Here is a 57,671-nt window from a genome sequence, read left to right as displayed (position 1 = left end):
GGCAGACGGCCGCATCGCGGTGCCCGAGATCCTGCAGCCTTATATGGGCGGCCTGCAGTACATCGGTTGAGCCTGATGACTTGAGTCAAGCAAGCCGGGGCCATGCTCCGGCTTTTTTACGGGATTTTCAGACAGAATTTAGTTTTATCTTGAATGAAATTTATCCGCTTTTTCTTCGCCTTTTGCCACCCTCCTTTGGTAGAATGCGCGGCATTCAAGAGGTTCCCGGCAATACATGATGGTTTGGATAGACTACGTAATTCTCGGCATTATCGGCCTTTCTGCACTCATCAGCCTGGTCAGGGGATTTGTGAAAGAGGCGATGTCACTCGCTACCTGGTTGGCTGCTTTCTTCGTTGCCAGTCGCTTCTACGCCGATCTGGCCGTTCATCTCGATATCTCCGATCCCTTATTCCGCAACGGCGCAGCCATTGCCATCCTGTTTGTATTAACCCTGATCCTGGGCGCACTGATTAATTACGTTATCGGTGAGCTGGTGACCAAAACCGGGCTTTCTGGTACCGATCGGGTACTGGGCGTCTGTTTCGGGGCAGTGCGGGGCGTGCTTGTCGTAGCGGCCCTGCTGTTATTTATCGATACCATGACCGCCTTTTCACAGAGTCTGTGGTGGCGTGAATCCCGGTTGATTCCGGAGTTCGGTATCGTGATCCAGTGGTTTTTCAGCCTGGTGCAAAATTCATCCAGCTTTTTACCCCCCAAGCCATAGTGAATTGAGGAAATTAGGACATGTGTGGGATTGTCGGTATTCAAGGCACGACCCCGGTAAATCAGGCGCTGTATGACGGCCTGACGGTACTTCAGCACAGAGGTCAGGATGCGGCCGGCATCGTTACCATCTCGGGAAATACCTTCCGCCAGCGCAAGGCCAATGGTCTGGTGCGGGATGTATTCGAAGAGCGTCATATGGAGCGATTGATCGGCAACGTAGGCATTGGTCATGTGCGTTATCCTACCGCCGGCAGCAGCAGCGTTGCCCAGGCGCAACCCTTCTATGTGAACTCTCCCTTCGGCATTGCCCTGGCGCATAATGGCAATCTGACCAATGCCCGCGAGCTGAAAGAAGAGCAGTTCCGGGTGGCACGCCGTCATATCAACACCACTTCCGACTCCGAAGTGCTGCTGAACGTACTGGCGCATGAGCTGGACCAACAAACACAAACCCTGCACCTCGAGCCGGGCCATGTGTTTGCCGCCGTGAGCAAGGTGCATGAAAAAATTCGCGGTGCCTACGCCACAGTGGCGGTGATTATCGGCCATGGCATGCTGGCATTTCGCGATCCCAACGGCATTCGTCCGCTGGTACTGGGCAAGCGTGACGCCGAAGACGGCAGCACCGAATACATGGTGGCGTCCGAAAGCGTGGCACTGGATGCGGTCGGTTTCAGCCTGATCCGTGATGTCGCGCCGGGCGAGGCCGTGTATATCACCAAACAGGGCGAGCTGTTCAGCCAGCAATGTGCCGCCGAGCCGCAGCACCACTCCTGTATTTTTGAATATGTGTATTTTGCGCGCCCCGATTCCTTTATCGACAAGGTATCGGTTTATGGTGCCCGGGTACGCATGGGTCAGAAGCTGGGTGCCAAAATCGCCCGGGAGTGGGAAGATCTCGACATCGACGTGGTGATCCCGATTCCCGAAACCTCCTGCGACATCGCGCTGGAAATTGCCCACAACCTGCAATTGCCTTATCGCCAGGGGTTCGTGAAGAACCGCTATATCGGCCGTACCTTCATCATGCCCGGCCAGCAGCAGCGTCGGCAATCGGTACGTCGCAAGCTCAATGCCATTCCGTCGGAATTTGCCGGCAAGAATGTACTGCTGGTAGATGACTCTATCGTTCGTGGTACTACCTCCGAGCAGATTATTCAGATGGCACGGGATGCGGGTGCCAAGAAGGTGTATTTTGCTTCTGCCGCCCCCGAAATTCGCTTCCCCAACGTGTATGGCATCGACATGCCTTCCGTGAACGAGCTGATAGCCTACGGCCGTGAAGTGGAAGAAATCTGTCAGCTGATTGGTGCCGACGGCCTGATTTATCAGGAGCTGGAAGATCTGGAAGATGCGGTGCGCCATTTCAATCCGGAGCTGCGTCGCTTCGAGACCTCGGTCTTTACCGGTGAGTACGTGACTCAGGATGTGAACCAGGAATATCTGGATGAGCTGAATGCGTTACGTAACGACAACAGCAAGCAGAATGACAGTATCGACAACAGTCATCTGGAAATCTATAACGAAGGTCAGTCGTAATAACGACCGGCAATAAAGCAAAAAAAAGGGGTCCTCGGACCCCTTTTTCAATGCAGTGGCAACATGACTCAGTGGGTGTAAATCGGGCCAAAGCCCCAGCTCCAGACGATAACGGAGCCAACCATGATGCACACCAGCAGCACCAGGCCACAGGTCACCACCGAGCTGGCGTAGATAAAACCGCGCTCTTCGGGAATATGCATGATGATGGGGACGCCGGAATACAGCAAATAGACCGAATAGCTCAGCCCCGCCAGCCCGACCATCATCAGAAAGATGGGTTCGGGATAAAACAGGCCCAGCCCGGTCATGAACAGGGGCGTGGCGGTATAGGCGGCGAGTTCCATGCTCTGGGTAAAACTCGGGTTGGCGCCAAAGGTTTTTGCCATCCAGAACGTCAGATAGGCGAGGGCAAAGACACCGCCGATCAGGGTGAAGTACATACCGACAGACATCACCAGCGCGCTTTCTGTGGTGAGCATGATGGTACTATTGACGCTGGATCCGAAATTCCAGCCAATCATGCTGGCAGAGATATAGGCACATGCCGAGGGTATCAGGGCGATAAACATCAGGTGTACCAGGCTGTAGCTCAGGCTCTCGTGGTGGTGGTCTATGGTATGCCATTCTTCTTTGGGGTGCGCATAAAGACCCCAGATATGGTTTAAAATCATAGCGTTATCCCCTCAAACGTCTTCATTGCCAGACGGCTCCTGCCAGGTGGCTGACCCAAGAATAAAACGGATTACGTCCGTTCTTTCCTCTAACTAGTTATTGGCCAGAGTCCCATGAACGTCAAGTTTGTCTACGTATTAACCACAGGTTTGCTGCCTGGTTCAATCTTTGGCGAGGGCATTCGGATGTCATCCCGTCAGGCTGCTATGGAAAAAGCTCCGCTGCTCCTGCACGCGGGAAGCGCCGGTATTCTGAGATAGCCGGCCCGGCCCCTTGAGTTAGGACCGCATCAAAAGGGACTAATACCAATTTGAATAAACATCTGATCATTTTAACCCCAGGATCAGAGGCAACACAGCCACCTCCCACGACACGCCACTGGTAAATGACACTCACCATTACAGCCTACTGCGAACATTCACTGGATGTTCGGTCAGGCTGCAACCGTTCGTCACGGCGGGACAAGCTCGCCCCCCGAGGGCTCGGGAAATGCAGTCTGACCGCCATGGAGGGCGGGAATGCTGGAATGGCAGGAGCATTTTCCAGCCATGGCATTTCACGGTCGTGGGAGGCGATCTCTGCTGCCTCTTCTCTAGCATCAAGCTGTCTGTAGGCGGCGCTAACAGGCAACGCCGGTGCATCAAGGAGGACAAAGGGATCTGCTCAGCCGACCATCCGCGCCACGGATGGCGCGGCTGAGCCTCCAGGGAGGGATTCACGGCGAGTCGGGGGAGCGGGCCCTTTGTTCGACTTTTATACAAAAATGAAATAGATCATTTGTTTAGTGGGATTGGTATAAGCGCTCCGATATGACAATAAACTTGTTTATCGGCTGCAGTCTGAGTAATAAGGATGACACCTTGGTACCGGGACAGACTGATGCATTTTGCGAATCAACGGGTGTATCGGTTATTTTTTTGCTTTTATTTGCCATAACGCCATGAGCTTTATATGGGTATTAGGCAGGGCTTCTGTTAAACTTTTATGACTACAACTTAGCAATAGATTAATAATATGACCGAACCTGTTATTTCCCGGTCTCTACCACCGCTTCCCCAGTCATTTTTCTCCTTATGCTGATCTCCGTTATTGAGCAGGCCATTCTCATTCTTGCCTCGGGCTGGCTGCTGACCATGAACATTCGTCGGGGGCAGCAATATCCCCGGCTGATGGTGCTGACTACCGCTTTCTGGTTTGCCGCTATCGCCATAGCCTGCATGTCGTTACCCTTTATGCTTGGCCCCGGCGTGCTGCTGGATGTTCGCGATGCGGTGTTTTTTGTCGCCGGTTTATTTGGTGGCCCTCTGGCGGGAGGGTTGGCGTTGCTGATGGCCGGCGGGTTCCGGTTTTGGCTGGACGGTGCGGGTGTGTTCCCCGGTATTGCGGGCATGGTTATTGCACTGACTGCAGGCCTGGGTATGCGCTATGCACTTCAGCAGCGCTGGTTACGACTGAATGTGTGGTCATTGTTGCCGGTAACGCTGCTGTTGAATGTAATAAAGATGGGGCTGCTTTATCTGATGGTGGAGCCGCAACAGCAGCCACATATTTTATCCCTGACCCTGCCGTTCCTCATTATCGTGGTTCCACTGACTCTGATTCTGGTCTTTATTCTCAAGGATGCAGAACAACGGGGACGTGAGCAGCAGGCCTTGCGTGACAGTGAGGCCAGGCTGACGGCCATTACCAGTGCGCTGCCCGATACCATGTGCGTTATCGATGAAGACGGATGCTACCTGGATGTGATGGCAGAAAATACCAATGAGCTTTATGCGACCACCGGCAGCATGGTCGGTAAAACGGTATGGGATATATTCCCTGACGAGCAAGCGGAAACCTTTCTGACCTTTATTCGCCGGACCCTGAAGCTGAACACGGTCAATACCCTGATTTATGACGTTGAGACGAGTGGCGGGCCGCGCACCTTTGAATGTGTGGCACAAATACTGAAAAGCCAGCCCGGCGACAAGGCGGCGGTGGTGACATTGAATCGGGATATCAGCGCCCGGGTAAAAAATGAAACGGAGCTACGTATCGCGGCGGTGGCTTTTGAAAGTTTTCAGGGCATGCTGGTCACCGATAAAAATAACCGTATCTTGCGAATAAATCGGGCCTTTAGCGAGATCACCGGATACACCCAGGAAGAGCTGATAGGAAAAACGCCGGCGATATTCAGCTCCGGCAAGCATGACGGCGAGTTTTACCGTCAGATGTGGCACAGCATCAATACCCGGGGTCACTGGCAGGGTGAAATTTGTGACAAACGCAAGTCCGGCAAACTGTACCCTCAGTTGTTGTCGATCAGTGAGGTCAAGGATGCTCAGGGACAACGTAGTCATTATGTGGCCCAGATTAACGATATTACCGATCGGAAAAACGATGCCGAAAAAATCAATCACCTGGCATTTTATGACGTATTGACTGGCCTGCCGAATCGCCGCCTGTTGCTCGAGCGTATCACTCAGACGCGGTTAAAAAGTGTTGAATACGGCAAGCTTGGCGCCATGATTTTGATCGATCTTGATAACTTCAAAAATATTAATGATCTCTGGGGACACTCCGTTGGCGACAAGCTTTTGCTGCAGGTCGCAGGTCGGTTGCGAGAAGTGGCAGGACAACAGGATACACTCGCCCGGTTAGGAAGTGATCAGTTTGCGCTCTTGCTCGATGCCCAATTCGAAAATCAGGCGCAGCTGATGGACAGGCTCGAGCATATCAGTCATGCCTTGCTGGACAGTCTCGATCAGCCTTATGCTCATGAAGAGTTGAAGCTGCGCAGCAGTGGCTGTCTGGGGGTGGTGATGCTGGATGCCGACAGCCTCTTGGCAGAAGAGCTGTTACGCCAGGCCGAACTGGCGATGTATGAGGCCAAAGCGGCCGGCAAGGGGGAAATTCGTTTCTTCGATCCGGAAATGCAGGAAGTGATTTCCCAGCGGTTGTTACTGGAAGAAGACATCGTTCGTGGTCTGCATGCGGGTGAGTTCAATGTCTATTTTCAGCCCCAGTTCAACGATGATGGCGGCATGACCGGCACCGAAGCCCTGGTGCGTTGGCATCATCCCGAGCGGGGTATTCTGGCTCCCGGTGCCTTTATCGAGGTAGCAGAAGCCGCCGGCTTGATGAACCAGATAGACCATGTTGTGCTGCAGCGTTCTTGCGAGCAAATGGCTTCCTGGGCCCGGTTAGAGGCCTTCAGCAACGTCACCGTATCGGTGAATATCAGCTCCATTCAGTTGTATCAGCCCGGTTTTGTACAAGAGGTGCTCAACATTCTGCAACAGACCGGCGCCAACCCAGCACTGCTCAAGCTGGAACTGACCGAATCGATGCTGCTTACCGACATGCCGCAGGCCATCTCACGTATGAGGTTGCTCAAGCAGTCCGGTATTCGTTTTGCCATTGATGATTTCGGCACCGGCTATTCGTCGCTGCATTATCTACAACAGTTGCCACTGGATCAGCTGAAGATAGATCAGTCTTTTGTGCGAGGTCTGCCTTATGACAGCAACAGCCTGGCTATTATCCGGGCGATTATCGCCATGGCCAAGAGCCTGGAGCTGGAAGTGATTGCCGAAGGGGTAGAAACCGAAGCACAACGAGCCATACTGTTGAATAATGGTTGCCGCCTGTATCAAGGATACTTGTTTGCCCGCCCCGGACAGGCATCGGACGTAGAAGCTCTGGTGTTTGAGGCCGCTGAACATGGCTATCATTATGAAGCGTAAGCCACAGCTATGTTTGACCGGGCAGTGAATCAAACAGCCAGACCAAGATAAGATGGTCTGGCTGTTTTTATGGAGTGATGTTTAGACCGATTCTGTTATCAACGAACGGTTGCGACCTTGTTGCTTGGCCAGGTAGAGCGCCTTGTCGGCCTGCTTCAGTGCCTCGTTGATTGTAAGCGCTGGGCCGGGCCAGTGGGCGATGCCCAGCGAGATGGTAATAAAGCCAGCCGTTGGCATTTCAAAACCGGCGACCTGCAATCGCAGGCGCTCGGCGATATCGAGCGCCAAGGTCAAATCGAGGCCGGGCAGAAAAATCATGAACTCTTCCCCTCCGCTACGACACAGGGCATCCCCTTTTCTGGCATGATCTCTCATCAGTCTGGCCAAGGCCTGTATCACCTTGTCACCGATGTCGTGACCATGGGTATCGTTTACCCGTTTGAAATGGTCGATATCCAGGGTGATGATGGCAAATGGTTGCCGTTCTTCCCGATACTCGTCGAGTACCTGTTGCATGCCCCGACGGTTGAGCAAACCGGTCATGGCATCGGTATGACTGTCGTTATGCAACTGACTGATTTTATCATTGAGCAGGCCCATTCCCTTGAGAATGGCCCGCTTGAGTTGAGCGGCTTCGAAGTACCAGGAAGGGATACCGGAAATACTCTGCTGTATCTCTTTCTTGTCCATCAGCCTGGCGCCTTTGGCCAATTGCCACAGCGGTAGGGAAATAAAGGTAGCAGACAACCAGATACCGGCCAGGGTAAACAGTACCAGCGGCATGCTCTTGATAAACACATTGATGATATGACCGTCGAGTCCGGCCAGCGTCGCTTGTTGTGGCCTTTGCGCCACCACGCCCCAACCGGATCTGGTTACCGGTGCAAAGCCGGCCAGCATCTCTATGCCCCGAGAGTTGATCGCGGTATGCGAATGCTCTGTGCCGGCGGTGACTTCGTCGATGGCCAGATTATTGGCTACCCGCTGGCCGATACGGTGTGCGTCGGGATGGTAAATCAGGGTTTTATGGCGATCGACCACATAAAGGTAGGATCCATCCTGGTAATAATGCTTGCCGAGGATAGAGCCCAGTATATTGTCCTGCTGCAGATAGATGGTGCCGGCGATGTAGCCGAGATAGTGACCGTTATCGTTAAAAATAGGGTGCGACAGGCTGATAATGTAGTTGCCGGCAGGCGAGATAAAAGGATCGGTGATCAGCGGTTTTTTGGCATCAATGGATTGTTGTGCTCCGGGTGAAGAAAGCGTGAAGCCTTTAACCTGAAGTGTTTCTGGCGAGGTAGCGACAATCACCGCGTTTGCATCGACGATCACCACCGAATTGAAGCTATCGGACTGTTGGTTCAGACGACGAACTTCATCCATCAGGGCGGACTTATTGTGCATCTGCGAGCCAAGCAGACTCGCGCTGTATGCCAGTTGATCCTGTGCCGACTTGAGAAAAGCATCCGTCATTTCGGCCAGCTTGGCCGCATAGACCCGGTTGGCTTCCAGGGTATTGTTGATCAGCAGGGCATGCTGAACCTTGTAGGTAGCATAAAAACTGTTGCCGAGGGTGATCAGCACGCTGAACACCGCCAGAGCCAGAATCAGACTACGGAGATTGAGCTTCGGAAGGGAAGTAAGGGACATTAGAATGAAAAGCCTGTAAATAAGCAGCCGGACGCGATGATGTTAGTATTTTAAGGGATTCTAATGAAACACATCGTGTAATGCCACCTTGAGCAGCACCGTATTCAGCGATATATGAGAAACGGTGGGCTAAGGCATGGTAACTATTTGATACCCAATAAAAAGGCCCCTTGCGGGGCCTTTCCAATCGATTGGTGGAGCTGGCGGGATTTGAAAAGGCGCCCTCAAAACCTCCGCTAGGCCTCTATATTGGTGATTCTATAGCGTTTATCCTGAAAAAACTACCTGAAGCTGTGACTTATCTGTCTTTTCAGATGTTCAAGTTATTGCCAAGGTAAGTCATGACTAATAAATGTGGTGTGGCATCCTGCTACAAAACCAAAGCCGGTGTTTTTTATCTTCGTTACTACTATCCCGTTCATCTGAGAGCCAAACTTCCGGAACTGCCGCAGGATTTTCGGATGTCACTGAAGACTAAGACTCTTCGTGAGGCTAGGCGGCGCAGCATGGCTCTGGAGTATCACCTGGACAGGGTGATACAGGCGTGGAGTCATCTTGGTAGTAGGGAGCTTGCCGAAAAATTTGCTCAGGAACGGATAAGAATCAAGCAGCATCCGGTGCTCAGTATCGGTTACCACGAGGCTATCAAGGGCAACCATATCCGCAATATGCTGATGACGGTTGGTGTGGAGCCTTTTGGTTTACCCGCCATACACAGCGGAAGTGCGTTCTCGGAACAGCCTGTAGCGTTAAAGGTTGAGCAATCCGTTTTGTCCTCGCAGAACCGTTCAAACCAAATATCATTCCGTGAAGTAGCGGAGGCGTATCTGTTCGAGAAGGAAAGCTCCGGTGAATGGACGGACAGAACCCTTAAAAACAGGAAAGCGAAGCTCAGGAACATCGTTGAGCTGGTTGGAGCAGAGACAATTTTTGAACGTATGACGACCAAGGATGTTTTCAAGGTTCGAGATTTCATCTACCGCTTTCCCAAGAATAGAACCAAGATGCCGAACGTCCGGGACAAGACGTTGAGCCAGGTATTTCAGATGTCTCTGGATGCTTACGAAGTGCTCGATCATCAGACTGCTAACAACATGCTCGGAGTGTTTAAGGACATCTGTGCCTATGGGATTCCTCGCTTTCATACGGACGACATCATTGCCTCGTTAAAGCCCCGACAAAAGGCAAAAGCAAGGCGGGGCAGAAAGCGGAGCTTTGCCACGCTGAATAAGGAGAAGCTCCAGGCACTGCTGTCTGCGCACCATTACACGAGTGTAGATAAGCGTATCAGGGTGAACTACACGCCGGACAAGTTCTGGGTTCCGCTCATCGGCATGTTCTCCGGGGCCAGGGTGGGAGAAATCCTTCAGCTGAGAGTGTGTGATGTCGTGGAATCGGTCGCTCACGGTTGCTGGTATTTTGATCTCAACGACGAACACGAAGGAAAGCGTTTGAAGACGGACAACAGCCGGCGTTGGGTGCCGATTCACTCTTCCCTGTTGAAGCTGGGCTTTCTGGAGTTTATGACCAGCCGGGGAGAGGGGGACGACAAGTTGTTTAAGGAGGTTACATACTCCGGGCAGGACGATGACACCAACAGCTTTGGCAAATGGTTTGAGCGCACACTCAGAAAGGAGATTGGCTGGTCTGCTGCCCGTAAGGAAACCTTTCACAGCCTGCGGCATACCTTCGTTGATAACCTCAGACGCACGGCTGGGCTGCATGACTGGGAGATCGCCTCCGTGGTTGGGCACTTGCCCTCAGATGAGGGGCTGACGACTCTGGGGTATGGCAGTCACCGGATAGAGCTGAGTGATAAGAAGGCGTATATCGAGCAGCTAAACTACGGGGTCGACTTAGCCGCTCTCTCCTGGGAGCGTTATCGCCGGTGCTTTTTGGATTAACCGATATTGTCACTAACTGATAACGGTCAGCTCATAATGAACGGGTTCCCCGGCATTTGGGGAACTTGGAGCAGCCCCAGAACAGTTGTCCTGCGTTGGCCCCTTGGTGAGCTTTGCGTTTTACCATGGGGGCTGTGCATCTGGGGCATTGAGCACTGGTTGGGGGCGGTGTCGAGACTGGCTGAGAGTTATTGGTAACGGAAGCTTGCTGACGTTTGAGCCCTTCCTCGGCCAGCGTCATTTTGGCCTGCATCAGCATGTCATCCAGTGCCTTGCCATCTATCAGGCTGAGGAGCTTGCCACTGGCAAATGCTTTGGCTTCCTCCGTGAAGTCACCGGATGTGACAACAAAGCCTCCGTGCGCACCGGCACCTGCCATTACGCCATATAATTCACGGACTACTGATACACCCACACATTTGGCTTTCCAGTGTTTGCATTGCACGAAGAAGCGCTGACCGTCCTTTCGCAGCTGAACATCCACGCCGCCATCGGGGCCATTCTCACCCCCGTCAATCACACGGTATCCCTGTTGTCGGAATGCCTGACCCACCAGCAGTTCGAACTCTTTCCAGCTCATCTCGTTAGCAGGAAAAGCTGGAAGAGGGGAGGTAGAGGGCTTTGCTGAAGTAGCAACATATCGGTGGGCAAGACGCCGGCCTTTGAGTGCCTTTATGGCAGATAACCCAGCCCCTAGAGTGAACGCCACGGGAATAAAGAACTGCATGGCTATGAAGAATGGCCGCAGCATCAGTTCGGTCAGATTGGTCGGAACACCGGAGCCGGGAGTCATTTCAACCGTAAATGGTTGATCGGAAAAATGATCGAGGATCAGGTAGCTGATCAGTGCAAGTAACAAGCTCAGCCACCAGGGTAACATAGCCGCGATGTCTATCATGTCTTCAATGGGCGACTGCCGGCGTCTTCTTGCCATTTCCATATCCTTATGCAAGCGATGAAAGTGCCAATCGAAAATCACAAAAAACAGCTGCGGTGATGTCGTCTGGGGTATTAGATTATGGTTCTGTTTGAGTATACCTCAACGAATCCAGCGCCAGCACCGGGATTACTGGTTCAGTAAGTCGGTGCTGGCTATGTAAAGCAGACCTGAATTGTTAAACCACTTTTGACAGACCAACAGGTGAGAAATGACATCACGAGTGTATGGCTATCTGAGAGCATCAACCAATGAACAGGACGTCAGTCGTGCCAGAGCACCACTTCTTACCTTTGCCGCAGAGCAGGGGCTGACGGTGGATGCTTGGTTTACGGAGAACGAATCAGGAGCCACGTTACAGCGTCCGGAGTTGTTCCGGCTACTGGAGATAGCCCGCACCGATGACGTGCTTCTGGTAGAGCAGGTAGACCGTCTGAGCCGTTTGAACGGCAATGACTGGGAGCGGCTACAGGGGCTTATCAAGTCCAAGGGCGTGCGCGTGGTGGCTCTGGATTTACCTACGAGTCATCAACTGCTGCATACCGGTGATGAGTTTACCAACCGTATGCTGGGTGCCATCAATGGCATGATGCTCGACATGCTGGCCGCCATTGCCCGTAAGGACTATGAAGACAGACGCCGGAGACAGAGGCAGGGGATTACCAAGGCGAAAGCCGAGGGTCGTTACCGTGGCCGCCCTGTGGATGAACGCCTGCATGCCAGCGTGCGTGAACTGCTGATGGATGGCAAAAGCTACAGCAAGGTAATGGAAATCATGAATTGCTCAAGGGCCACTGTTGCAAAAGTAGCGAGGGAAATGAAAGAGTCACCGGTAAATAGTTAATACACGAAAGGTAACTGTGAGGTTTGCACAGTTACTTTATTCATAATGCCAGGTTTTAGTGTTTGAGCGCCAGAGTCATCAGGATTAGAATAAGTAACCAATTACATACTTTGATTATGTAGTGGCAATAAAAAACCCACCCTTACATCTGTAAGAGGTGGGTAACGTAAATACTTATTTTAAGAAATGTAAGCTATCATGAACTCTGATTATGAACAAGAAGTAACGTGCCCCGAAAAGCATTTATCGCTAATTGATAAGCTCCGGGCGCGCAGAGAGCGATATGAGTGGGAACTGAAAAACAGTTTTGAACACCATATTTTTGATATCTATAGAGATGGAAAAAGTAGGAAGAAAGTAAGTAACGATGGAGAGATGGTTTGGGATAGAAAAAACAAGAGCCTAAAAAGATTGATGAAATACGCTGGTCTCGACGATCTTGATTTAGGTCTTATTGGCTTTATTTTTGCTGATTATCTACTTAATAATCAACATCTTTTGAAAGTGGATGGTAGTGTTGGTGAAACTTACTACAGTAATACGGTGGCTAGGGACTTCTCTCTCTACTTGCGCAAAGAGTATGGTATCAAAGTTGGCACTATAGGACTTAGTTTACCTGATTTAAAGTATATGAGTAAAAAGCAAAGAGGATTGATTCATTCTGCCTATCAGGCTTTAGCTTTACTGCAGCGAGCAATCAGACAAAATGGTAGATTGGTCTCTTTTACATTGTTGTTACCTACTGAGTTAGTTCAAAAGCAGCTCGATTCTGGAGGCTTAGAAAATGCTAGAAAGAAAATCGCAAGGAAAATTACAGATTCATTAAAAGATCTGAAGGATGACATGATGGTAAATCTGGAACTGGAGTTGCCGGAAGTTGGAGAGGGGATACATAACCCACATCTTCACGGATTGGTGATCATACCTGGTCCTTGTGACAATGAATTAGAGTTTAAATACGCTAAGGATCGTATTCGAAAGATAATGATCTCTGCTGTAGGAAAAACCAACAATGCAAGGCATCAGCTTCAGTTTGATAGCTTCTACTCTCAAGGTTGGATGACATACATAAGGAAAAATATAGAGGCTGTTTCTGAGCTTATTGGTGGTTCTGCAAACATCAGCTCAAACCCGGTGCGCGCCGCAGGCACAGCTTTTTACAACATTGTTAAGGCAGAAATGGAATCGAAAGAACGTGTCCTGGAAGTCTCCACCAAGGCACTTAGCTCTAGTGAACTCTGAGCTAGAGTGGGGATAAGTCAGCTAACATTTTTCGGAAAAAGTCCGAAAAACTCTCTCTGAAATCTGCTCCTGAAATCCTCTGAAGCCCGCGCCAGCTCTGCTCTGGCGCTTTCTCTCCAGCTTCCGGTTCAACTGTTACTGTAGTTCTAATATATATATTACTTATTACAGTTACTCTCTACAGTCATCCTCCTATGGAGAAGAGCATCTACAGAAGCAACTATCATAGAGAGTAGCCTCTGCAGGAACAGCAGAAGAAAACCTCAATCAGAGATCAACCACTTCAGAAAAATCTGCGGAAAAATTTTGACGGCTGAATGAGGTCTGCTTGATGTTCTCTACTGGTAAGCAGTAAGCATTCTCCGGAGAGGTTATCTTCTGTCTTCTCCCTACTGCTGATGTAGTCTGACGGCGAGCCGGTTACGGCGAGTCGTCCTGTAAGTTTGCATAAAGTGATGTTCATAACGCATACACAAAAAATTCGTCGGCGAAAATTTCCGGTCGTCGAGCCTGCGACAGCAGCGAGCGACCGGCTGTTACTTCTTCGGTGATGTTCAGTTTCTGCTGTTATGTGAAGAGTGCAGTCTTCCGAGCAGACATGGTTACTGATGTATGAAGTGATGGTCTTTCTGGGGAGGGTAAGTATTTTGCTTTCACTGTGGTGATGCTCTTTTCTGAAGATTACAGGTTGTGAAGGTAATGCTCTTCGAGGCAGTCATCTTCCAGAGAGGGATAAGGTTACTCGAGTGCGGCTATCTACAGGGAACGGTCTTTTCTGAAGGCATGAACTCACCGTATTGCTGAGATTCTTTGGAATACTCTCTGTAATCCATTTTAAGCGTTCTGACATCTGACTCTATATATACGCAGCAGGAAATATAATAGATAGTGTTACAGGGCTTCTGAGAGCATTTAAATGCTATTCAGGAAGTTGATTGAGACTATCCGGATAGCTTTTCAGTGTTGAATGCTCTTTTCAGAGGTTACATGCTGTGAAAGTAATGTCTTTCTGACGGGATACTGATTTTGTAGAGGGAGATTACTCATGGAGCTGTTACTTTCTACAGTGAAACTGTCTTTCTGGTAGGGCATGAAATCACCGGATTTTTGGGAGCTTTAAAATAAGCTCTCTATAATCGATTTTAAGCGCTTTAGAAACTCCCCTATACATGCGTAGCAGGAAGCTCATTGAAGTTCTATAGAGAGCTTCTGAGAGCGTTTAAATGATATTCAGAAAGCTGATTGAGACTATCCGGATAGCTCTACTGTGCTGAATCCATTGTGGTTGTTCGTTTTTTGATTGATTTCGCATTTTCCCTGGGAAGACACTGTGCTGTTGTAAAAAGATCCATTTGCAATGCAGCAGGATTTTTTTGTGCTGATGAGCTGTCCGGTATGAGTTGGTAATAACTACATCTTTAGTTTATTGAGATGAACGGACAGCAAATCACCGGAAAGTGAAAGTCCTAGAAAAAACCGGGGTTTCTCTGGGTAGTCCAGGCACTATCTGCGATGATTTTGAAAACAACCTTATAGCTTTGCTGCTCAGATACAGACAAATGCCATACATCCGGGAGTAGCAGACGGTTACAACCTTATAGCTTCAGCACCCAATCAAAGGGGAGTGGTTGTATATTCGCCGTTTATCACTCTTGTAAAAAGGCTTGGCCGCTCACTGAAAGCGGGTTAGCGTCCGGAAAAGTCCTTTGGAGAGCTAATCATGTCGCTGAATGTGAAAAAAGCACGCTGGGTGCGCAAGCTGAATAACGGCGCCTACACCATGGAATCCACGAATGTGCTGACCAGCACGCAGCTGATCTGTAAGAGCTGTGGTATTTACCGTGCCTGCCCGATACATGAGAGCATGGAGCGATTTGCCGTGGTCGCCGATATCTCGGTGCGTAACTGCCGAAAGTATGTGCCGCTGCTGTTGTGTCGTCGTCCGGTGATGGAAAGCTTGGGAGACGAACTGCTGGTGCTGCGCCGTGGCACGGGCTGGCATGAGCTGCTGCATCATGGGCGGGAGCTGGTCGCACTCACGGATCGTTTCAGTGAAACGGTATTCGCCTTCTACAGCGTGACCAGGCTTACCCTTGTGAACTCGCCGGATGAGTTGCTGACGCTGCTGGAAAGGCTGGATGAGACGACCATGCTGGACGAAGAGGATTCCCCGATACTGGAACAGTCGGAAAGCACCAATTGGCCGGTGACCGTGATGCTGTTGCAGCGAATGGAAAACGAGGGGCTGTTGGGCAAAATGTGCCACAGGTAATCAGCACTATCAACCCCAGCACTGACGCGCTCTGAGCGGCATTTTCAGACGTTCTTACTGCACGGTGATACGTTGGGGTGGGGCAGCACTTAAAACGTCACAGAAAGCGGAGATCGAAGGGGATCTCCGCGACTATGTTTAGCTCATTGTCTCGCATGGTCATCAGGCATTTCAGGTTCTTCTGCCGGACACGCTTGATGCGTGCCAGCTCGGCTTTTGGAGCGGTTTCCCTGATCTGTTTACGGTAGTGAGCAAGTTTGGTGGGATTGAGTTCAGGACGCATGGATGGCTCCTTGTTCACTTTGAAGGCACTCTATCATCAAAACTGGGGTCACAGTAAAGGGAGCTTAAAGCCGTGGCTGCTATACTTGGCTTATAGCTGCATTGGCGTATAATGCGGACTCTGTGAACGGGTAAACCACATTATATGTGTTTAACCTGTTGATTTATAAGGGGTTTATTGTGATAGAGTTACTGACCGCAGCGAGTCTTTCGCTATGCCTGACCGATATCAAACAAGATGCTCACCAGCTAATGAAGGTGGGAAATCAGGTCGTTGGTGCGGCAGGCTCTTTCGTGCAGGCAACTCCATCCACTTTGTCTGTTCAGCAGACGTTGGCTGATGACGTCGTTAAAGCTGCCAGAGACCTTCAGACAAAGCTTTCTACGCTGGCTTCAAGAGTGGCCGAGATGGAAGACATAGATGAGTCTGAGCTCGATGCTGCGCTCGAACTTGTATCCAGTGCTACCTTGCAGTTTGCTGGCCAGGTCGAATACATCCAGACCGAGCTGGAGTTGAACACTGCTCCAGAAGCAACTGTTGCGGATCGGACCGTGCTGACCTCGATTGTAAGAGTGCGTAACACGTTTGAAGACCTGTTTGTGCTGCTGAAACAGTTCAAAGAAGATGAACCATTAGAATCCGGCGCTCTGTTTGCCAGCAGGGATGAGGCTCTGGCGGTGTCTGTCAAAGGGCTGATGGCTTTAGGCCTCAGTGACTATGAAGCCAGAGAGTTGGTTCACTAATCTGCATGTCTTCAAGCATTGTTTCTCCTTCCGTTGAACTGCACTTTTCCCTGATTGAGGCTCTTGGCCAGGAAAAAGCCGAGCGCTTGAAAAATCTCTTTTTTGCCTATAAAGCAGGCTGTCGACCAGAAACCTTTGGCAAGGATGTTACCTTTGATTGGCCAGCTTATGTTGCCCAATCTGAACTCCGGCATATTCACCTGCTTTCTGATGAGCAGATAAAGCGCTACAGGCGGCTGGGTGTTCGTCGACAAATAAAACAGACGAGTGATGTTTTTTTGGTCTACGTTCAGCATCTTTTCCAACGCAATCGCTATTTGTTGATAGCGATTATCCCCGAGCCTGCCCATGAGCGTTGTCGTCGTCAGCTGACCAGGCTGCCGGGCTATGCCGATATTGCCGAAGAATTTCATTCATCCTGAGTGCTTCGAGTTGACGAGGCTCTGCGCTGGAATATCCTGCTCCATAGCCTCCATAGCCTCCATAGCCTCCATAGCCTCCATAGCCTCCATAGCCTCCATAGCCTCCATAGCCTCCATAGCCTCCATAGCCTCCATAGCCTCCATAGCCAACGCAGTCTTAATGGTTAGACCAGATGCGGAAACGGTAGGAAGTGACTCTGAGGGAAACAAAAAGCCCCGCTGGGTGCGGGGCTGAATGCTGGAATAACCGTGGGTATAAGGTTAATGAGGGAGGTTGTCGGTGTGGCTATCTTATGCCAGCGCCTGATTGACGAGGGCATCGGTTAGATGAACCTGAGTCTGCCGGGACTGTTTCAGCTTGTCCTTGAGCTGGTCGCAGATCGCCATTAGTTCGTCGACCTTGGCAACTATTCGGTGTTGTTCTGTTAATGGGGGCATTATTAACCTAAAACTAGCAATTGTTTTTAAGACTAGATTTTTATTTCCTACCCCCTGTGTTCCTTCTTGTGATTGTTGATAAATAAAGGGTGACTTTATTAAGGTGGAAAGATAACTACCGCTTACCTTGTCTGCTGGAAACTTTATTAGGGCTACACTAACGAAAATACTAAATTCAATATCAGTATCAATGATAATAGGTATCCCCGTAGTGCCAACTTTAGTAAGAAGTAAGTCGCCCTTTTGGGGGTTACACCGTTTAGTAAGATCTTGATGCTGTTCTCTCGATATAAAGCGAGTGTCGCTAAAGTTTAATGCCCCGCTGCTCATGTCTTTCACAGATAGAAATGGAACACCGGAGTCAATGTATGTAGGAGTATGGTGAGCACCGTCTGTTATTTGATGCGCTATATCACCAAATCGACACCAGTCCCATCCTTTTGGCAACTCAAACGGCTTTTCATCGTCACTGATGGGCGGTAGTGGCTTTTGTTTCTTTATCTTCTTCTCTTTGACCAGTATTGCCTTCTCGGTGGCGATCTTGTCCAGCAGCACGGAGGCCGGTTCATCATCTGGATTTTGTGGCACCAGCTTACCCATGACGGCCAGTTGCAGTATGGTCTGCTTGAGTGCGTCTATGCTCTTGTCGGTAGTGAACAGGGTGTCGAAGTGCTCGGCGATCCGACCCCAGTTCTGTGCCAGCTCATCGGCATCGGCGCTGTCGGTGAGGGTAGACAGCAGGATTTCTACCAGAGTGGCATGAGCGTCGATACTGGCTTCGGTCTGCTGTTCCAGTTGATCGCACAGCGCCATTAGCTCGTCCACCTTGGCGACGATGCGTTGTTGCTCGCTTACTGGTGGTAAGGGCACTATTGCAGATACAGCTTTATCTGTCCCAAGTCTAGGTAAACTCATACCGTGTGTTGAGCTATCTGCATACTTAATGAAACTAGGGCTTTTCAAGAAACAACGTAAGTAGAAGGGCGAAAAATCTGCATAACAGGTGATTGGAATGATTTCAGTTGTGCATACACCTGCTTCATCAGAGACTAAAACCTTGTCTAAATATGGACGTAGCTTTCCATATAGGACATCTAATGGCTTAAAGACATTTTTGGTGCTTTTGAATTTACGTTCAGAAAAACGAATCTTAGTTAACAGGCGAGAGGTTTCTTTCTCTATATCTTCAAGCTCTAGCACCCATGTTTCAGGCTTGGCTGCTTTAGCTTCAACCTTATTGAGATTGCCATAGCTTGCTATCAGCCCAAGTCTTGACCATTCCCAACTTGCAGGTAGCTCAAAGTCTATTTCGCCTTCGCTAACTACCGGCAGAGCCTTGGGCTTTTTTATTTTCTTGGCTTTTATCAGCTCGGCCTTTTCGGCAGCAATGCGCTCAAGCAGCACTGAGGCCGGCTCATCAGTCGGGTCTTGCGGCACCAGCTTGCCACGCACGGCCAGCTCCAGGATCAGCTCGCGCAGTTTCTTGATGCCATAGAGCTCATACTTGTTGCTGCTGCCACGACCGGCACTGGACTTGGCCAGAATGGCGCTGGTCCAAGTGGCGATGTTGTCGGTGATCAGTTGTTGTGCCTGGCTCATGCTTAGCCCTCCTTATTGCCGGAAAGGGCGGCACCCAGCACGTCTTTAAGCTGATTACGCAAGGTGGCGATGCTCTGCTGCTGCTGGCCATAGTCTACCAGTAACTCGTCCGGATCATGGCTGATCACTTCGCCTACGTGCGGGTTCTTGATATCGAGGTTGAAGTTGCGGGCAATGATGTCCTCTATGCTGACCTTCCAGGCGTGCTCGTTCTCTACCCGAGTGGCAAAGCCGTCTGCTTCGCTGCCCCACCAGTCGATTTCGGTCCGGAATTCCTCGAACTTCATCGGTTTGGTCTTGTTGTAGTTCTTCACGCCAGCCGGATAAGGATGCTCATAGAACCAGGTGTCTTTAGTCGGCTGCCCCTTGGTGAAGAACAGCAAGTTGGTCTTGATGCCGGTATAGGGGTTAAACACGCCGTTGGGCAGTCGCACTATGGTGTGCAGATTACATTCTTCGGTGAGCAGTTTCTTGATCTTGGTCTTCACGCCTTCGCCAAACAGGGTGCCATCGGGCAGCACCACGGCGGCGCGTCCCTTGTCGGCCAGCAGTTCGATTATCAGTTGCAGGAACAGATCGGCGGTTTCACGGGTTTGCAGCTCGGAGGGGAAGTTCTTCTCGATGCCATGCTCTTCGGTGCCACCAAAGGGCGGGTTGGTGACAATGACATCGATGTCATTATCCCAGCTCGACAGCGGCTTGTTCAGCGTATTGTCATGGCGGATCTGCACCGGCACTTCGATGCCGTGCAGCATCATGTTGGTGGTGCACAACAGATGCGGCAGCTGCTTCTTCTCGACGCCCAGGATCTGCTGCTGCAACACCTGATGGTCATCGGCACTCTTTACATAATGGTTCTTCACATGGTCGAAGGAGCAGGCCAGAAAGCCGCCGGTGCCACAGGCCGGGTCCATGATGCGCTCACCCAGCTTGGGATCGATACGATTCACCATGAAGCGGGTGACGGCGCGAGGGGTATAGAATTCACCTGAGTTACCGGCACTCTGCAAATCGCGCAACAGTTGCTCGTAGATGTCGCCGAACAGATGACGCTCGCTCGATTTGGTGAAGTCGATTTCGTTGAGCTTGTTGATCACCTGACGCAGCAGGGTGCCGTTCTTCATGTAGTTGTAGGCATCGCTCAAGCCTTCGCGCACCACAAAACCGCGCGGGTTCTTGTCGATGGGGGCGGTCAGGTTCTTCAGTGCGTAGAACAGCTCGTCGTTGACGAAATCCAGCAGCTCATCACCGGTCATGCCTTCGGCATCGGCTGCCCAGTTGCGCCACAGATACTTTTCCGGAATGGGGGACTGGTAGTCGTCCAGTTCAAACTCCAGCGCCTCTTCCTGTGCGTCGAACACCTTGAGAAACAGCAGCCAGGACAATTGCCCCAGACGCTGGGCATCGCCATCGACACCGGCGTCCTGACGCATGATGTCCTGAATGGATTTGATAACGGAACTGATCGACATGCTTATTCTCTTTTCATCTTGTTATACAGGTGCAACAAGCCCCAGAGCGGGGCTTGTATAAAAAAGGGCGGTGTTAACTTACTCAAGCCTGTTTTTGTGGTGGCAGCCGGTAGATTTCGGCTTCCAGCTCGCTGATGGCCTGCTGATAGTCCTGCTTGCTGCCAAAGCCGTTCTTCACGATTTCCATAGGCGAACCAAATTGATCGAGCGGCTGCACCTTGAGCACATTGATGCTTTCTATTTCCTGGACTCCGGCATCGGCATACTTGTCCAGCAGCGTGCTCAGCACCGCCTGTGCGGTATCGGAATACTTGGTGAAGTAGTTGCGCTTTTTCACCTCGTTGGCGCGTTCACGGCGGGTCAGCGGGGGCTGATCATAAACCACATGACAGATGAGGTCGAAGGGATCGAGGTCTTTACCGACTTCCTGCTCCAGCACTTCCCAGATGATGCCTTCGTTGGCCAGCTCATCGATGATGGCCTGCTTGCGGTCGGCATCATTCCAGCGCTTGGTGAAGTCGTCCAGGCTGGCAAACTGCCTGGCGAAGGTTTTGCGGGTGTAATCCTGAAAGGACTCGGTGACCAGCTTGCCGTCGGCATCGTAATACTGCACTCGCTTGGCGATGGCCTTGACGGTCACACCGTTGACGTGGAATTTTCTGACCTTCTGTTCATCCTCGTCGCTACCCAGGGGGCCGCTGTTGCCGTCAGCTTCATCGGCGGGTGGAAAGTCATAGTCGGCATCCGGTTCGCCGACTATCGTCTGTTCATCCTCGGCAGTGGCATCCAGCTCTTCATGGGAATTGCCGTCGATGATTTCATTCAGCGTATCGTCGTCATCATTGATTTGCTCAGGTTTCACTGTCATGACTCGCTCGGGAATACCGTCGAAGCGTTCATCGGCAAACAACTCGGTGGCCTTCTTGAAATCGAGGATGGTAAACCACAGCTTGCCGTATTTGTCGTTGATACGGGTGCCACGACCGATGATCTGCTTGAACTTGGTCATCGACTGAATGTTCTGATCCAGCACCACGAACTTGCAGGTCTGGGCATCCACACCTGTGGTCATCAGCTCGGATGTGGTGGCGATCACCGGATACTTCTTCTTGGGGTTAATGAAGTTATAGAGCTGCGCCTTGCCCAGCTCATCGTCACCGGTGATTTTCATCACATATTTGTCGTTCTTGATGACCTGCTCGGGGTTACAGTTCACCAGCGCTTGACGCATTCGCTCGGCATGATCGATGTCGTTGCAGAAAACTATGGTCTTGGCCATGGGATCGGTGCGCTTGAGATAGCTGGTGATGGTTTCTGCCACCAGTTGCGTGCGCTCGTCGATGACCATGGTGCGGTCGAAGTCTTTCTGGTTATAGATGCGGTCATCAATCAGCTCACCGCCTTTATCCACCTGCCCCTTGGTAGGACGCCAGCCTTGCAGGTCGATGTCGATATCGACGCGCACCACTTTATAGGGAGCCAGAAAGCCGTCTTCGATGCCTTCCTTGAGCGAATAGGTATAAACGGGGTCGCCAAAGTAATCGGAGTTGGAGACATCATCGGTTTCCTTAGGGGTCGCCGTCAGACCAATCTGGGTGGCGCTGCTGAAGTATTCCAGAATCTCGCGCCAGGCGCTGTCTTCGGCGGCACTGCCACGGTGACACTCGTCTATCACAATCAAATCGAAGAAGTCGGGAGCCACCTGTTTGAACGCTTTCTGATGCTCTTCCGGCCCGGTCAATGCCTGATACAAGGCCAGATGAATTTCAAAGGCGGGATCGACCTTGCGTCCTCCCACCTTGGTCATGGCGGTGCCGAAGGGCTGGAAGTCATTCTGATGAGTCTGATCAACTAATGCATTACGGTCAGCCAGAAACAGGATGCGCTTTTTGCTGCGTGCCTTCCACAGTCGCCAGATGATCTGAAAGGCGGTGTAGGTCTTGCCGGTGCCGGTCGCCATCACCAGCAGAATGCGATCCTGACCGCCAGAGATAGCTTCAATGGTCTTGTTGATGGCCTGTAGCTGATAGTAGCGCGGCATCTTGCCACTACCGTCATCGTGATACGGCTGGGTAATGATGGGAAGCTGTGCCTGACTGTAACCTTTCCAAGTGCAGAATTTGTCCCACAGCTGAGCCGGAGTAGGGAAGTCATCGAGGCTGATTTCGGTTTCGAGCGCCGCCGGATTGGTTTTGTCGTGAAAGACGAAGCCGTCACCGTTGGAGGCAAACACAAACGGCACTTCCAGCAAACCGGCATAGTCCAGCGCCTGCTGCATGCCCTTGGCGATATCGTGCTTGTTGGCCTTAGCCTCAATCACCGCCAGCGGCAAGTTGGGCTTGTGATAAAGCACGATGTCGGCGGATTTGACCTTCTTGCGTGCGGCCATCTGGCCACGGACGATCACCTTGCCATCCCGCAGTTTCACTTCCTGGCGGATTTGGCTCATGTCATCCCAGCCCGACTGCTTAACGGCAGGCAGGATGAACTTGCTGATGATGTCTGATTCAGTAAGAGCTGACTTATTTATTTTTATCATGGCTGCGCTTATCCCGTTCACAGTCTTTTCGGCATTCTGGCACACAGCTGGTTTCATTTGAATTATTTATAACCAGACTGCGTAGCCTACAGAGCCTACAGAGCCTACAGAGCCTACAGAGCCTACAGAGCCTGCTCAGCCTTTGTAGTATCTGCAGGCTGCTGAGCCTGTGCAGACTGATTAGCTTCAGTAATCTGTTGAGGCTCCGTAGCATGAGCAGACGGCTCAGGCAGTGCAGGCTGCTTAGGTTATTGAGGCTATGTGGCCTCAGCAGACTAATGAGAGTCCGGTGTTTGCATCAGGCTTGGCAATGAACGGCAAAAGCCACTGCCAATAAGGAGTGCTGGAAAAATCGGGGAAAGGGGGTAGAGTGAAATTACTGCCCCTGAAGTGCTTTCAGGTGTGACAGTAGGTGTGACAGTAAGTGGGTTTTTGGGTGGTTATTCAGGAAGTGCTAATAAGTAGCTAAGTGCTTGTTTTACCCAACAAAAAGGCCCCTTGCGGGGCCTTTCCAATCGATTGGTGGAGCTGGCGGGATTTGAACCCGCGTCCGAAAAACCTACGTCGTCGGTACTACATGCTTAGTCAGTCATTGAATTCGCCACCTGCTGCGGACAGACACGCCACAGAATGACTAGCCTAAATTGGTTTTAACGCTTCACCCGTTAGGCACGGCTTCCACGCGATTCTGTGAAGGATGACCTTCCAATTCCCTAAGTCACAGACAAGCTAGGGCAGAAGGGCTCTACCAGGTTATTAAGCTGCTAGTGCGTAGTTTTCGTCGTTTGCGACTATTTTTTTGCGATTTTTTAACGAGGCCTATCGCACCTCGGCATGCACCTAGGAGTTCGAGAATCTCGTCGAATCCAGAATCAGCCCCAAGTAAACTTATGGTATTGCAATTCTTGCCAAATCACAAGGGTTAGCGATTTTTATGCTTCATCATGCGATCTTTTTCTCGCTTCCAGTCACGCTCTTTGACGTCCTGGCGCTTGTCATGGCTCTTTTTACCTTTTACCAGGCCAATTTCGATCTTTACCCACGACTTGGACCAGTACAGTGCCAGCGGCACCAGGGTATAGCCTTCGCGTTCAATCTGACCGGTGAGTCGATCCAGCTCGCGCCGCTTCAGCAGCAGCTTGCGCGAGCGCATGGGGTCGCATACTACGTGAGTAGAGGCAACGTTTAGTGGCGTAATGGTGGCGGCAAACAAGAAGGCTTCACCGTTTCTCATGAACACATAAGCATCGGCGATGTTGGCTTTGCCCGCCCGCATCGCTTTCACTTCCCATCCTTGTAGTTCCAGCCCAGCTTCGAATTTTTCTTCTACAAAATATTCGTGCCTTGCCTTTTTGTTGAGGGCAATGGTGCTGGAACCGACTTTTTTCTTGGCTTTGTTTTTTGTCATAGTGACGCCATTATACGGGTCCGGTTGAAGGTTTGGAATTGCCTACACGGCAACTGCTTGTTTTTTGTGCGGTAATGGTGGTGAGCCGGGCCAGGATTAATGTTAAAATCAGGCCGTTCTGCTGCCAGGAGAGGTTATGCCCAGTATTACCCGCAGTGCGTTGGTGATGTTCAGCGCAAAACAGATGTATGAATTGGTGAACGATATAAACTCGTATCCGCAGTTTTTGCCCGGCTGCGTGGCCAGCCGTATTGTATCCGAGTCGGCCACTTCCATCACGGCGGCATTGGATGTGGCCAAGGTGGGGATCCGCAAGACTTTCACCACGCGCAATGAACTTAAACCTCATCAGCATATCAGTGTGGAACTGGTAGATGGGCCCTTCAAGACGCTCAACGGAGGCTGGACCTTCACGCCGCTGGATGCGGATGCCTGCAAAGTCGAACTCAAGTTACACTTCGAGTTTACCTCCCGTCTGGTGGAGCTTGCTTTTGGAGGCGTATTTAAAGAATTGGCCAATGCCATGGTGCATTCATTCAGTGAGCGGGCAAGAGAGGTATATGGCCGTGAGTCTTATTCGGGTTGAAATTGTGTATGCGCTGCCACAGCAGCAGATGGTGCTGAGCATGAGAGTATCGGAAGGGGACAGCGTCAGGCAGGTAATAGAACAATCCGGTATTCTGCAGCAATACCCCGAGATTAACCTGGATAGCAACATGGTCGGGGTATTCGGACGACAGGTTAAGCTGGAACACGCTTTGGTTGATGGCGACAGAATCGAGATTTATCGTCCTTTATTGGCCGATCCCAAGGAGATTAGGCGGCGTCGTGCCGAACAGGCGAAGGAAGAGGGGCGGGCGGACAAGGTCACCGGCGGCCGTCCCGACCCCAAGAGAGCCAAAAAGTAACCGGCCATGGTCTGTGAGTCCCATGACCATAGACTTTGTTACAGACCCTGCTCAAAGGTGGCAGGAGCGGGATAATCGCCGCTGACCGAGACAAGCGCATCGTTGGTAAAGTCCAGAATCAGTTGTTTCTGCTCTACGTCACCCCGGCCCGGTTTCAGATAATGAAGGTACACCCAACGATCATGGTTGAAACCGTCCAGGCTCATGGGATTACCCAGCAGAAAGCGAACCTGCTCCTGGCTCATGCCCTGGCGCAGCTGGGCGACCTGCTTGGCTTCAATGTAGTTGCCCTGGGGAATGTCGACCTTGTACACCAGGCCGCAACCGGCCAGAGGAAGAGTGAGTAGCAAGGGTAAAATCAAGGTTTTGAGTTGCATGGCTGCATTATATCCTGTGTGACTTGCTGGGCATGATAGCTGTTGGCGATGAGCTTGTAAAAGCCGACACCCTCTCAATACTCCGACGATGGGAACCGGCCTCTTGTCAGAGCATGGTTCCGTGCCCGCAATGATGGTCATCCGGCACCCACTGTCCTATCATCTTCGTTTTTAACGCTTTCTTTCGGGAGTAAGCCAATGGCAAAGCACGTTTTTCACTTAGGGATAACCGATGAGGATCTGCAAGGCGCAACGCTTGCCATTATTCCGGGGGATCCTGAGCGGGTCGCACGTATTGCCGGCCAGCTGGCCAATGCCCGACATCTGGCCAGCAAGCGGGAGTTCACCTCCTGGCTGGGCGAGCTGGACGGCAAACCGGTGGTGGTCTGCTCTACCGGTATCGGTGGTCCTTCTACTTCCATTGCGGTGGAAGAACTGGCCCAGTTGGGGGTGACCACCTTTCTGCGTATTGGCACCACCGGCGCGATTCAGAGTCATGTCAAGGTCGGCGATATGATAGTGACCCAGGGTTCGGTACGACTCGATGGTGCCAGCAGCCACTTCGCCCCCATGGAGTTTCCGGCGGTCGCCGATTTTGACTGTACCTGTGCGCTGGTGGATGCGGCTCGGGAGCTGGGGCTTGAGCCTTATGTCGGTATCACCGCCTCGTCTGATACCTTCTATCCCGGTCAGGAACGTTACGATACCTATTCGGCCCGCATGTTGCGCAAGTTTCAGGGCAGCATGAAAGAATGGCAGAGCATGGGGGTGCTGAACTACGAAATGGAGTCGGCCACCCTCTTTACCATGTGCTCCAGCCAGGGACTGAGGGCCGGTTGCGTGGCCGGGGTTATCGTCAATCGTACCCAGCAGGAAATTCCCGACGATGTCACCTTGCAGCAGGCCGAGCAGCAGGCGATTGACATCGTCATCGGAGCCGCTCGTCGCCTGGTATGACGAAAGACAGCGTTAAGTTTTAAGCGACAAGCTGACAGTAAAGAAACACTTTCTGTAGGATCGAATATATTCGATCCTACTATGTCACGCCTCACGCCTCACGCCTCACGCCTCACGCCTCACCTTCAACTGACCAGTAGTTCCCGGGCATTGGCCAGGGTGTTGCTGGTAATTTTGTTGCCGCCCAGCAACCGGGCCAGTTCCTGCAGCCGGCTTTGTTCATCGAGTTCCTGCATCCGAGTCTGGGTGTCGTTGTCGGCGCTGTCTTTGCTGACAAAATAATGCTGGTGGCCATTACCGGCCACCTGGGGCAGGTGGGTGATCACCAGTACCTGGGTGGAGTCACCCAGCTGACGTAGCAGTTTGCCGACCACCGCCGCCGTCGGGCCGCTGACACCTACATCTACCTCGTCGAAGATAAGGGTAGGAGTCTCGACCTTCTGGGCGGTAATCACCTGAATGGCAAGACTGATACGCGACAGTTCACCACCCGAAGCCACCTTGGCCAGCGGGCTCATGGGTTGGCCCGGGTTGGTGCTGACCAGAAATTCGACCCGATCGATACCCAGCGGGGAGTAACCGGCGCCGTTATCCGCGGTCACGGTAATTTCAAGGCGACCATGTTCCATGCTCAATTGATGCAGGCTTTGGGTGATCTGCTGATTCAATGATTGGGCATAGCGCTGCCGGCTCTGGCTGAGCCGTTCCGCCGCTTGCAGAAACAGTGCTTTGCTCTGCTCCACTTCATCATCCAGCTCCTGCAGGCGGCTGTCGTTATGATCCATTTCCGCCAGCCTGACTTTGATCTCTTGATGAAAGTCATGCAGGGCAACCGGCTGTACATGATGCTTGCGTGCCAGCTCCATCACCTTGCCGAGCCGTGCTTCCACCTCATGCAACCGTTCCGGATCCAGTTCCAGCCGGTCCAGATAACGGCTCAACTCGCCGTGACCTTCTTCCAGCTGGATCAGGCTGCTTTCTATCATTTCCTGCACCGGGCCGAGCCGGTTGTCCATTTGATTGAGCTCAATCAATACCTTCAGTCCCTGGCGCAACAGCTGCAGGGCGTTGGTTTCTTCACTGTCAGCCAGCACATTGAGTGCCAGCTGACAGTCGTTGAGCAGCTCGGCGCCGTTGGCCAGGCGTTTGTGCTCGGCTTCCAGAGTCGGGAACTCATCCTCGGCCAGGGCCAGTTCATCCAGCTCGGCTACCTGATATTCCAATAGTTGGCGCTGGGCCTGCCACTGGGCCTGCTCACTTTGCAGCTGTTTGCGTTCGTTACTGAGCTGGCGCCATTGCTGATATTGCCTGCTGACCTGTTCCATCAGCCGGTGATGGCCGGCATAGGCGTCGAGCAGACCGCGTTGATAGTCGGACTTTTGCAATGCCTGGTGGGCGTGCTGCCCATGAATGTTGATCAGCAGGGCACCGAGGGCCTTGAGTTGAGACAGAGGCACCGGAGTACCGTTGATATAGCCGCGAGAACGCCCTTCGCGGCTCAGGGTGCGGCGCAGAATGCATTCGCCCTGCTCATCCAGCTCTTGCTCGCTCAGCCAGGTCTTGACGCGTGGCAGCTTGTCGATACGAAAACGGGCGCTGATGTCGGCCTTGTCGGCACCGGGGCGTACCGAATCGGCATCGGCACGTTCACCCAGTGCCAGGGCGAGGGCGTCAATGGCGATGGATTTGCCGGCACCGGTCTCTCCGGTAATGCTGGTCATGCCTGGACGCAAGTCCAGCTCAAGGAAGGAAACAATGGCAAAATTGCTGATGGTGAGCTGAAGCAACATGGTGGAACCCCTGCACAAAACGATGCTGTATGTAGATACAGTATACTGTTGTTTTGTACAGTTCAAGTTGGTAGTGAGGCGTGAAGAGTAAAGGGTGAGGGGAAGGAAGCAAATTCTGCAATGCTCCTCACCCCTCACCCCTCACCCCTCACAGGGTTAAAACAGTTTGCTGCCCCAACCGAGTTTGCTGCGCAGTACTTCAAAGTAATTATGGCCACGAGGGTGAAGCAGTTTCAGCTTGTAGGGACTCTTGTTGATATGAATTTCGTCACCGGGTTGCACCGCCAGCGAGACATGACCATCGCAGCTGATCAGCATCTGTTCGGTCTTGTTGTTGGGAGACAACACCAGTTTAACCTGCGAGTCGGCATCGATAACGATGGGGCGGCAACTCAGGGTGTGAGGAAACATCGGTACCAGGGTAATGGCGTTGAGATTGGGAGTCACGATGGGGCCGCCGGCAGACAGCGAATAGGCGGTAGAGCCGGTGGGGGTGGCCACTATCATGCCATCGGCGCGCTGGCTGTACATGAAATGCCCGTTGATATAGACCTCGAACTCGATCATGTGGGCGATTTTACCCGGGTGCAGTACCGCTTCGTTCATGGCGGTATTACTGGCCTTGAGCTGGCCGTGCCGGTGTACCTGGGTTTCCAGCAGAAAGCGCTGCTCGGCCTGGTAGTCGCCGGCCAGCAGGCGTTCAAGCGGTTGCTCGAAGCTGTCCGGAGACAGGTCGGTCAAAAAGCCCAGGTTACCCCGGTTAACGCCGACCACGGCCACATCGAAGCGGGCCAGCACCCGGGCGGCTCCCAGCATGTTGCCGTCACCGCCCACCACGATCGCCAGATCGGCTCGCTCACCCAATTCGACCATTTCCAGCAATTCAGCCTGATCCAGGCGCAGCTGTTCGCCGACCCGGCGTTCTATCACTACCTTGAGACCCAGGCCGACAATATGATTATACAGCGCCACCAGTGTCTGATTGGCGCCTTCGTGATCGGGCTTGCCGATAAGCGCTATGGTATTGAATTCGGTTTCCATTGATATATTGACCCGACTGAGTAGGCAATGCGGTCATCTGTTCCCTGACCGAGACATGGAGCCATTCTAAATAACCCGATGGCGGTGTGCCACCGACCAGATCGCTATCGTCAAAATATTCTCTTGAAATATGATCTGCAGCCCCCATATAGGCTGCAGGTCAGTAAATATATACGGGAGATAACATGAGCAAGAAACAACATCAGGTTGACGCGGAGCAAGCCGCCGAGCAGGAACCGCTGACGGTAGACACCGAAGCCGGCGCCAACGCCGAGGCAGCCCAACCGGATGCGGCTTATGTAACCGAGCTGGAGCAAAAGCTGGCAGACGCCACCGCCAATGCCCAGTCTGAGAAAGACAACGCCTTGCGTGCCCTGGCGGAAATGGAAAACCTGCGCCGCCGCGCGGCACAGGATGTAGAAAAAGCACAGAAGTTTGCGCTGGAAAAGTTTGCCAATGAGCTGCTGCCGGTGATCGACAGCCTGGAACGCGCGCTGGAGCATACCGATAAGGAAAGTGATGCTTTTGAGGCGGTGTATGAAGGAGTTGAGCTGACGCTGAAATCCTTGCTGAACACGGTGGAAAAATTTGGCGTCTTGCCGATTGACCCCCAGGGTGAGGCCTTCGACCCCAACAAGCACCAGGCCATGAGCATGGTGGAAAGCGGCGATGTCGCCCCCAACTCGGTACTGGCGGTGATGATGAAAGGCTATGAGTTGAATGGTCGGGTGCTTCGCCCTGCCATGGTGATGGTGGCCAAGGGGCCTGCCATCGATACTCAGGCTTGATTCGAGCCAAAATATCGGCTTTTGCCTAAAAAAATGTGATGCGAGTCTTGAAAGCCACTAGCGGCAACCACATATAGGCTCTAAAGCAAAACACGAAACGCTTACGATTGAATTCAAGATATTGAGAGAGGATTTTATGGGTAGAATCATCGGCATTGATCTGGGTACCACCAACTCTTGTGTTGCTATCCTGGACGGGGATACCCCGCGGGTTATAGAAAACGCCGAGGGTACTCGTACTACTCCCTCCATCATCGCCTATACCGATGACGGTGAGACGCTGGTTGGCCAGCCCGCCAAGCGCCAGGCGGTGACCAACCCGCACAACACCCTGTTTGCCATCAAACGTCTGATCGGCCGTCGCTTTGAAGATGAAGAAGTGCAGCGTGACATCAAAATCATGCCGTTCAAAATCATCAACTCCGACAACGGTGATGCCTGGGTTGAAGCAAAAGACAAAAAAATGGCACCGCCGCAGATTTCTGCCGAAGTGCTGAAAAAGATGAAGAAAACTGCCGAAGACTATCTGGGTGAAGCGGTGACCGAAGCGGTTATTACCGTACCGGCCTACTTCAACGATGCCCAGCGTCAGGCCACCAAAGATGCGGGTCGTATCGCCGGTCTGGACGTGAAGCGCATCATCAACGAGCCGACTGCTGCCGCCTTCGCCTACGGCGTGAACAAGGCGCAGGGCGATCGCAAGGTGGCGGTATACGATCTGGGCGGTGGTACCTTCGATATCTCCATCATCGAAATCGATGACATGGACGGTGAAAAAACCTTCGAAGTACTGGCAACCAACGGTGACACTCACCTGGGTGGTGAAGACTTCGACAACCGCCTGATCACCTATCTGGTGGAAGAATTCAAGCGCGAGCAGAACTTCGATCTGCGTAACGACATGCTGGCGCTGCAGCGTCTGAAAGAAGCGGCCGAAAAAGCCAAGTGCGAGCTGTCTTCCGCCCAGCAGACCGAGGTGAACCTGCCGTACATCACGGCTGATGCAACCGGTCCCAAGCACCTGAACATCAAGCTGACCCGCGCCAAGCTGGAGTCACTGGTAGAAGACATGGTCAAGAAGTCGCTGGACCCGGTACGTACCGCACTGAAAGATGCCGGTCTGTCCGTGTCCGACATCGACGATGTTATCCTGGTGGGCGGTCAGACCCGTATGCCTCTGGTGCAGAAGGCCGTTAGTGACTTCTTCGGTCAGGAACCACGTAAAGACGTGAACCCGGACGAAGCCGTGGCCGTGGGTGCTGCCATTCAGGGTGCCGTACTGTCCGGTGACAAGAAAGACGTACTGCTGCTGGACGTGACTCCACTGTCACTGGGTATTGAAACCATGGGTGGCGTGATGACCGCGCTTATCGAGAAGAACACCACGATTCCGACCAAGAAATCCCAGGTGTTCTCTACCGCCGACGACAATCAGTCTGCCGTGACCATTCATGTGCTGCAGGGTGAGCGCAAGCGCTCCGGTGACAACAAGTCGCTGGGTCAGTTCAACCTGGAAGGTATTCGTCCGGCACCGCGTGGCCTGCCGCAGATCGAAGTGACCTTCGACATCGATGCCGACGGTATTCTGCACGTGTCTGCCAAAGACAAGGACACCGGCAAAGAGCAGAAGATCACCATTCAGGCCTCTTCCGGTCTGACCGAGGAAGAGATTGAAGCCATGGTGCGTGCGGCCGAAGCCAATGCCGCCGACGACAAGAAGTTTGAAGAGCTGGTACAGGCCCGTAACCAGGCCGATGGTCTGGTGCATGCCACTCGCAAGCAGCTGGAAGAAGCGGGTGAGGCCCTGGCCGCCGATGACAAGAGTGCCATCGAGACTGCCCTGACCGAACTGGAAACCGCCGTTCGCGGTGAAGACAAGGCCGAGATCGAAGCCAAGCAGCAAGCGCTGATGGAAGTGTCTCAGAAGCTGATGGAAGCGGCCCAGGCCAAGGCTCAGGCCGATGCGTCCGACGCAGGTGAGCAGCCACAGGGGGCTTCTGCTTCCGGCAAGGCCGATGACGATGTCGTTGACGCCGAGTTTGAAGAAGTCAAAGACGACAAAAAATAAGCTAAACCCAGCGTATTAACGCTGCCAGTGGCGGGCGTTGGGATTCCAACGCCCGCCTTTGTGTGAACAGGACTCAGGTAAGCAATCAGCCTATGTCGAAACGAGATTATTACGAAGTGCTCGGGGTTTCCAAGGAAGCCGACGAGCGCGAGATAAAAAAAGCCTACAAGCGGATGGCGATGAAATATCATCCCGACCGTAACAAGACCGATGCCGACGCCGGCGACAAGTTCAAGGAGGCCACCGAGGCCTACGAAGTGCTGACCGACGAGCAGAAACGTGCGGCCTATGATCAGTTTGGTCATGAGGGCGTCAACGGCCAGCAAGGCGGTCATGGCTTTGGTGGTGGCGGAGCCGACTTCGGTGATATTTTTGGCGACGTGTTCGGTGATATCTTCGGTGGCGGTCAGCGTCGTCAGCAGCGTGCGGCCCGTGGCTCGGACTTGCGCTACAACATGGAGCTGACGCTGGAAGAAGCCGTGCGGGGCGTGACCAAAGAGATCAAGGTGCCGACTCTGGTAGGCTGTGACGTCTGTGACGGCAGCGGTGCCAAAGCTGGCACCCAGGCCAAGACCTGTCCGACCTGTCACGGCCATGGTCAGGTACAGATGCGTCAGGGGTTCTTTACCGTGCAGCAGCCGTGCCCCCAGTGCCGGGGCAAGGGCAAGATCATCAGCGACCCCTGCCACAAGTGTCACGGTGAAGGCCGTTATCAGAAAACCAAGACGCTGTCGGTTAAGATCCCGGCGGGCGTCGACACCGGTGACCGTATTCGGTTGTCGGGTGAAGGCGAGGCGGGTGAAGCCGGCGCGCCGACAGGTGATCTGTATGTGCAGATGCACGTGCGCGACCATGAAATATTCGTGCGCGATGGTAACAACCTGTTCTGCGAGGTGCCGATCGGCTTTACCGCCGCCGCCCTGGGTGGAGAAGTGGAAGTGCCGACGCTGGATGGCCGGGTCAAGCTCAAGATTCCGGCAGAAACCCAGACCGGTCGACTGTTCCGCCTGAAAGGCAAGGGCGTACGCTCGGCCCGTAGCGGTCAGATGGGCGATCTGGTGTGCAAGGTCTATATCGAGACGCCGGTCAGTCTGACCGACGAGCAGAAAGAGCTGTTACGCAAGCTGGAAGACTCTTGTGGCGGCCTGGCGGCCAAGAAGCACAGACCCAAGACGGAAGGCTTCTTCGAAGGGGTGAAGCGTTTCTTCGATGATTTGACCCGCTAAGCCCACTGTATTAATCTGGCTGTCTGATATGACAGCCAGATGGCTGAAACGGAATTATTTATGATACGAGCCCTGTGCCGGTTTCCGGCGGGGCTCTTGTTGTTTTATTGTCTGAAAGGAACCGGGTTTCCACTATGAAGCAAACACCGATGACCATTCGCGGTGCACAGAAACTGCGTGAAGAACTGGATCACCTGAAGTCTGTGCTGCGCCCGCAAATAATCGCATCCATTGCCGATGCCCGTGAACACGGCGATTTGAAGGAAAATGCCGAATATCATGCTGCGCGTGAACAGCAGGGATTCTGCGAAGGACGTATTCAGGAGATTGAGGCCAAGTTGTCCAATGCCCAGATCATCGACATTACCAAGCTGCCGAACACCGGCAAGGTGATTTTCGGCGCCACCGTCGAGCTGTTCAAAGTGGATGACGAGAAAGAAATTACCTATCGCATCGTGGGTGATGACGAGTCGGACATCAAGGCCAACATGATTTCGGTCAACTCTCCGATTGCCCGCGCCCTGATTGGCAAGGAAGTGGATGATGTGGCGGTGGTTAAAACACCCGCCGGAGAAGTCGAATACGAAGTGATCAAGGTCCAGTACCTGTAATACGCCGGGCTGCGATAATGACGTCCGGCCACTGTGGCCATGACAAAGGCAGGCGCTATGGCGCCTGCCTTTTGTTTATTTGCTCCAGAAATCCCCTGAAGACGAAGTCCGACAAGGCCCGGCAATCGGCCATGGACAGCTCGAATCGTACTGCGGTTAACCAGAAGTGAGACCCTTTGTGCTGACGCACCAGCTTGAGCGTCAGTCTCAGCTCCTGATCTTGCCCCAGCGTCAACAATACCCTCTTGTGCTGACCGCGGCCGAACAGCGAGCGGCGTGACAACAGGCGCATGCCATTGGTGGACAGATCCCTGATTTCCGCCGCCAGCGGGCGGCCATTGGGCTGTCTGAGTTGCAGACACTGAGGATGGGGCAAGCGCCAGGCCCGAGGGTGACCGCCGTTGGTGATGATGCTGGGTGAGCTGAGCTCGGCCTGCTCCTGGCTGGCAATCGGGTGTTTCAATGCCACCGGAAAGCTCAGTTTTATCTCGCCAAGTTCCAGCTTCAGCTCGAGGGTCGAGGCTTGCTCGAGCAGGGGCGCGATATGAGCATCGAGCATCAGCGGCAGGCTAAGCAGAGCCTGCGAGCTTTCCTGATGGCTGACCTCGTTCAACAGCTCGAGTTCTTCGTCGGTAAGATAGCGGTGGCTGGGCATGACAATCACACAGTGGGAGCATATGCTCAATCATAGTGCTGTTGAGGGCAGAACAAGAAAAAACAGAGGGAAATATCGGAAAGTGAAAGCGGGTAGGGCAAAAGGGCCGGGCGATGAACCCAGCCCTTGCCGACGGCTCAGGCTCTGGGCAGGCTGATTTTTTTCTCTTCGCCGGCACGATACAGTGTCAGCATGTGGCCGATATTCTGAACTTTTACCGCGCCGGTTTCACGAACGATGGCGTCCATGATCAGCTTTTTGACTTCCCTGTCTTCGGCGGCAACCTTGACCTTGATCAGTTCGTGGAAATTCAGGGCCAGATCGATCTCGGCCAGTACGCCTTCAGTCAGGCCATGCTGGCCAAGCAATACCACCGGCTTCAGGCTGTGGGCCATGCCTTTGAGGTATTGTCTTTGCTTATTAGTCAGGGTCATTGCAAAATGCTTCAGTTAATAGGTTGAAAGGGGACTATTGTACCCCCATCTAAGCTTCAATGGTAATAGCAGAGCGATAATTTAATGACTAAGAAAAAACGCTCGGCCAGCTCGACGCGCTGGCTCAAAGAGCATTTTGACGATAAATATGTACAACAGGCGCAAAAAAAAGGCCTGCGCTCGCGTGCCGTATTTAAACTGGAAGAATTGCAGGGGCGCGATCGTCTGCTCAAACACGGCATGACGGTGGTGGATCTGGGCGCGGCCCCCGGAGGCTGGAGTCAGTATTCGGTTGAACAGGTCGGTTTGAAGGGCAAGGTCATCGCCTGTGATTTGCTGGCCATGGACCCCATTGCCGGGGTCGACTTCCTGCAAGGCGACTTTCGTGACGAGGAAGTACTGAATGCGCTGCTGGAACGGGTAGGGGAAGACAAGGTCGATGTCCTGTTGTCGGACATGGCACCCAACATGAGCGGTACCCCCGAGGTCGACCAGCCCAGATCCATGTATCTGGTGGAATTGGCACTGGATATGTGTCGTCAGGTGCTCGCACCCAAAGGCAGTTTTGTTGTAAAAGTGTTTCAGGGGGCCGGCTTCGATGAATTTCTTCTGGATGTTCGCCGGTCTTTCAGTTCGGTAAGGGTAAGAAAACCCGACTCGTCGCGACCCCGATCGCGAGAAGTCTACATTGTGGCTACAGGTTTTAAACTGTAGTACCCTGTCAAAGTCATAAACTGTCAGCCGGTGAGGTTAGTAATTTGAGTGACATGGCGAAAAATTTGATCCTGTGGTTGGTCATAGCCGTGGTGTTAATGTCGGTATTCCAGAGCTTTAGCCCGAGTGAGCCGAGTGGACGCCAGACGGACTATACCACCTTTGTACAGGAAGTAGCCCAAGGGCAAATTCGTGAAGTGCGTATGGATGGCAAGACCATCAACGGCGTAAAGCGCAGTGGTGATCGTTTCACGACTATTCTGCCTGCGCAGGATCCTCAGCTGCTGAATGATCTGCTGAACAACAACGTGCGGGTCGTGGGCGAAAAGCCGGAAGAACCGAGCCTGCTGACGTCTATCTTCATTTCCTGGTTCCCCATGCTGCTGTTGATTGGCGTTTGGGTGTTCTTCATGCGTCAGATGCAAGGCGGCGGCGGTGGCAAGGGTGCCATGAGCTTCGGCAAGAGCAAGGCTCGCCTGATGAGCGAGGATCAGATCAAAACGACCTTCGCCGATGTGGCCGGTTGTGATGAAGCCAAGGAAGACGTGACCGAGCTGGTGGATTACCTGCGTGATCCCAGCCGTTTCCAGAAGCTGGGCGGGCGCATTCCCACCGGTATTCTGCTGGTGGGCCCACCCGGTACCGGTAAAACCCTGCTGGCGAAAGCCATTGCCGGTGAAGCCAAGGTGCCTTTCTTTACCATTTCCGGCTCTGATTTCGTGGAAATGTTTGTCGGTGTGGGCGCGTCACGGGTACGTGACATGTTCGAGCAGGCGAAGAAATCTGCTCCCTGTATCATCTTCATCGATGAAATCGATGCCGTCGGTCGCCAGCGTGGCGCCGGTCTGGGTGGTGGTCACGACGAACGCGAACAGACCCTGAACCAGATGCTGGTAGAGATGGACGGCTTTGAAGGTAATGAAGGCGTTATCGTCATTGCCGCGACCAACAGACCCGACGTGCTGGATCCGGCTTTGCTTCGTCCCGGCCGTTTCGACCGCCAGGTAGTAGTCGGTCTGCCCGATGTGCGTGGTCGTGAACAGATCCTCAAGGTGCACATGCGCCGTGTGCCGCTGGGTGACGATGTCAATGCCAGCGTCATTGCCCGTGGTACCCCCGGTTTCAGTGGTGCGGATCTGGCCAACCTGGTGAACGAAGCTGCGCTGTTTGCGGCTCGCTCTGCCCGTCGACTGGTATCGATGGAAGAGTTTGAAAAAGCCAAAGACAAGATCATGATGGGCGCCGAACGCCGCTCCATGGTGATGTCCGAGTCCGAGAAAGCGATGACCGCCTATCATGAAGCGGGCCACGCCATCGTTGGTCGTATGGTCCCCGAGCATGATCCCGTGTACAAGGTATCGATTATTCCTCGTGGTCGCGCCCTGGGGGTGACCATGTATCTGCCCGAACAGGATCGCTTCAGCTACAGCAAGCAGCATCTGGAGTCGATGATTTCCAGCCTGTATGGCGGTCGTCTGGCGGAAGAAATCATCTATGGTTTCGACAAGGTGACCACCGGTGCTTCCAACGACATCGAACGGGCGACCGAAATTGCCCACAAGATGGTGACCCAGTGGGGTCTGTCGGAAAAACTGGGTCCTTTGCTGTATGCGGATGAAGAAGGCGAAGTCTTCCTCGGCCGTACTGCCGCCAAGGTCAAGCACATGTCCGATGAAACCGCCAATGCCATCGATGCCGAGGTAAAAGACGTCATTCATCGCAATTTCGAGCGCGCCAAGCAGATACTGATGGACAACATCGATATTCTGCACGCCATGAAAGATGCTCTGATGAAGTACGAAACCATCGATGCCAAGCAAATCGATGATCTGATGGCACGTCGTGATGTGCGGCCACCGGCAGACTGGAAAGAAGAGTCTGACGACAAGCCGCAGGGACCGACGGCCAGCACCGGTGACAAGGATGCAGAGCAGACTGACAAAGACAAGTCCGGCACTGCGGATTTGAATAAGCCAGGTGATGCCACCAGCAACTGATAATTTATGATAAATTAAGCCCCGGACATCGCTGTCCGGGGCTTTTTATTTTGTGGGAACCTGTCGTTATGCTGTTATCAAGCGCATCCAGAAGTCTGGACTTATCCTCACCCCGTATCATGGGGATCCTTAATCTGACGCCCGACTCTTTTTCGGACGGCGGCCACTTTGTGGGTCATGATGCCGCCTTGCGCCATGCCTTGCAGATGGTCAAGGATGGCGCCACCCTGATTGACGTGGGCGGCGAGTCGACCCGGCCCGGCGCCGATGCGGTGGCCGAGCAGCAGGAGCTGGATCGGGTGATTCCGGTGCTGGAGCTGTTGCGCAAGGAGCTGGATTGCTGGATATCCATCGATACCAGCAAAGCGGGGGTCATGAGGGAGTCGGTCAGGGCCGGTGCGGACTTGATCAACGACATTCGTGCCCTGCGCGAGCCGGGTGCCTTGCAGGTGGCCGCCGACAGTGGTGCCGCCGTCTGCCTGATGCATATGCAGGGTCAGCCCAGAACCATGCAGCAGGCACCGGATTATGAGAATGTCACCCTCGAGGTGGCGGACTTTCTGCGGCAACGACTGCAGGCCTGTGATGAAGTAGGCATTCCTCGCGAACGACTCTGCCTGGATCCCGGCTACGGCTTCGGCAAGCGACTCGAACACAACTATGAATTGCTGGGCAAGGTCGGTGAGCTGCATGCCCTGGGCCTGCCCTTGCTGGTTGGTATGTCACGCAAGTCGATGCTGGGACAATTACTGGATCGTGAAGTCGACCAACGTCTGGCCGGCGGCCTGGCGGCGCATTTGTTTGCGCTGAGTCAGGGCGCGCAGATATTGCGAGTGCATGATGTAAAAGAAATGGCCGATGCCATGCGGGTATGGCAACAGGCAGCACAATATCAGGGATAATATAATGAGCAGAAAATATTTTGGCACCGACGGCATTCGCGGACGAGTCGGGGACTACCCCATCACCCCGGAATTTGTAATGAAGCTGGGTTGGGCCGCCGGCAAGGTGTTGTCTCGCACCGGTACCAAGAAGGTGCTGATTGGCAAAGACACGCGCATTTCCGGCTACATGCTGGAGTCGGCATTGGAAGCGGGTTTGTCTGCCGCCGGCATACAGGCGGCACTGCTGGGCCCGATGCCGACCCCGGCTATCGCCTATCTGACCCGTACTTTTCGTGCCGAAGCCGGTATCGTGATCAGCGCCTCTCACAATCCCTATTACGACAATGGCATCAAGTTCTTCTCTCATGACGGCACCAAGCTGCCGGACGAGGTGGAGCTGGCGATAGAAGCCATGCTGGATCAGCCGATGGACTGTGTACCCTCCGAGCTGTTGGGCAAGGCCAGCCGCATCAACGATGCCGCCGGTCGCTATATCGAATTCTGCAAGAGCACCTTTCCTTCCGAAATGCACCTGGACGGCCTGACCATGGTGCTTGATTGCGCCCACGGTGCCACTTATCACATCGCCCCGGCGGTGTTCGAAGAGCTGGGTGCCAAGGTGATTCGTACCGGCGGGCAGCCGAACGGCATCAATATCAACGATCAGGTCGGCTCGACCGCACCGGCGGCCCTGATTGCCGCCGTACAGCAGCATGGTGCCGACCTGGGCATTGCCTTCGACGGTGACGGCGACCGACTGGCGATGGTGGATCATACCGGCGCCTTGCTCGACGGTGATCAACTGCTGTATATCATGGCACGAGATGCCCATCGCCGAGGCACCCTGAATGGTGGCGTGGTGGGCACCCTGATGAGCAACATGGCACTGGAGCTGGCTCTGGCGGAGCTCGATATTCCGTTCAAGCGGGCGAAAGTGGGCGACCGTTATGTGATGGAGCTGCTGAAAACGCACGGCTGGAAACTGGGCGGCGAAAACTCCGGCCATGTCATCAGCCTGGATCACAACAGCACCGGTGACGGCATAGTGGCCTCATTGCAGGTGTTGCGTGCCATGGTCGATGAGGGGCGCAGCCTGCACGAATTGGGACAGGAGCTGACCTTGTATCCCCAGGTGCTGATCAATGTGCGCTTTCAGGCGGGTACCGATCCACTGGCCGACAGCGAAGTACTGCGGCGGGTGGCCAGTGCTGAAGAGCAGCTGGCCGGTGCGGGCCGCGTCTTGTTACGCAAGTCCGGTACCGAACCCCTGATCCGGGTGATGGTCGAAGGGGCCGATGCCGAGCTGGTACAGCGTCTGGCACAATATATTGCCGACGCCATACCGGCCTGACCGGCTGCGCCGGAGCTGTAGCGGCTTCGCCGTAGCTATAAGCTGTCAGCGATCAGCTGCCCGAGTTGTTTGAAAGTTCAGCATGCGGGTTATGAGTTACGGTTGCTGCACCAAAACTGAAAACACCGCCGAGTTGCCGACAGCTGACAGCTGACGGCTTCCAGCTGAAGAAAAACGGTTGTTCAATCATCGCTTTGTCGCCTTTTTATGCACTCGGACGGTTTTTTTAAAATTGCGCTTGTATCCCGCCGGGGGTGTCGCTAGTATTAGCCCCGCTCCCAAGGGCAGTCTGCCAAGGGATGCGAGCGCCAACCAAAGGTAGCGAAAATGTACGAAATTCTTTTAGTGGTGTATCTGCTTATCGCATTGGCATTGATTGGTCTGGTGTTGATTCAGCAAGGTAAGGGCGCCGATATGGGTGCTTCTTTCGGAGCAGGTGCGTCGAACACGGTTTTTGGCTCCGGCGGGTCGGGTAATTTCCTGACCAAAGCGACTACGCTGCTGGCAGCAGGCTTCTTTGTAGTGAGTCTGGTACTGGGTAATCTGTCCAGTAACAACACTCAGCAAGGAAGTGAATGGGAAGACCTTTCTGTACCACAGGTAGAAGAAAGCGTTATCCCGGGCGATGTTCCTGCCGTTAACAGCAGCGACGTTCCCGAATAAAAGGTTTTTGCCGAGGTGGTGGAATTGGTAGACACGCTATCTTGAGGGGGTAGTGCCTGTATGGGCGTGCGGGTTCAAGTCCCGCTCTCGGCACCAAGTCATAGTTAAGTTGAGATTCAGTCTCGAATTAACTATACTCTCGCACGGTTCGGACGCGGGGTGGAGCAGTCTGGTAGCTCGTCGGGCTCATAACCCGAAGGTCGTCGGTTCAAATCCGGCCCCCGCAACCAATCCTCACGTTTATCGCACACTATTCAATAGTCGGTACGGTGAACGGTCGCTGCGAGGCGACAGTCAGGGTACAGGTGAATAGCCCCGATTTGAAGATCGGGGCTTTTTGTTATCTGCACTTCAGCGCCGGTGTTACCGGTGCACATTCACTGGGCTGCGAGCCCTTTTTTTGTTTTCGGAGGGGTAGCTTTGGCTACATTGGAACAACGATTGACCGATATGCTGTCAGAGCCCGTAGAGGCTCTGGGCTTTGAATTGCTGGGGCTCGAGTTTGTACGCGCCGGCCGGCATTCGACCTTACGTTTGTACATCGACCATGAAAACGGTATTGAAGTGACTGATTGCGCCGAAGTCAGTCGGCAGGTCAGTGCCGTGCTCGATGTGGAAGATCCCATTTCTACCGAATATGATCTGGAGGTGTCTTCTCCGGGTATGGCTCGCCCCCTGTTCAAGCCGGCCCATTATCAGGCCCTTATCGGCCAGCAGGTAGAGTTATCCCTGCGCATGGCGGTGAACAATCATCGTAAACTGACCGGGCTTCTGGTGTCGGTAGACGACACCATGATCAGGGTGGAGGTGAACGGAACCGAATTTCCCATCGCCTTCGCCAATATCCAAAAAGCGCATCTGGTTCCGAACTTTGACTAACGAGGCAGTCGGACATGAATAAAGAAATATTGCTGGTTGTTGACGCCGTTTCCAACGAAAAGGCCGTGCCTCGCGAAAAGATTTTCGAGGCACTGGAAACCGCCCTGGCTACGGCCACCAAGAAAAAATATGAAGGCGAAATCGCAGTTCGGGTCGAAATCGATCGCAAGAGCGGTAATTTTGTTACCTATCGTCGCTGGCAGGTGGTGGAAGATCAGGAAGCCCTGACCAACCCCTACGGTGAAATCACCCTGGAAGCGGCACAGATTGACGAGCCGGAGATCCAGGTTGGCGATTATGTGGAAGACGAGATTGACTCGGTCACCTTCGATCGCATCACCACCCAGACCGCCAAACAGGTTATCGTACAGAAAGTACGCGAAGCCGAGCGCATGCAGGTGGTGGAACAGTTCCAGGATCAGGAAGGCGAAATCATCACCGGTGTGGTCAAGAAGGCGACCCGGGATAACGTGATTCTGGATCTGGGCAGTAACGCCGAAGCGGTGATTTTCCGCGAAGATCTGCTGCCGCGGGAATCATTCCGTTCCGGTGACCGTATTCGCGGTCTGCTGTATGCGGTTCGCCCCGAAGCCCGTGGCGCCCAGCTGTTTGTCAGCCGCAGCCACCCGGACTTTCTGAAAGAGCTGTTCCGCATCGAAGTGCCGGAAATCGGCGAAGAAATTATCGAAATCATGGCCGCCGCCCGGGATCCGGGCAGTCGTGCCAAGATTGCAGTCAAGACCAACGATCGCCGCATCGACCCCATCGGGGCCTGTGTCGGCATGCGTGGCGCCCGGGTACAAGCCGTATCCGGCGAGCTCAGCGGTGAGCGAGTCGATATAGTTCTGTGGGACGACAACCCCGCCCAGTTTGTGATCAACGCCATGGCACCGGCAGATGTGGCCTCTATCATCGTCGATGAAGATGCTCATTCCATGGACATCGCGGTGGAGTCCGGCAATCTGGCTCAGGCCATCGGCCGTAACGGTCAGAACGTTCGGCTGGCAGCTCAGCTGACCGGCTGGGAACTGAACGTGATGACGGTGGAAGATCTGCAGAGCAAGCATCAGGTAGAAAGCGACAAGATCATGAATCTGTTTGTTCAGGACCTGGACATCGACGAAGATTTCGCCGCCTTGCTGATGGAAGAAGGCTTTTCTTCTCTGGAAGAAATTGCCTATGTGCCGGTCAGCGAGCTGTTGAGCGTCGAAGGCCTGGATGAAGAGACGGTGGAGGTGCTGCGTACGAGAGCCAAGGATGCCCTGACCACTCGGGCCCTGGCGCAGGAAGAATCATTCGAAGGGGTGGAGCCGGCAGAAGACCTGCTCGCACTGCCCTCCATGACCCGGGAGCTGGCGTATTCGCTTGCCGCCCGAGGTGTTGCGGATCTGGAAGAATTGGCAGAGCAGGGCATTGACGACCTTGAAGGAATTGAAGGTCTGAATGAAACCCTGGCAGGGGAGCTGATCATGGCGGCCCGAAATATCTGCTGGTTCGGAGACCAGAACGAAGAATAAGATCAGCGGAGGTAAATGAATGGCAGAAGTTACATTAACGCAGCTCGCCAGCGACATCGACACATCGGTTGACCGCCTTGTACAGCAGTTTCGCGAAGCCGGCATGGAGAAATCCACCGCCGACACCGTATCGGAAACCGAAAAGGCCGCCTTGCTGACGTTTTTAAAGAAACAGCATGGCGCTGACGATAAAGAGCCCAAGCGGATGACGCTGCAGCGCAAGACCATCAGCACCCTGAGCGTGCCGGTGGTCGGCGGCAAGAGCAAAGCCGTACAGGTTGAGGTGCGCAAGAAGCGCACCTATGTAAGACGTGACTCGCTGGAAGAGCAGCAGCGTCAACAGGAAGCAGAAGAGCAGGCGCGTCTGGAAGCAGAAGCACAGGCCCGGCGTGAGGCCGAAGAGCAAGCCAAACGCGAAGCCGAAGAGAAGGCCAAGCGTGAGGCAGAAGAACAAGCCAAGCGTGATGCGGAAGAAAAAGCCCGCCAGGCTCAGCTGCAAGCTCAAAACACCACAGAGCGGGGGGCAACCAAGCCCCAAGGCAAAGAGCAGAAGAAGGCGGACGATATGGCGAAGAGCGAAGCAGAAAAATTGAAGCAACAGCGTGAGCAGGAAGCCTTGCGCAAGGCCGAGCTGGACGCCCAGAAAAAGGCCGAAGAAGTACGCAAGCTGGCTGAAGAAAATGAAAAACGCTGGGCAGAAGAAGCCGCGGCGAAGAAGCCGGAAGACGCGGATTACCATGTCATGACCAACGAGCATGCCAAGGCCGCCGAAGACGAAGCCGACAAGACCGAAGAGCAGAAAGCGCGCCGTAGTACCGGCGGCAAGAAGCGCAAGGGTGGCAAAAACAAGGAAGATCGCGAAAATCGCGAAAGCCGCAACGAGCGTCTGCGTAAAGGCAAGCGCGCCAAGGTGATGACGCCCAACTCGATGAAACACGGCTTCCAGAAGCCGGTGCAGGCGGTTAACCGCGATGTCGAGATCGGTGAAACCATCAGCGTGGCCGAACTGGCCAACAAGATGGCCGTGAAGGGTGCCGCCGTCATCAAAACCATGATGAAGATGGGCGCCATGGTGACCATCAACCAGGTGATCGATCAGGAAACCGCCCAGCTGGTGGCGGAAGAGATGGGCCACAAGGTGGTTCTGCGTCGTGAAAACGAGCTGGAGCATAAGGTACTGTCGGATCGGGATACCGATGCCGAACGTCAGACTCGTGCGCCGGTGGTGACCATCATGGGTCACGTCGACCATGGTAAGACCTCGACCCTGGATTACATCCGTCGGGCCAAGGTGGCGGCCGGCGAAGCCGGTGGTATTACCCAGCATATCGGTGCCTATCACGTCGAAACCGACAACGGCATGATTACCTTCCTGGATACTCCGGGTCACGCCGCCTTTACCTCCATGCGTGCTCGTGGTGCCAGCGCCACCGATATCGTTATTCTGGTGGTGGCAGCGGATGATGGCGTGATGCCGCAGACCGTTGAAGCTATCCAGCACGCCAAGGCGGCGGGCGTACCGCTGATTGTGGCGGTGAACAAGATGGACAAGCCGGAAGCGGATATCGATCGGGTCAAGAGCGAGTTGTCTCAGCACGGCGTCATGTCGGAAGACTGGGGCGGCGAAAACATGTTCGTCTTTATCTCGGCCAAAACCGGTCAGGGTATCGATGAACTGCTCGAAGCCATTCTGCTGCAGGCGGAAGTACTGGAGCTGAAAGCCGTATACGACGGCATGGCGTCCGGTGTGGTTATCGAATCCCGTCTCGACAAGGGTCGTGGTCCGGTTGCCACCGTACTGGTACAGGAAGGTACGCTGAACCAGGGCGATATCGTACTCTGTGGTCTGGAATATGGCCGTGTTCGCGCCATGAGAGACGAGCTGGGTCGCGACATCAAGACCGCGGGTCCGTCCATTCCGGTTGAAATCCTGGGTCTGTCCGGTGTACCGGCAGCCGGTGATGAAGCTACCGTGGTGCGTGACGAGAAGAAAGCCCGTGAAGTGGCGCTCTACCGTCAGGGCAAGTTCCGCGAAGTGAAACTGGCACGTCAGCAGAAAGCCAAGTTGGAGAACATGTTCGCCAACATGACCGAAGGCGAAGTGGCCGAAGTCAACCTGGTACTGAAGGCCGATGTTCAGGGCTCCATCGAAGCGATTTCCGAATCGCTGCAGAAGCTGTCCACCGACGAAGTCAAGGTCAAGATCATTGGTACCGGTGTGGGTGGAATCACCGAAACCGACGCCAGCCTGGCGGCGGCGTCCAACGCCATCATAGTGGGCTTCAACGTGCGTGCCGATGCCTCTGCCCGCAAGATGATTGAAGCGGAAGAGATCGATCTGCGCTACTACAGCGTGATCTATGAACTGCTGGATGAAGTGAAGCAGGCCATGACCGGCATGCTGGCACCGGAGTTCAAGCAGGAAATCATCGGTCTGGCTCAGGTACGTGACGTGTTCCGTTCACCCAAGTTTGGTGCCGTGGCCGGTTGTATGGTCACCGAAGGTAACGTCAAGCGCAGCAACCCGATTCGGGTATTGCGCGACAACGTGGTCATTTACGAAGGCGAGCTGGAATCTCTGCGTCGCTTCAAGGACGATGTACAGGAAGTGCGTAACGGCATGGAATGTGGTATCGCCGTGAAGAACTACAATGATGTACGTGTGGGCGACCAGATTGAAGTCTTCCAAATCGTGGAAGTACAGCGCACCCTGTAAGGGCGACCTGTACCAGGAACCCCGGTTTCAGTACTGATAAATAAATGGGGGCCTTTGGCCCCCTTTGTCTTGGAAAGAGAATTATGGCCAGAGAATTCAGCCGTGCCCGCCGGGTAGGTCAGGAATTGCAGAAAGAAATTGCGATGATCCTGCAGCGGGAAATCAAAGATGACCGTCTCAAGCTGGTGACGGTATCCGGTGTCGAGTTGTCTCGGGATCTGAACTACGCCAAGGTGTTTGTTACCTTTCTGGAAAATGATCCGGAAAAAATCGAGCAGGGCATGAAGGTGCTGAAAGATGCCAGCGGCTTTATTCGCAGCCTGGTGGGCAAAGCCATGCGTCTGCGAGTTACGCCCGAATTACGATTTGCCTACGACCAGAGCCTGGTCGAGGGGATGCGTATTTCTACCCTGGTTTCCAGCACCATTGCCGAAGACAATCGTCGTATGCAGGGCGGTAGTCAGGCAGATCAGGACCAGGATCAAGAGCAAGATCAAGATCAAGAGAAGAAGGACTGAAGATGGGGCGTCAGCGTCGATTTCGTGGCCGTGAGGTAGACGGCATTCTGTTGTTGGACAAGCCAGCCGGCATTACCTCCAACGATGCCCTGCAACAGGTCAAGCGTATTTATGCCGCCGCCAAGGCGGGGCACACCGGTGCCCTCGACCCGCTGGCTACCGGCATGCTGCCGATTTGCCTGGGTGAAGCCACCAAGTTTTCCCAGTTTCTGCTGGAAGCGGACAAGCGTTACCGGGTAGTTGCCAAGCTGGGCGAGCGCACCGACACCAGCGATGCCGACGGCGAGGTGGTCGAGACCCGTCCGGTCAACGTCGCCATGGGCGATCTGATCGAGGCGCTGGATCGTTTTCGTGGCGAGAGCAAGCAGATTCCGTCCATGTATTCCGCGCTCAAATATCAGGGCAAACCCCTGTACCAGTATGCCCGTGAAGGCATTGAAGTGCCGCGGGAGTCCCGGCCCATCACCGTCTATGAGCTGAGCCTGATCCGCTTTGAAGGCGATGAAGTGGAGCTGGAAGTACACTGCAGCAAAGGCACCTATATCCGTACCATCGTCGATGATCTGGGCGAAGTGCTGGGCTGTGGCGCCCACGTGACCGTGCTGCGTCGTCTTGCCGTGGCCGGGTACCCGAGCGACCGCATGCTGACGCTGGAGCAGCTGGAATGCATTCTCGAAAACTGCCGCACCCAGGAGATAGCGCCTCGCCTGGAGCTGGATCCGCTGCTGTTGCCGATGGATACCGCCGTCTCCACCCTGCCGGAAGTGAACATGTCCGAGCTGGTGGCCGGTTATATCAATCAGGGGCAGGCGGTGCAGGTTTCCGGCGCGCCGCTGGAAGGCTTTGTACGCATGACCATGGGTGACGAACACCGGTTTATCGGCGTCGGTGAAATCGACGAAGACGGTAAAGTTGCCCCCAAGCGCCTGGTGCGCTGAAACCACGACCTTGTCAACAGCAACGGGCCTTGCCAGGCTCGTTGCTGTTGCCGGCATTTTCTGGTTGCCAACATCGGCTTAACTGGTAGAATGCGCAGCTCGCTTTCCGGCTGAATTAGTGATCGGCTGGAAAAAACATTCATCTCTTTGGAGTAATAAGATGTCACTAAATGCTGAAACAAAAGCCCAGATCGTTGCTGATTTTGCTCGCGGCGAAGGCGACACCGGTTCACCTGAAGTTCAGGTTGCCCTGCTGAGCGCCCAGATCAACCACCTGCAAGGTCACTTCAAGCAGCACATCCACGATCACCACAGCCGTCGTGGTCTGCTGCGCATGGTATCCCAGCGTCGTAGCCTGCTGGACTACCTGAAGCGTAAAGACGTTGCGCGTTACAGTGCACTGATCGCCAAGCTGGGTCTGCGTCGTTAATCGAGCATCCGGTTCAAGAAAAAGGGGCTTCGGCCCCTTTTTTGTTGCCTGCAGACAACAGCTTTAAGCCATAAGCTGACAGCTGTAAGTTAAACAATGCCGTTTGTAGATATCGAGTTTATTCGGAAAAATCAGCCATTGGCTGCTTGTTCTTACCACAGAAGTGGCACCTGAAAAACACTCTGTTCCGGTTTAACTTCGAGCTTACAGCTTACGACTTAAAGCTGGTTTTCCCCTTGCGATTCTGTCCTTTAAACGGGAATCAAGTATACTGTGCCGGTAAATTAAAAGACCAAACATATTAAGGAATCTACAACGTGAATCCTATCGTGAAAACCTTCCAGTACGGCCAGCATACCGTCACCCTCGAAACCGGCGTCATGGCGCGTCAGGCGAGTGGTGCCGTCATGGCCAGCATTGATGATACCGCCGTTCTGGTGACCGTCGTTGGCAAGCGCGAAGCCGATGAAAGCAAAGACTTTTTTCCGCTGACCGTTAACTACCAGGAGCGTACCTACGCTGCCGGCCGCATTCCGGGCAGCTTCTTCAAGCGTGAAGGCCGCCCAACGGAAGGTGAAACACTGACCTCGCGACTGATTGACCGTCCGATCCGTCCGTTGTTTCCCGAAGGATTCAAGAACGAAGTACAGGTGATCGCCACCGTGGTCTCGGTGAACCCCGATATCGCGCCCGACATCATCGCCATGCTGGGTACCTCTGCGGCCCTGGCCATTTCCGGTATTCCGTTTGCCGGTCCTATCGGCGCCGCTCGCGTCGGTTACATGAATGGTGAGTACGTGCTGAACCCGAGCATCAGCGAGCTGGAAAACAGCGAGCTGGATCTGGTCGTTGCCGGTACCGCCAACGCGGTATTGATGGTGGAGTCCGAAGCCAACATTCTGCCCGAAGAAGTGATGCTGGGCGCCGTGGTTTACGGTCACGAGCAGCTGAACACCGCCGTGCAGGCGATCAACGAGTTTGCCGCCGAAGTGGGCACCCAGCCCTGGGACTGGCAGCCGAAGGCCGAGAACGAAGGCCTGAAAGCCCAGATTGCCGAGCTGGCGACCACCGAGATGGGTGAAGCCTATCGCATCACCGACAAGAGCGCTCGTCGCGACGCCATTGGCGCCATCAAGGCCAAGGCATTGTCGGCCGTGCTGGCCGCTCATCCCGAGCAGGGCATCAAGGAAGTGCAGGAACAGCTGGGCAAGCTGGAGAAGCAGATTGTACGTGGTCGCGTGGTACGCGGTGAGCCCCGTATCGATGGTCGTGAACCCGACATGATTCGTGCCCTGAACGTGGCCACCGGTCTACTGCCTCGTACTCACGGCTCCGCCCTGTTTACCCGTGGTGAAACTCAGGCCCTGGTTGCCGCTACCCTGGGCACGGAGCGTGACGCTCAGCTGATTGACGAGCTGACCGGCGCCCGTACCAACCGCTTCATGCTGCACTACAACTTCCCTCCCTACTGTGTGGGTGAAACCGGCATGGTCGGCAGTCCCAAGCGTCGGGAAATCGGTCATGGCCGCCTGGCCAAGCGCGGCGTTGCCGCCGTGATGCCGAGTGCCGACGTGTTCCCGTACACGGTGCGTGTGGTATCCGAAATCACCGAGTCCAATGGTTCTTCCTCCATGGCTTCCGTGTGTGGTACTTCACTGGCGCTGATGGACGCGGGTGTGCCGATCAAGGCGTCCGTGGCCGGTATCGCCATGGGTCTGGTGAAAGAAGACGCCGGTTTTGTGGTGCTGTCCGACATTCTGGGTGACGAAGATCACCTGGGCGACATGGACTTCAAGGTAGCCGGCACCACTCAGGGTATTACCGCCCTGCAGATGGACATCAAGATTGAAGGCATCACCAAGGAAATCATGGAAGTGGCGCTGAAGCAGGCGCGCAATGCTCGTTTGCACATCCTGAAGGTGATGGATGAGGCGTTGCAGGCACCCCGTGCCGAGATCTCCGATTTTGCACCGCGCATCCATATCATCAAGATCAACCCCGAGAAGATCCGTGATGTTATCGGTAAAGGCGGCGCGACCATTCGTGCCCTGACCGAAGAAACCGGTACCACCATTGAGCTGGATGACGACGGCACCGTCAAGATTGCCGCCGTGGACGGTGAAGCGGCCAAGCTGGCCATTCGTCGTATCGAGCAGCTGACCGCAGAAGTGGAAAGCGGCACCATCTACGACGGTCAGGTCGTGCGTCTGGCCGACTTCGGTGCTTTCGTCAACATTCTGCCCGGTAAAGATGGCCTGGTACACATTTCCCAGATCACCGAAGAGCGGGTCAAGAACGTGTCCGATCACCTGACCGTGGGCGACACCGTCAAGGTCAAGGTACTGGAAGTGGATCGCCAGGGCCGCATTCGTCTGTCCATCAAGGAAGCGAAAGAGCCGGTCGCCGCCGAAGCGCCCGCTGCCGAAGAAACCAAGGTTGAAGAAGCCAAGGTGGAAGCGGCACCTGCCGAAGCCACCAAGACCGACGCAGCACCGGCCGACAAGGCCGAGTAACGTCGCCGTGGCCTGACAGGCTGATGCGCAAATAGAAAAAGCCGGGATAATTCCCGGCTTTTTGGTTTTTGTTCTTCCTGGCGATAATCAGGCCGTCAGCGGCGTTGCATGAGGCTGACGGGTGCCCAGGTGGCGCAGCAGTAGCCTCAAACCAGTAGGCTTTTACTGAACAACGAAACTCGTTGAGGACTGCTCAACTATAGATACTTGTTCTTCGGCTTCACTCGCCAACTGATCTGCATCCATGGCAACACGGCATAACAAGTCTACCTCGGGCGATTTGCAGCCTTTACGCCAGGCCAACATCAGAGTGCAATAAATGGGGAGATCATCAAGTTCGAAGGCAATGAGGCTATCATCACCTGCAGCCAGAATGCTCGGCATGATGGCGTAGCCCATACCCGTGGCCACCAGGCCACGAATGGTGATGTCATCGTGACATTCCTGCACGATATTTGGCGTGATGCCCGCATCACGAAAATACCGGTCGATACGATCGTAGCTGCCCGGGGTCGAATCACGCTTGAAGCGTATGAAGGGGGCCCCATCAAAGTCGCGCAGCGATGTCGGCGCCTTGTCCAGCAAACCGGGGTGACGACGCATGATCACCGCCATGCGGAATGTGCCGACGGACAGGGTATCCAGCAGCGGTTCATCGTCTGATTCGATGAATAGCAGGCCGGCATCGATGCTGCCCTGGACGATGGCCGTGGTCTGAGGGCCGGATAACATGGACTCGAGTGCAAGCCGGATATCCGGATATTGCGCACGAAACCGACTGATCACTCCCGAAATACTGGGAATGTAAGGGTGAATGGTGGTGATGCCGATGGACAGGCTATCGGCATACCCTTCTGCGATGGCTTTTGTTTTCTTGGCAACATTATCCAGGTCGGCTACCAGGCGCAGGGCATTGTCATAAAGGAACTCTCCTGCCCGGGTTAATACCACTCCCTTGTGATTTCTATCAAGCAGCCGAGTACCGATCCCTTCTTCAAGCAGACGGATTTGTCGTGTCAATGCCGGCTGGGCAATGTGAATTTTTCTTGCTGCCGCTGTGATTGAACCTTCATCGACGACCGACAGAAAGTATTTCAGTTTTCTTATATCCATGTTGTTATTTCGCCCCAAACAGCCTGTGGCATATCAAAAAGGCATGACACCATCGAGAACAAGTATTTTTCGGTCTTTAACTCATTGAATATGATGAAAAACGCCGCTTAGTGCAACAGTACAAACGGCTGTTTAATGGACTTTTCCCCTGGCGACGTGTTGCTTGCCAGGAGGATGATAGTCAGTCATGGAAGACCAGGCCGTTTCCAGGCTATGGCCAATAGAGGGACCTATCTAATGAAAGAGCGTGATATAGAACGCATGATTGCCTTTCGGCGTGAGCTGCATCGTTTTCCCGAGCTCTCCTGTCACGAGCAACAGACCGCCGAACGAGTGGTCGGCATGCTGCGGGAAATTGGTGTTGACGAGGTGCATCAGGGCATCGGCGGCCACGGCGTGGTCGGCATCATCAACGGCTTGTCTGCCGGTCGCAGCGTGGGTCTGAGGGCCGACATGGATGCCCTGCCGCTGGCAGAAGACAACACCACCGAATATTGTTCCCGCCATCAGGGGGTCATGCATGCCTGCGGCCATGATGGTCACACGGCGATGCTGCTCGGTGCTGCCCTTGATCTGGTTCAAAACCGTCCAGCCTCCGGTCGTGTGGTGCTTGTCTTTCAACCGGCCGAGGAGCTAGGCACCGGGGCGCCCGCCATGCTTGACGATGGGTTGCTGGAGCGCTTTCCCATCGATGCGATATTTGGCATGCACAATTGGCCCGGGGTCGAGACCGGGCGCTTTGTGATTCATGACCGGCCCCATATGGCCTCAAGTGACGATTTCGAGGTGCAGTTCAACTCCGAAGGCGGTCACGGCGCCATGCCCCACCTGACCACGGACCCCGTCTTTGCTGCCGGGTTATTCGTAACCGCCCTGCAGCAGGTAATCAGTCGCAATACCAATCCCGAGGATATCGCTGTCGTCAGTGTCGGCAGTCTTCAGAGCGGTCATGCCAGCAACATTATTCCGGCCATGGCCAGGCTAAAGGGCACTGCCCGCAGTTTCAAGCCCGATGCCAGACGGCATATCGAACAACGTATTCACGATATCGTGGAAGGGATTGGCCTGGCAACGGGGTGTACACCGACCATTGACTACCGGCACTCAACCCCGCCGGTGGCCAATGACCCGGCCTGTGTTGCCCTCGCGCGCGGCGTGGTCGAAGAGCTGTGGGGCGCGTCTCTGCTGGTGGATCATCCGATCAGCATGGGCGCCGACGACATGGGCGCTTTCCTGGAAAAGGTACCTGGCGTCTATGCGTGGATTGGCAACGGCTGCGGCGGCTCGGCCCCGAGGTTGCATCAGCCCGACTATGACTTCAACGACGACATTCTGGACAAAGGCAGCTGTTTTCTTTCCCATGCCGCTCGACGTTTTCTCGACAGCAATCAGTGAATCCAGGGGGTAATATGAGACATCTAGAAAGAGCTGCCGAGTTCGAGGCAGCACCACGCCGGCAGCTCGGTTTTCCACATATCTTCGTGGTCTTGTTCACTTTCATCTGTGTCGCGGCCGCGATGACCTATCTGATCGATGCAGGCAGCTATGAGCGGGTGCTTTCCGAGCAAGGCAAAACGGTGGTGGTGCCTGGCAGCTATGCCGCCATTGATGGCCAGCCAGCGACCTTGCTCACGCCGTTCATCGCGGTATTCGAGGGTATGAAGGAAGGCAGCAGCATCATCTTCTTCATCTTTATCTCCGGGGGCGCCTTCGGGGTACTCAAGGCGACGGGGGTGCTGCAGAAACTGGTGGCCAGTATCAGCCGTAGCCTGTCGGGTCATGACATCATTCTGATCCCGTTGTTGATGCTATTGTTTGCCATCGGCGGCGCCACCTTTGGTCTGGCCGAGGAAACCATCGCCTTCATCATCATACTGGCGCCCATGATGAGGATGCTGGGCTATAACTCCATGGTCGCCGCCGCCGTCCCGTTGGTGGGGGCCGGAGCCGGGTTCTCCGCGGCGTTCATGAATCCCTTTACCGTCGGTGTAGCCCAGGATATTGCCCAGCTGCCGATGTTTTCGGGTATGGGCTTGCGGGTCGTTTACTGGCTGGTATTTGTCGGCGTGAGCATCGCTTTCGTGACCTACTATGCCGCCAAGGTGAAATCGCCACCCGTGTCTGGAGCGGCAGCAAGTAAGGATGTGCTCGACGAAAGCCCTCTGACTCACTCCGATCGCTTGATCCTGTCGGCCTTCGCCGGATCCATCCTGCTAATCGCCTATGGCGTCATTCGTCATGGCTGGTATATCGGCGAAATGTCCGGGGTGTTCCTGCTGATGTGCATGCTGGTCGGGGCCTTTGCCCGCATGAGCCCCAATGATATCGCCGAGCAGTTTGTCAATGGACTAAAGGACATCGCCATGGGGGCTCTGGTGGTCGGTTTCGCCTTCGGTATCCTGATCGTGCTCAAGAACGGCAGCATCCTCGATACCATTCTCTACCATCTCGAACAGCTGATTGGCGGCATGCCACCCGTGTTGACGGCCGTCGGCATGTTTCTGGTACAGATGCTGCTTAACTGCCTGGTCCCCTCCGGCAGTGGTCAGGCCGCCCTGACCATGCCGCTGATGGTGCCGCTTGCCGATCTGGTGGGTGTTACTCGCCAGACTGCAGTACTTGCCTTCCAGCTGGGCGACGGGATCACCAATATCATCACTCCCACCTCCGGCTACTTTATGGCAGGGTTGTCGGTGGCCGGTGTTTCCTGGAGCAAATGGATCAAGTGGATTCTGCCATTGTTTCTCATACAGCTGATGCTGGCTGCCAGCATGGTTACCCTTGCCTATTATATTTCCTGGTCTTGAAGGACGTTTTCCTATGCAGATTAAACAAATCACCGTCTATGGCATTCGCTTGCCACTCAAACAGCCATTTAAGATTGCCTACGATACCTATGAAGATATCGAAAGCATCCTGGTCAGGATCGAATCGACTTCGGGAGAAGTGGGCTGGGGGGAAGCGGTTGTCGATCAGCATGTCTCGGGAGAGACTTGGCAGGCAGCTCGACAGATCATCACCAGAGAATTGGCGCCGCTCCTGATCGGGCGCCCAATCGACAGTATTGGCGCTTTCCACAGCATGGCCGAGGCGCGTATCCGCCATAACCCTTCCGCCAAGGCCGCTCTGGATATCGCCCTGCACGATCTACTGGCCAGACACTGCAAGGTTCCCCTCTATAGCCTGCTGGGGGGACGTTATCATGCTCGCCTCGAACTGCCCTGTGTGATCAGCATGCTGGCACCGGAGGAGATGGCGCGTCAGGCGCGGGAAGCCTGTGATCGCGGCTATACATCAGTCAAGATCAAGCTTGGTGATGCCCCAGAGCTGGATGTCGAACGCATCGCCCGCGTCCGGGAGGCGATGGCACCGGGCGTAGCCCTGCGAGTGGACGCCAATCAGGGCTGGAGTGCCAAGCAGGCTCTGCAGATTATTCGTCAGGCTGCGCCTTATCAGGTGGAGTGGTTCGAGCAACCGGTCTCCATTGAAAATCTGGATGCACTGGCCCGGATCACCCAGGCCACCGAGGCGGTTATCATGGCTGACGAGCCCATTCACGGCGTGCGTGACATGCTCGAGGTGGTTCGCCGCCAGGCGGCGGACATGGTCAATATCAAACTGATGAAGTCCGGGGGATTACACGCCGCCCGCGCCATGGCCGAGATCGGTCTCGCCGCAGATATTCCCTGCCAGATCGGTTCCATGGTGGAGTCATCGGTTGCTACTTTGGCGGGCGCGCACCTGGCGATGGCCCATTGCAATATAGTGGCTAACGACATGGTGGGGCCGGCCATGATTGCTCGTGATGTTGCCGACATGCCCGGCAACGAGACCCATATTGAGTTATCCGACGCCCCCGGTCTTGGCATCTGGATCGACGAAGACAGAGTCAGGGCTCTCAGTATCTTTGAGGATAGAATCGATTGAGTACATGAAAAGAGATCCAGTTGTTATAAGTTAGCTTCTCAAAACACATAAGTGACGCAGAGGTGATATCGCAACCAAAAAGCCGGGATAATTCCCGGCTTTTTGGTTTTTGTTCTTCCTGGCGATAATCAGGCCGTTAGCGGCGTTGCATGAGGCTGACGGCTGTCTTGCTGTGTGCCCAGGTGGCGCAGCAGTATGCCGAAGTCGACGTTGACCGATGCGGCCAGCGGTAACCAGACCACATGGCCGCTGCCGGGGGCAACCTCGACCTGCTCGCCTTTACGGTTTTTCAGCTGCTCCAGGGTAAAGGTGATATTACCGGCGGGCGTCATCAGCTCTAGTTGATCACCGACGCTGAATTTGTTCTTCACTTCCACTTCTACCCAGTTGCCATCACGACGGGTGATATCGCCGACAAACTGCTGGCGGGTCGATACCGAATGGCCGGTCTCGTAGTTCTGGTAATCGCTGTGGGCGTGGCGCTTGAGAAAGCCTTCGGTGTAACCGCGATGTGCCAGGTTTTCCAGGGTGTTCATCAGGGTGGCGTCGAAGGGCTTGCCGGCCACCGCATCGTCGATGGCCTTGCGATACACCTGGGCGGTGCGCGCCACGTAATAGAACGACTTGGTGCGGCCTTCTATCTTCAGTGAGTGCACACCCATCCGGGTGAGGCGCTCCACATACTGCACCGCGCGCAGATCCTTGGAGTTCATGATGTAGGTGCCGTGTTCGTCTTCATAGGCGGCCATGTACTCGCCGGGACGGTTGCTTTCTTCCAGCAGCACCGGCTGGTCGTGCGGGGCGCCAGCACCCAGGGTGGGCTCGACCTGTTGCACTTGTTCTACTGGCTGCACCATGATCGGCTCTTGCTTGTGAACTATCTGGCCGGCGTCGTCTTCCCTGGCCTCATGCACCTTGTATTCCCAGCGACAGGCGTTGGTGCAGGTCCCCTGGTTGGGATCGCGCTTGTTGATGTAGCCGGACAGCAGACAGCGGCCGGAGTAGGCCATGCACAGGGCGCCGTGGACAAATACTTCCAGTTCGACGCTGGGACAGTTGGTGCGAATTTCTTCAATTTCTTCCAGCGATAGCTCGCGCGACAGTATCACCCGCTCGATGCCGTAGTCCTGCCAGAACTTGACCGAGGCCCAGTTGACGGCGTTGGCCTGTACCGACAGATGAATGGGCATGTCGGGGAAGTGCTCGCGCACCAGCATGATCAGGCCGGGATCGGACATGATGAGTGCATCCGGGCCCATTTCGACCACCGGCTTCATGTCGCGCAGAAAGGTTTTCAGCTTGGCGTTGTGGGGCTGAATGTTGACCACCACATAAAACTTCTTGCCCAGAGCATGGGCCTCATCGATGCCGGTCTTGAGGTTTTCGTGATTGAACTCGTTGTTGCGTACCCGCAGCGAATAGCGGGGCTGGCCGGCGTAGACCGCATCGGCACCATAGGCGAAGGCATAGCGCATATTCTTGAGCGAGCCGGCGGGGGAAAGTAATTCGGGTATGAACGGTTTCGTAGTCAACATGGGTTCTCGTCTGATGTCAGGTCAGCGGGCCACCACCAGATGGTGGCCGGGGAGGGTATTTTACTCCCCCGAGCCGCCAATATCGAGCAGAGACGGCAAAGCCGGATTGCAGCGAAAGCGGTCAATAGGCCAGGTCCATGTGTTCGACGTCCAGTTCGGCACCGTCGTCATCATCCTGATCGAGTTCTCCGCAAAGGGTCAGGCGGGTGTGGGAAGTCGCTTGAATATGACGCCATTCGTCATCGACTATGTCCATCATCATGACGCCGGTGCCATCCTGAAACAGATATTCCTCGTCGTCCAGCTGTTCAACGAGATAGCCGGTGAGGCATATTTCGCTGTCATCTTCCATATAGTGCGCCTGAGCTACGCTCACCCAGGGTTGGCGATAGTAATGGTCAGATCCGGCCTGAACCGTGCCGGTCAGCGCAGATAACCCGAAGATGGCGGCAATCAGTATCTTGTTCACGAGGTGCTCCCGTTTGTAGTAGAGCGCCCGATAGTAACCGCAACCGAATGGCCTGGTCTCAGGCCCGCGCCGGCCCGACGATTTATCGGGCCAAATACGGGTTCGATCAGACAATTTTGGTCACAGTACCGACGTGAGGGGAGAGGCGTGAGGCGTTAGGGAGCGTTCTCAATCATGCCAGCCATATCACCGTTGATACGAGGCTGAGCATGGCGGTGTAGTGTTTCT

General features: G+C 54.2%; 47 protein-coding genes, 2 tRNA genes, 1 other RNA gene and 1 pseudogene (1 of these 51 running past the window's edge). 34 read left to right on the top strand and 17 right to left on the bottom strand.

The window, feature by feature from the left end; all coding sequences use genetic code 11:
• From serS to purF, 3 genes are all read left to right on the top strand, one after another.
• On the top strand, positions 1-70 hold the 3' portion of the coding sequence (serS, locus tag ABD827_RS11445; protein WP_298719293.1) for a serine--tRNA ligase. Its footprint begins 1,229 nt before the window's first position; the window shows 70 of its 1,299 coding nt (coding positions 1,230-1,299); the start codon falls outside the window, past its left edge; the stop codon is at positions 68-70.
• 168 nt (positions 71-238) lie between these two features.
• Positions 239-727 (top strand): CvpA family protein, encoded by a 489-nt coding sequence (locus tag ABD827_RS11440; protein WP_298719340.1) that lies wholly within the window; start codon positions 239-241, stop codon positions 725-727.
• 20 nt (positions 728-747) lie between these two features.
• Positions 748-2,268 carry an amidophosphoribosyltransferase gene (purF, locus tag ABD827_RS11435; RefSeq protein ID WP_298719291.1) on the top strand — a complete coding sequence of 507 codons (1,521 nt, stop codon included), beginning with the start codon at positions 748-750 and terminating at the stop codon, positions 2,266-2,268.
• A 68-nt stretch (positions 2,269-2,336) separates the two neighbouring features.
• Here purF and ABD827_RS11430 read toward each other — a convergent pair whose 3' ends face one another.
• Entirely contained in the window at positions 2,337-2,942 is a 606-nt protein-coding gene (locus ABD827_RS11430; protein ID WP_298719289.1) for a Yip1 family protein, read from the bottom strand.
• 1,074 nt (positions 2,943-4,016) lie between these two features.
• Here ABD827_RS11430 and ABD827_RS11425 point away from each other — a divergent pair.
• Positions 4,017-6,668, top strand: coding sequence for an EAL domain-containing protein (locus ABD827_RS11425; protein WP_344964904.1), 2,652 nt, complete (start codon positions 4,017-4,019; stop codon positions 6,666-6,668).
• Between the two features lie 81 nt (positions 6,669-6,749).
• Here the strand turns inward: ABD827_RS11425 and ABD827_RS11420 are convergent, their stop codons facing one another.
• Entirely contained in the window at positions 6,750-8,321 is a 1,572-nt protein-coding gene (locus ABD827_RS11420; RefSeq protein ID WP_344964903.1) for a sensor domain-containing diguanylate cyclase, read from the bottom strand.
• 341 nt (positions 8,322-8,662) lie between these two features.
• Between ABD827_RS11420 and ABD827_RS11415 the strand changes: the two genes are divergently transcribed.
• Positions 8,663-10,225, top strand: coding sequence for a site-specific integrase (locus ABD827_RS11415; RefSeq protein ID WP_344964902.1), 1,563 nt, complete (start codon positions 8,663-8,665; stop codon positions 10,223-10,225).
• A gap of 31 nt (positions 10,226-10,256) precedes the next feature.
• On the opposite strand, the gene ABD827_RS11410 is transcribed toward ABD827_RS11415, so the two are convergent.
• Positions 10,257-11,159, bottom strand: a complete 903-nt coding sequence (locus tag ABD827_RS11410; RefSeq protein ID WP_344964901.1) for a restriction endonuclease — start codon at positions 11,157-11,159, stop codon at positions 10,257-10,259.
• A 214-nt stretch (positions 11,160-11,373) separates the two neighbouring features.
• Here ABD827_RS11410 and ABD827_RS11405 point away from each other — a divergent pair, with 214 nt between their 5' ends.
• The 3 genes from ABD827_RS11405 (at position 11,374) to ABD827_RS11395 (ending at position 15,520) form a co-directional block, all read left to right on the top strand.
• Positions 11,374-12,006, top strand: a complete 633-nt coding sequence (locus ABD827_RS11405) for a recombinase family protein (RefSeq protein WP_344964900.1) — start codon at positions 11,374-11,376, stop codon at positions 12,004-12,006.
• 198 nt (positions 12,007-12,204) lie between these two features.
• On the top strand, positions 12,205-13,248 hold the full coding sequence (locus ABD827_RS11400; protein WP_344964899.1) for a hypothetical protein: 1,044 nt from the start codon (positions 12,205-12,207) through the stop codon (positions 13,246-13,248).
• Positions 13,249-14,968: 1,720 nt separating this feature from the next.
• Positions 14,969-15,520, top strand: a complete 552-nt coding sequence (locus ABD827_RS11395) for a hypothetical protein (RefSeq protein ID WP_344964898.1) — start codon at positions 14,969-14,971, stop codon at positions 15,518-15,520.
• 97 nt (positions 15,521-15,617) lie between these two features.
• Here ABD827_RS11395 and ABD827_RS11390 read toward each other — a convergent pair whose 3' ends face one another.
• Positions 15,618-15,803: a hypothetical protein gene (locus tag ABD827_RS11390; protein ID WP_344964897.1), complete on the bottom strand. Its 186-nt coding sequence runs from the start codon at positions 15,801-15,803 to the stop codon at positions 15,618-15,620.
• 179 nt (positions 15,804-15,982) lie between these two features.
• On the opposite strand from ABD827_RS11390, the gene ABD827_RS11385 reads away from it, so the two are divergent.
• Together ABD827_RS11385 and ABD827_RS17825 are read left to right on the top strand one after the other, a co-directional pair.
• Entirely contained in the window at positions 15,983-16,546 is a 564-nt protein-coding gene (locus ABD827_RS11385; RefSeq protein WP_344964896.1) for a hypothetical protein, read from the top strand.
• A gap of 5 nt (positions 16,547-16,551) precedes the next feature.
• Positions 16,552-16,968: a type II toxin-antitoxin system YafO family toxin gene (locus tag ABD827_RS17825; RefSeq protein ID WP_425567991.1), complete on the top strand. Its 417-nt coding sequence runs from the start codon at positions 16,552-16,554 to the stop codon at positions 16,966-16,968.
• Positions 16,969-17,259: 291 nt separating this feature from the next.
• Here ABD827_RS17825 and ABD827_RS11375 read toward each other — a convergent pair whose 3' ends face one another.
• The 5 genes from ABD827_RS11375 to smpB all read right to left on the bottom strand — a co-directional run bounded on the left by ABD827_RS11375 (position 17,260) and on the right by smpB (position 24,424).
• On the bottom strand, positions 17,260-19,005 hold the full coding sequence (locus ABD827_RS11375; RefSeq protein WP_344964894.1) for a restriction endonuclease subunit S: 1,746 nt from the start codon (positions 19,003-19,005) through the stop codon (positions 17,260-17,262).
• A gap of 2 nt (positions 19,006-19,007) precedes the next feature.
• On the bottom strand, positions 19,008-20,477 hold the full coding sequence (locus ABD827_RS11370; RefSeq protein ID WP_344964893.1) for an N-6 DNA methylase: 1,470 nt from the start codon (positions 20,475-20,477) through the stop codon (positions 19,008-19,010).
• A gap of 82 nt (positions 20,478-20,559) precedes the next feature.
• Complete coding sequence (gene hsdR, locus ABD827_RS11365; protein WP_344964891.1) at positions 20,560-23,016, bottom strand: EcoAI/FtnUII family type I restriction enzme subunit R; 2,457 nt, start codon at positions 23,014-23,016, stop codon at positions 20,560-20,562.
• Between the two features lie 520 nt (positions 23,017-23,536).
• Positions 23,537-23,896, bottom strand: a transfer-messenger RNA (tmRNA) gene (gene ssrA, locus ABD827_RS11360).
• A gap of 42 nt (positions 23,897-23,938) precedes the next feature.
• On the bottom strand, positions 23,939-24,424 hold the full coding sequence (smpB, locus tag ABD827_RS11355) for an SsrA-binding protein SmpB (protein ID WP_188629045.1): 486 nt from the start codon (positions 24,422-24,424) through the stop codon (positions 23,939-23,941).
• 136 nt (positions 24,425-24,560) lie between these two features.
• Between smpB and ABD827_RS11350 the strand changes: the two genes are divergently transcribed.
• Together ABD827_RS11350 and ABD827_RS11345 are read left to right on the top strand one after the other, a co-directional pair.
• Entirely contained in the window at positions 24,561-25,010 is a 450-nt protein-coding gene (locus ABD827_RS11350) for an SRPBCC family protein (RefSeq protein WP_298719281.1), read from the top strand.
• The gene (locus tag ABD827_RS11345; RefSeq protein WP_344964890.1) at positions 24,985-25,332 is read left to right on the top strand and encodes an RnfH family protein; all 348 of its coding nucleotides are present in this window, start codon (positions 24,985-24,987) and stop codon (positions 25,330-25,332) included. The genes ABD827_RS11350 and ABD827_RS11345 overlap by 26 nt, the downstream gene beginning before the upstream one ends.
• Before the next feature lie 38 nt (positions 25,333-25,370).
• On the opposite strand, the gene ABD827_RS11340 is transcribed toward ABD827_RS11345, so the two are convergent.
• Positions 25,371-25,709 (bottom strand): outer membrane protein assembly factor BamE, encoded by a 339-nt coding sequence (locus ABD827_RS11340; RefSeq protein ID WP_298719277.1) that lies wholly within the window; start codon positions 25,707-25,709, stop codon positions 25,371-25,373.
• A gap of 198 nt (positions 25,710-25,907) precedes the next feature.
• Between ABD827_RS11340 and udp the strand changes: the two genes are divergently transcribed.
• Positions 25,908-26,666: a uridine phosphorylase gene (gene udp / locus ABD827_RS11335; RefSeq protein ID WP_344964889.1), complete on the top strand. Its 759-nt coding sequence runs from the start codon at positions 25,908-25,910 to the stop codon at positions 26,664-26,666.
• 125 nt (positions 26,667-26,791) lie between these two features.
• Here the strand turns inward: udp and recN are convergent, their stop codons facing one another.
• Both recN and nadK read right to left on the bottom strand, forming a co-directional pair.
• Positions 26,792-28,456 carry a DNA repair protein RecN gene (gene recN / locus ABD827_RS11330; protein ID WP_344964888.1) on the bottom strand — a complete coding sequence of 555 codons (1,665 nt, stop codon included), beginning with the start codon at positions 28,454-28,456 and terminating at the stop codon, positions 26,792-26,794.
• Between the two features lie 156 nt (positions 28,457-28,612).
• Positions 28,613-29,497: an NAD(+) kinase gene (gene nadK / locus ABD827_RS11325; RefSeq protein WP_298719271.1), complete on the bottom strand. Its 885-nt coding sequence runs from the start codon at positions 29,495-29,497 to the stop codon at positions 28,613-28,615.
• A 185-nt stretch (positions 29,498-29,682) separates the two neighbouring features.
• Here nadK and grpE point away from each other — a divergent pair, with 185 nt between their 5' ends.
• The 4 genes from grpE (at position 29,683) to greA (ending at position 34,190) form a co-directional block, all read left to right on the top strand.
• Positions 29,683-30,285 (top strand): nucleotide exchange factor GrpE, encoded by a 603-nt coding sequence (gene grpE, locus ABD827_RS11320; RefSeq protein WP_344964887.1) that lies wholly within the window; start codon positions 29,683-29,685, stop codon positions 30,283-30,285.
• A 136-nt stretch (positions 30,286-30,421) separates the two neighbouring features.
• The gene (gene dnaK / locus ABD827_RS11315) at positions 30,422-32,353 is read left to right on the top strand and encodes a molecular chaperone DnaK (protein ID WP_298719266.1); all 1,932 of its coding nucleotides are present in this window, start codon (positions 30,422-30,424) and stop codon (positions 32,351-32,353) included.
• A gap of 92 nt (positions 32,354-32,445) precedes the next feature.
• Positions 32,446-33,579 carry a molecular chaperone DnaJ gene (gene dnaJ, locus ABD827_RS11310; RefSeq protein ID WP_298719264.1) on the top strand — a complete coding sequence of 378 codons (1,134 nt, stop codon included), beginning with the start codon at positions 32,446-32,448 and terminating at the stop codon, positions 33,577-33,579.
• A gap of 134 nt (positions 33,580-33,713) precedes the next feature.
• Positions 33,714-34,190: a transcription elongation factor GreA gene (gene greA, locus ABD827_RS11305; protein ID WP_298719262.1), complete on the top strand. Its 477-nt coding sequence runs from the start codon at positions 33,714-33,716 to the stop codon at positions 34,188-34,190.
• Positions 34,191-34,245: 55 nt separating this feature from the next.
• Here the strand turns inward: greA and ABD827_RS11300 are convergent, their stop codons facing one another.
• Positions 34,246-34,875, bottom strand: coding sequence for a PilZ domain-containing protein (locus ABD827_RS11300; RefSeq protein WP_344964886.1), 630 nt, complete (start codon positions 34,873-34,875; stop codon positions 34,246-34,248).
• Positions 34,876-34,982: 107 nt separating this feature from the next.
• Positions 34,983-35,279 (bottom strand): ribosome assembly RNA-binding protein YhbY, encoded by a 297-nt coding sequence (yhbY, locus tag ABD827_RS11295; protein ID WP_298719258.1) that lies wholly within the window; start codon positions 35,277-35,279, stop codon positions 34,983-34,985.
• An 84-nt stretch (positions 35,280-35,363) separates the two neighbouring features.
• Between yhbY and rlmE the strand changes: the two genes are divergently transcribed.
• The 14 genes and pseudogenes from rlmE to pnp all read left to right on the top strand — a co-directional run.
• Positions 35,364-35,993, top strand: coding sequence for a 23S rRNA (uridine(2552)-2'-O)-methyltransferase RlmE (gene rlmE, locus ABD827_RS11290; protein WP_298719257.1), 630 nt, complete (start codon positions 35,364-35,366; stop codon positions 35,991-35,993).
• A 44-nt stretch (positions 35,994-36,037) separates the two neighbouring features.
• Positions 36,038-37,990, top strand: a complete 1,953-nt coding sequence (gene ftsH / locus ABD827_RS11285; RefSeq protein ID WP_298719255.1) for an ATP-dependent zinc metalloprotease FtsH — start codon at positions 36,038-36,040, stop codon at positions 37,988-37,990.
• Between the two features lie 68 nt (positions 37,991-38,058).
• Entirely contained in the window at positions 38,059-38,892 is an 834-nt protein-coding gene (gene folP, locus ABD827_RS11280) for a dihydropteroate synthase (RefSeq protein ID WP_344964883.1), read from the top strand.
• A gap of 4 nt (positions 38,893-38,896) precedes the next feature.
• Positions 38,897-40,225: a phosphoglucosamine mutase gene (glmM, locus tag ABD827_RS11275; RefSeq protein WP_344964881.1), complete on the top strand. Its 1,329-nt coding sequence runs from the start codon at positions 38,897-38,899 to the stop codon at positions 40,223-40,225.
• Positions 40,226-40,552: 327 nt separating this feature from the next.
• Positions 40,553-40,888: a preprotein translocase subunit SecG gene (secG, locus tag ABD827_RS11270; RefSeq protein WP_298719249.1), complete on the top strand. Its 336-nt coding sequence runs from the start codon at positions 40,553-40,555 to the stop codon at positions 40,886-40,888.
• A 9-nt stretch (positions 40,889-40,897) separates the two neighbouring features.
• Positions 40,898-40,984 (top strand) — tRNA-Leu (locus ABD827_RS11265).
• Between the two features lie 57 nt (positions 40,985-41,041).
• Positions 41,042-41,118 (top strand) — tRNA-Met (locus ABD827_RS11260).
• Between the two features lie 190 nt (positions 41,119-41,308).
• Positions 41,309-41,767: a ribosome maturation factor RimP gene (gene rimP / locus ABD827_RS11255; RefSeq protein WP_298719247.1), complete on the top strand. Its 459-nt coding sequence runs from the start codon at positions 41,309-41,311 to the stop codon at positions 41,765-41,767.
• 14 nt (positions 41,768-41,781) lie between these two features.
• Positions 41,782-43,284 carry a transcription termination factor NusA gene (gene nusA / locus ABD827_RS11250; protein WP_344964880.1) on the top strand — a complete coding sequence of 501 codons (1,503 nt, stop codon included), beginning with the start codon at positions 41,782-41,784 and terminating at the stop codon, positions 43,282-43,284.
• Between the two features lie 19 nt (positions 43,285-43,303).
• Complete coding sequence (gene infB / locus ABD827_RS11245) at positions 43,304-46,000, top strand: translation initiation factor IF-2 (RefSeq protein ID WP_298719244.1); 2,697 nt, start codon at positions 43,304-43,306, stop codon at positions 45,998-46,000.
• An 83-nt stretch (positions 46,001-46,083) separates the two neighbouring features.
• Positions 46,084-46,518: a 30S ribosome-binding factor RbfA gene (gene rbfA / locus ABD827_RS11240; protein WP_344964879.1), complete on the top strand. Its 435-nt coding sequence runs from the start codon at positions 46,084-46,086 to the stop codon at positions 46,516-46,518.
• 2 nt (positions 46,519-46,520) lie between these two features.
• Entirely contained in the window at positions 46,521-47,456 is a 936-nt protein-coding gene (truB, locus tag ABD827_RS11235) for a tRNA pseudouridine(55) synthase TruB (RefSeq protein ID WP_344964878.1), read from the top strand.
• Positions 47,457-47,616: 160 nt separating this feature from the next.
• Positions 47,617-47,886, top strand: a complete 270-nt coding sequence (rpsO, locus tag ABD827_RS11230) for a 30S ribosomal protein S15 (protein ID WP_298719240.1) — start codon at positions 47,617-47,619, stop codon at positions 47,884-47,886.
• Between the two features lie 317 nt (positions 47,887-48,203).
• Positions 48,204-50,273 (top strand): annotated as a pseudogene (gene pnp / locus ABD827_RS11225) (polyribonucleotide nucleotidyltransferase); the annotation flags it as partial.
• Positions 50,274-50,561: 288 nt separating this feature from the next.
• Here the strand turns inward: pnp and ABD827_RS11220 are convergent.
• Positions 50,562-51,512: a LysR family transcriptional regulator gene (locus ABD827_RS11220; RefSeq protein ID WP_344964875.1), complete on the bottom strand. Its 951-nt coding sequence runs from the start codon at positions 51,510-51,512 to the stop codon at positions 50,562-50,564.
• Positions 51,513-51,749: 237 nt separating this feature from the next.
• Here ABD827_RS11220 and ABD827_RS11215 point away from each other — a divergent pair, with 237 nt between their 5' ends.
• The 3 genes from ABD827_RS11215 to ABD827_RS11205 are packed head-to-tail and all read left to right on the top strand — an operon-like array spanning position 51,750 to position 55,439.
• Entirely contained in the window at positions 51,750-52,907 is a 1,158-nt protein-coding gene (locus ABD827_RS11215; RefSeq protein ID WP_344964874.1) for a M20 metallopeptidase family protein, read from the top strand.
• 14 nt (positions 52,908-52,921) lie between these two features.
• Complete coding sequence (locus tag ABD827_RS11210; protein ID WP_344964873.1) at positions 52,922-54,319, top strand: YfcC family protein; 1,398 nt, start codon at positions 52,922-52,924, stop codon at positions 54,317-54,319.
• Between the two features lie 13 nt (positions 54,320-54,332).
• The gene (locus tag ABD827_RS11205) at positions 54,333-55,439 is read left to right on the top strand and encodes a mandelate racemase/muconate lactonizing enzyme family protein (RefSeq protein ID WP_344964872.1); all 1,107 of its coding nucleotides are present in this window, start codon (positions 54,333-54,335) and stop codon (positions 55,437-55,439) included.
• A gap of 128 nt (positions 55,440-55,567) precedes the next feature.
• Here the strand turns inward: ABD827_RS11205 and trhP are convergent, their stop codons facing one another.
• Positions 55,568-56,974: a prephenate-dependent tRNA uridine(34) hydroxylase TrhP gene (gene trhP, locus ABD827_RS11200; protein ID WP_344964871.1), complete on the bottom strand. Its 1,407-nt coding sequence runs from the start codon at positions 56,972-56,974 to the stop codon at positions 55,568-55,570.
• A 121-nt stretch (positions 56,975-57,095) separates the two neighbouring features.
• Complete coding sequence (locus ABD827_RS11195; protein WP_344964870.1) at positions 57,096-57,443, bottom strand: NirD/YgiW/YdeI family stress tolerance protein; 348 nt, start codon at positions 57,441-57,443, stop codon at positions 57,096-57,098.
• Positions 57,444-57,671 lie beyond the last annotated feature (228 nt).

Source organism: Oceanisphaera sediminis, assembly GCF_039539745.1.
Taxonomy (GTDB): Bacteria; Pseudomonadota; Gammaproteobacteria; order Enterobacterales; family Aeromonadaceae; genus Oceanimonas; species Oceanimonas sediminis.
The sequence above is the reverse complement of the archived record's forward strand: the minus strand, read 5'-3'. Positions and strand labels throughout refer to the sequence as shown.

Coding starts and splice junctions, on each gene's coding strand:
- ABD827_RS11440 (WP_298719340.1), top strand. CDS start 239: ATGGTTTGGATAGACTACGTAATTCTCGGCATTATCGGCCTTTCTGCA.
- purF (WP_298719291.1), top strand. CDS start 748: ATGTGTGGGATTGTCGGTATTCAAGGCACGACCCCGGTAAATCAGGCG.
- ABD827_RS11430 (WP_298719289.1), bottom strand. CDS start 2,942: ATGATTTTAAACCATATCTGGGGTCTTTATGCGCACCCCAAAGAAGAA.
- ABD827_RS11425 (WP_344964904.1), top strand. CDS start 4,017: ATGCTGATCTCCGTTATTGAGCAGGCCATTCTCATTCTTGCCTCGGGC.
- ABD827_RS11420 (WP_344964903.1), bottom strand. CDS start 8,321: ATGTCCCTTACTTCCCTTCCGAAGCTCAATCTCCGTAGTCTGATTCTG.
- ABD827_RS11415 (WP_344964902.1), top strand. CDS start 8,663: ATGACTAATAAATGTGGTGTGGCATCCTGCTACAAAACCAAAGCCGGT.
- ABD827_RS11410 (WP_344964901.1), bottom strand. CDS start 11,159: ATGGCAAGAAGACGCCGGCAGTCGCCCATTGAAGACATGATAGACATC.
- ABD827_RS11405 (WP_344964900.1), top strand. CDS start 11,374: ATGACATCACGAGTGTATGGCTATCTGAGAGCATCAACCAATGAACAG.
- ABD827_RS11400 (WP_344964899.1), top strand. CDS start 12,205: ATGAACTCTGATTATGAACAAGAAGTAACGTGCCCCGAAAAGCATTTA.
- ABD827_RS11395 (WP_344964898.1), top strand. CDS start 14,969: ATGTCGCTGAATGTGAAAAAAGCACGCTGGGTGCGCAAGCTGAATAAC.
- ABD827_RS11390 (WP_344964897.1), bottom strand. CDS start 15,803: ATGCGTCCTGAACTCAATCCCACCAAACTTGCTCACTACCGTAAACAG.
- ABD827_RS17825 (WP_425567991.1), top strand. CDS start 16,552: ATGTCTTCAAGCATTGTTTCTCCTTCCGTTGAACTGCACTTTTCCCTG.
- ABD827_RS11375 (WP_344964894.1), bottom strand. CDS start 19,005: ATGAGCCAGGCACAACAACTGATCACCGACAACATCGCCACTTGGACC.
- ABD827_RS11370 (WP_344964893.1), bottom strand. CDS start 20,477: ATGTCGATCAGTTCCGTTATCAAATCCATTCAGGACATCATGCGTCAG.
- hsdR (WP_344964891.1), bottom strand. CDS start 23,016: ATGATAAAAATAAATAAGTCAGCTCTTACTGAATCAGACATCATCAGC.
- smpB (WP_188629045.1), bottom strand. CDS start 24,424: ATGACAAAAAACAAAGCCAAGAAAAAAGTCGGTTCCAGCACCATTGCC.
- ABD827_RS11350 (WP_298719281.1), top strand. CDS start 24,561: ATGCCCAGTATTACCCGCAGTGCGTTGGTGATGTTCAGCGCAAAACAG.
- ABD827_RS11345 (WP_344964890.1), top strand. CDS start 24,985: ATGGCCGTGAGTCTTATTCGGGTTGAAATTGTGTATGCGCTGCCACAG.
- ABD827_RS11340 (WP_298719277.1), bottom strand. CDS start 25,709: ATGCAACTCAAAACCTTGATTTTACCCTTGCTACTCACTCTTCCTCTG.
- udp (WP_344964889.1), top strand. CDS start 25,908: ATGGCAAAGCACGTTTTTCACTTAGGGATAACCGATGAGGATCTGCAA.
- recN (WP_344964888.1), bottom strand. CDS start 28,456: ATGTTGCTTCAGCTCACCATCAGCAATTTTGCCATTGTTTCCTTCCTT.
- nadK (WP_298719271.1), bottom strand. CDS start 29,497: ATGGAAACCGAATTCAATACCATAGCGCTTATCGGCAAGCCCGATCAC.
- grpE (WP_344964887.1), top strand. CDS start 29,683: ATGAGCAAGAAACAACATCAGGTTGACGCGGAGCAAGCCGCCGAGCAG.
- dnaK (WP_298719266.1), top strand. CDS start 30,422: ATGGGTAGAATCATCGGCATTGATCTGGGTACCACCAACTCTTGTGTT.
- dnaJ (WP_298719264.1), top strand. CDS start 32,446: ATGTCGAAACGAGATTATTACGAAGTGCTCGGGGTTTCCAAGGAAGCC.
- greA (WP_298719262.1), top strand. CDS start 33,714: ATGAAGCAAACACCGATGACCATTCGCGGTGCACAGAAACTGCGTGAA.
- yhbY (WP_298719258.1), bottom strand. CDS start 35,279: ATGACCCTGACTAATAAGCAAAGACAATACCTCAAAGGCATGGCCCAC.
- rlmE (WP_298719257.1), top strand. CDS start 35,364: ATGACTAAGAAAAAACGCTCGGCCAGCTCGACGCGCTGGCTCAAAGAG.
- folP (WP_344964883.1), top strand. CDS start 38,059: ATGCTGTTATCAAGCGCATCCAGAAGTCTGGACTTATCCTCACCCCGT.
- glmM (WP_344964881.1), top strand. CDS start 38,897: ATGAGCAGAAAATATTTTGGCACCGACGGCATTCGCGGACGAGTCGGG.
- secG (WP_298719249.1), top strand. CDS start 40,553: ATGTACGAAATTCTTTTAGTGGTGTATCTGCTTATCGCATTGGCATTG.
- nusA (WP_344964880.1), top strand. CDS start 41,782: ATGAATAAAGAAATATTGCTGGTTGTTGACGCCGTTTCCAACGAAAAG.
- infB (WP_298719244.1), top strand. CDS start 43,304: ATGGCAGAAGTTACATTAACGCAGCTCGCCAGCGACATCGACACATCG.
- rbfA (WP_344964879.1), top strand. CDS start 46,084: ATGGCCAGAGAATTCAGCCGTGCCCGCCGGGTAGGTCAGGAATTGCAG.
- truB (WP_344964878.1), top strand. CDS start 46,521: ATGGGGCGTCAGCGTCGATTTCGTGGCCGTGAGGTAGACGGCATTCTG.
- rpsO (WP_298719240.1), top strand. CDS start 47,617: ATGTCACTAAATGCTGAAACAAAAGCCCAGATCGTTGCTGATTTTGCT.
- ABD827_RS11220 (WP_344964875.1), bottom strand. CDS start 51,512: ATGGATATAAGAAAACTGAAATACTTTCTGTCGGTCGTCGATGAAGGT.
- ABD827_RS11215 (WP_344964874.1), top strand. CDS start 51,750: ATGAAAGAGCGTGATATAGAACGCATGATTGCCTTTCGGCGTGAGCTG.
- ABD827_RS11210 (WP_344964873.1), top strand. CDS start 52,922: ATGAGACATCTAGAAAGAGCTGCCGAGTTCGAGGCAGCACCACGCCGG.
- ABD827_RS11205 (WP_344964872.1), top strand. CDS start 54,333: ATGCAGATTAAACAAATCACCGTCTATGGCATTCGCTTGCCACTCAAA.
- trhP (WP_344964871.1), bottom strand. CDS start 56,974: ATGTTGACTACGAAACCGTTCATACCCGAATTACTTTCCCCCGCCGGC.